A 53,171-nucleotide genomic window follows, 5' to 3' on the forward strand; every position below is an offset into this window, starting at 1 on the left:
AGCTGATGGACGACAGCGGCTCGGTGTTGGCCATCGCACGTTCCATGACCGCTTGGCTGGGCGAGCGCCGCGCCATCCTCGCGGTTGTGCTGGCCGGCGCGTTGGTCACCTATGGCGGCGTCAGCCTGTTCGTGGCCTACTTCGTGCTAGCGCCGATGGCCCACGCCCTGTTCCGGGCGGCGGACATCCCGCGCCGGCTGATGCCGGCCGCCATCGCGCTCGGCGCCTCCACCTTCACCATGTCGGCGCTGCCGGGCACGCCGGCGATCCAGAACGCGATCCCGATGCCCTTTTTCGGCACGACGCCCTGGGCGGCGCCGGGCATCGGCTTGGTGGCCGCCGCGATCATGCTCGCTTTCGGCCTGTGGTGGCTGCGGCTGCGGGAAGCCGGGGCTCGCCGCGCCGGCGAAGGCTACGGGCGGTCGCCGGGCCCGCCGTCCGCGGCCGACACGGACGCGGCCAGCGCGGACGCGGCGGCCGACGACCCACTGGTGCGCGAACGCGCCACCGCGGCGCGCGAGTTCGACCCGGCCGAAGCGCACCGCGGCCGGCACGCCGATGATCCGCTCCCCTTCGCCGTCGCCGCGGCGCCGCTCGCCGTGGTGGTGGCCGTGAATCTCGCCACGACCCTGCTGGTGCTCCCGCGTCTCGACGCGGGGTTCCTGGCGGAGGAGCGCTGGGGCGCGACCACGCTCCACGCCGTCGGCGGGGTGTGGTCGGTGGCGGTGGCGTTGGCCGCCGCGGTCGTTGCACTGGTGCTGCTCAACCGGCGGCGCTTGCCCGACCTGCGCGGCAGCGTGGACGCCGGCGCCAACGCCTCCGTTCTGCCCGTGCTCAGCGTGGCGAGCCTGGTGGGCTTCGGCGCCGTGGTGGCGAGCCTGCCCGCCTTCGCGGCGGTGCGTGACTGGGTGCTCGGCCTCGGCGGCGGGCCGCTCGTCTCGCTCGCCGTGGCCACGAACGCGCTGGCCGCCCTGACCGGCTCGGCCTCGGGCGGGTTGACGATCGCGCTGGAAGCGCTCGGCGGCACCTACCTGCGCTTGGCGGCGGAGCGTGGCATCGACCCGGCGCTGCTGCACCGGATCGCGGTGATCGGCTCCGGCACGCTGGACGGCCTGCCGCACAACGGCGCGGTGGTGACGCTGCTCGCCGTGTGCGGCTGCACGCACCGGGAGAGCTACCTCGACGTCGCCATGGTGGGCATCGTCGGGGCGCTCGTCGCGCTCGTCGTGGTCATCGCCCTGGGCGGGCTGGTCGGGTCCTTCTGAGCGCGCCGGGTGTCGCCCCGCGAACCCGCCCGGCTCCGCGCCCCGGAGTCAGGCGGCGTCCTGCGCCCAAACCTTGTCGGCCCCGCCGGCGCGCAGGATCTCCGTGGCCGTGGCCTCCAACTCCGGGCGCGTCGCCCGCGCGATCAGGATGGCGCGGTCCCCGTTTGCCCCGTCGGGGCCACCCAGGGCATGCACGCCCGCCGCCGAGACGCCACCGGCCAGGGCCGCCGCGCCGAAGGCGATCGCCGCCGCGCCACCGGTCATGACGGTGACGCCGGCGGCCGCCAGCGCGGCGATCGCGCCCGCCAAGCCTGTTTTCAGCGTGCGGAGCTTGCGCACGTCCGACTCGGTGGAAACCTCCTCGCGCGGTCCGGGGTCGGGCACGCCGTCCAGATCCACGTCGTAGGCCAGCGACAGGTTCGCGCGGTTGAAGCCAGCGCTCTGCAGCCGGTACGCCGCCGCCTCCAGCTGCTCGCGGTCGTGGAATAACCCGAGCACTTCGCGATGGCCGCGCCCAGGGGCCACGGGGGATGCTCCGGGGTTCGATGTTCCGCTCGTCATCATGGCTCCTAGCGATTGTGGAACACGACCAGCGGCAACGCCGCCGCGCCGCCGCCAGTTGCTGGTTGAGGTGACCGCCAAAGGACAGAGTGTCAATCGGCGTGGAACTGGGGCTCTGTCGCTGATTGCGTGCTGATCATGCTGGGGCGAGCAGGCGCGCGCGCAGCAGGTCGAGCTTGCCGCGGCCGTACATCTGGCGGCGGATCAGCTTGAGCCTGGTGATGTGCCGCGCCCTCCGCGGCGCGGCCGGCGTGGTCCTCACGCTGGCGCTCGCCAGGGCGGCGCAGAACCTGCTCCCCGCGCGGCCGCGGCCGCGCGTCGCCATGCCCGACTTCCCGTTCCCGCCGCTCGGCCACCTGCACGACCTGGCCGATTGGAGTTCGATGCCGTCCGACACCGCGGCGCTCGCCTTCGCGCTCGTCGCGGTCGCCTGGGCGTCGTCGCGCCGGCTCGGCGCGGCGGCGCTGGTCTGGGCCGTTCTGGTGACCTGCTTGCCGCGCCTGTACATGGGGTACCACCACCTGTCAGATTTGCTCGTAGGCGCGGCGCTCGGCGTGCTGTCGGTTGCGGGCGCCGCTGCCGGCGGGTGCCGCCGCCTCGGCCGGCGCGCGGCTCCGCCGCCTCGACGCGCGCGCGCCCGGCCTGCTGCCGCTCGCCTTCTTCGCGCTCGGCGCCGAGCGCCTCCACGTGTTCGAGTCCACCCGCAAGATGGCGGTGGCGGCGGGCCAAGTGGCCCACGCGGTGACCGCGGAGGAGGAGCCGGCGGGCGAGGACGAGGCCACATGCGGCGGGTCGGTCCCCGAGGCGCCCTGCGCCGCGCTCGCGGCGGATTGAAGAATCGCGGGGCGGCCTCATTCGGCGAGGAGCGGACCGTAGGCCGGGGGCGCCGCGGGCCGGATCCGCCCCGGCGGAGGCGGGCCGGGTCGACGTCGGCTCACGATGGGTGGAGCCGCGCAGCCGCGCCGGAAGGGCGCGGCGTCCCGGCTCACCCCATGTCGTCGCCGGCGAAGCAGGCCCGGAAATGGGCCGAGTTCCGGTCCAAAAAGTCGTCGCGCCTGAACCTGTTCACGCGGACGTCCCGGATGTCGGCCTCCGTGTCGGGGACCCTGGCCACCGTGACCCAGAAATCCCGGAAAGGGCCGAGCGAGCCTTCCTCGTCCCGGGCGGCGAAGGAGCCGCAGACCCACCGCTCGTCGTCGTTCCCGTTGCGGCGGACCTCGACGTCGGCGAACTCCACGTCGTCCTTGTCCGGGGCGCGGTCGAGGATGCGCCGCTGCGCGGCGGCCCTGGCCTCCGCGCCCCAGTCCCTTTCCGGGCCCCGCGGCGCGAGCGAGGCGGCGGCCGCGACGAGGGCGGCTCCCAGGACGGCCAGGGCGCCCGACAAGATCCAGCGCCGACGGACCCGGCCGCCGCTATCCATCACCCGACGGCCCGGTGCCGGATGGCGGTCTGTTGCGATGCACGATGCGATCTCCGGACGGCTGGAATGCGGCTCGGCCGGCCATGGGGTAGCCAGGCACGGCACGGCGCCGACGTAAGTCGATTGTACACCTTCCGGTCAAGTCGTTGCGGCATCATCGGGAGCGCCGGAAGCCGCTTCGAGGCCGCGGTGTGTCCCTCCCGCACCGCGCGGGAGCCGCGGCATGCCGCCGGAGGGCAGCCCCGGAACTACGACGGCCGGGCGGCGCCCGCCGGCGAGCCCGCGATCTCGCGGACCAGCTTGCGCTTCACCGCGAGCCCGAAAGCCTCGAAATCCGCCACCGCGACGACGAAGGCGCCGGGCCCGCCGATCACGTTCTCCTCGTAGTACCGGTCCAGGGGGCCGGATGAGCGGCCGAAGGCCGGGCGGTCGTTCATGATGGCCAGGCCGTTGACCGTGATGCCCTCGGCCACTGCCCGGTCGCGGGCGTCCCCGGCCGGCGGGCCGCTGTTGTTCTCCCCGTCGCCGGAGACGTCGACCACCCGCCGGGTGGCCTCCCACGGGCAGTCGGCCAGCACGCGGCGCGAGAAGTCGATGGCGCCCCAGAGCGAGGTCTGGCCGACCGCGTTGCTCGGCGCCTTCGCGAGCGCCTCCGCCCAGGCATCCGCGTCGGCCTGCGAAGCTATGCGCGCCCAGGGGAGGACCACGCGCTGGTACTCGACGCCGGACCATTCGACGTAGGCGAGCGCGGCGGCGCCGAGCATGCCGCCGCGGATCGCCCGCACGATCTCCGGGTCGGAGACCGCCGAGCGGTAGCCCTCGCGCTGCAGCCGCGCCTCGTCCGGGTCGATGGAGCGGGAGACGTCGGCGGCGAGCACCAGGGCTATGTCGACGGCCCCGGGCGCGGCGCGGGCGGCCCGGGGCGGGCCGAGGCCGGCCAGGGCGACGCAGGCGCAGGCCAGAACGGCACGTCGGCGCATCGGCAAACCCTTCCACCGGCGTCCAGGGAAGCTCCCGCCCCCTTCACGGTTCCCTGCCGAGGCCGGCGGGCGCGGCGTCCGCCGCCTCGCCGCGAATGGGCGCCCGGAGGCGTCCCACGCCATCGGCTCGGATCGGGCCTTTCCTGAACGGCGCCGGGGTCTCCTCCCGGCCGGTTCTGGTTCCGGCTCGGTGACGCCCCGGCCGAACTACAAGCTATGGGCTAGCAGATAGTTGCTACGACAACCTGGATGTCCTATGGCTGGCCAGCCGGCGGCGCTCCGGCACGGGCGCCGGCGAGGGCATCAGCGTGAGCGCGTCGTCCTCCACCCCGACCCGCGCCTCCGGGTAGGCCGCCAGCGCGAGTGCGAGCGCCTCGCGGGCGTGCGCCCGGAACTGCCGCGGCTGCGCGAACCCGGCCCCGAACTGCCGGTACAGGGCCGGCCACGGCACGCGCGTGGGCCGCGCGAGATGGTGCAGGCGGTAGGCCAGCCAGATGTAGAGGTCGATCGCCATGCTGCGCCCCGACAGCGCCCGGATCGCCGACTCGCGCACCGGCAGCGGGTGCCGGATCAGCGACTCGTAGAAGACCTCGTCCAGCACCACCGTTTCGCGCCAGAGCGGGAGCTGCTGGCCGGCGTCGCCTCTCCCCTCCCCTCTCCCCGGCAGGATCGCTTCTCGGACGAAGCCGCCGTTGAGCACGGCTTCGCCCCTCTCGCCGAGTCGGTAAAAGGTCAGCCGGCAGAGGCTCAGGCGCCGGCTCTGCTCGCGCACCGCTTCGTAGCCCTTGCCGCCGCTGTTCAGCCCCATGGCCTTCAGCCAACTGTGCATCGAGCGGCCGAGTTCGACCTCGCGCGAGCGGGTCTTGATCGCCTCCGTCTGGAGGTAGAGCAGGATCAGGCGGGCGACGTAGCCGAACGGGACGCCGGCGGCGGCGCCGTCGCGGGTCTTGCCGCTCTCGATCCGCAGCCTGATGTCGGCGCCGTCACGCACCCATTCGGCCGCTTCGATGCGCTTGTGCGGGAGTGCCGTCATGGCGAAGCCCGCGTGCACGAAGCCCGGAGCCCCCGCCTCGTCGGAAAGCACCAGGTGGGCGGCCTCGACGCAGCGCCGGTCCAGCGGTGTCGCCGTCAGGCTGCGCGCGCGGTCCACGCCGACGGCTTCGAGCCGGCGGCGCAGGCGCCCTCCGAGCGCGTCGTCCGCGCCCAGCACGGGCCAATCGTCGGCGGGAAGCGGCGCCACCATGCCGCCACGGTGCCGCCCGGGGCGCCAGGCGGCAATTCGTACCCTGCCGACGCCCCCCGCGGGCGGCTCTCGTCCACAGCCGGCGATCGTATCGTGGCGCCGTCTACTAGGAAGTTATTAGAGTCTTAATTGGATGCGTCACCAGGGTACGGGGGACGACTCCAGTTCGCGTCGCCAGGGTACGAACCGGCGTCGCCAGGGTACGAAGCGCCTGTGGACAACTGTTGCTCGGTCCCGGCGCCGGGTCGGCGGTCGAGCGTCACCAGGGTACGAAACCGGACCAGGTCCAGGTGAGAAGCCGGATGCAGGACTGCGCGTAGGGGACCGATCGTTTCGCCTCGCCCCGCCGCCGCTCCCGAAAGCCGGGGTCGTACTCTACCGACGGCTGTCTTTGGCGCCTAGCTGCTTATCCGCTAGCAGCTTCCTCTCGGGGCTTCGCTCGCGGCCGGGCTGGAGGGTCGATCAAGCCCGGCCCGCGGCGCTTCATGCCCGCCTCGGCTTCCGCAAGCGCGCGGTGATCTGGATCTTGGTGCCGGTCGGTCCAGCCGTGACCGCCACGCTCTTCCTCGGCGGGCATGTGATGTGGGCCGCCGCCATTGCCTCGCCGCCGACGCGCGCATGAGCGAACGGCGATAGCTACGGGGGCATGGAATCGGCCAGCGCCGGGCTGTGATGCCGGTTCGTACTCTACTGACGCCTTCGCCTCTTTGTCCGTGTAGCTGCTAGCCGCTAGCTGCTTCCCCTTCGACGGGGCGGGGGCGCCGCCCGCAGGTCGTCCGGGTGGACCGCGAAGCCCGCCGCCGCGAGCGCGCGGCAAATCAGCACCTTCTGCGTTGTGCCCTCCGCCTGGGCGCGGTCGGCGAGCTGGTCGCCGAGGCCGCGCCGGACCCGGATGTTGACCTGCACGAGTTCCTCCGCGCCGGAGGAGGAGGTCACGGTGGCGGGACGGGTCGCCGCCGGCGCGAGGGCGGCCGGCGGCAGGCCTGCCTGCTGCGCGACCACGTCCGCGGCCACCAGGGCCTCGCGGGCCGACGGCCGGGCGATGGCGGGTTTAAGACCTTTGGCTGACACCGCTGCGGGCTCTCCAGAACGTAGTGGATTATAGTTGCTATCTAATAGCTGCTTGTAGCTAGCCTCTAGCTATGGTGGCCTTCGCCCGCGCCGCAGCCGGGAGCCAGCCGAGGCCCCGCAGCTCCGCGACTAGGGCGGCGATCTCCTGCCCAGCGTCGCCGGCGGCGGGCACCCGGCCGGAGAAGGTCATCTCCGCGAAGGCCACGCGGTCGCCGATGCCGGCGTCCGTCCGGGGCAGGGCGGCGGCGTCAAGCTCGCCGACCGCGTGCCTGGACACCGCCGTCGCGTGCTTGAGGCGCGAGGGCACGACCCTGGCCGGGATCGCCCGCCGGGCGGCGCGCGCCGTCCCCTCCACGAGCTGGAGCGTCTTGGCCGCCTGCTCGACGTCGGCGCGGCTGGGCGTGCAAGGGATTAGCACGGCGTCGGCCGCCGCCACGGCGAGCAGGGCGGCGCGGTTGCCGAAGCCCGCCGTGTCCACCAGCACCAGGTCGGCCGCCGGTGCGAGTTCGTCGATGGCCTCGGCGAGCCGCGCCTCGTCGGCCTCGGCGCGGACGGCGACCGGCGCGCCCTCGTAGGCGGCCTCCGCCCACGAGGCGTAAGCGCGGTTCGGGTCGGCGTCCACGACCGCGACCCGGAGCCCTTCGGCCGCGAGCGTGCCGGCGAGCGCCATGACGATCGTCGTCTTGCCGGCGCCGCCCTTGGTGGACGCCACGGTCAACACCTTCGCGCTCATGCATCCTCCCAAGCGGCCGAGGCCACCCGGCGCCACGAGCGGCAGCACCGAAGCCACGGTTAAGGCTAGCAGCTACATTCTAGCGCTACAAGCTAGCTGCTTCTTGGCTTGCCTCGTGCGTCGGACGTGGGCAGCGCCCTCCAGCAGGCCCGCGGGTCGGCTTCGCCGGCCCGTCACCGCCAAATTCAAGTTGCGGCTTCAGAACAGAAAGGGCGGCGGAAGTCGGCGAAGGCGGGGAGTTGCACGTGGTCGGTCGCCGGCGCGTAGAAGGCCGCCGCGCCGCCGTGCCGGAGGTCGAGGCCGGGCAGGGCGGCGAAGAACCGCTCCGCCGCCGCGATCCGCGCCGCCTCCGGCAGCCTCGGCGCCCGGTCGGCGGGCAGCGTCGCCCCGTCCACTTGGGCGGCGTTGAACACGGCGTAGGCGCGCGCCCACTGGCCGCGGCGGGTGCCGTCCTCGCCTTCTTCCCCGTCCTCGGCGGGCGGGGCGCCGCCGCCCCGGGCCGCCGCGTCCGGGAAGCGCCAGAACACCACCGTCGCCGCCCGCTCGCCGCGGCGCACCCGGCCGCCAAGGTCGGCCCACTGCCGGAAGGTGCCCCACAGCCCGGCCTGATAGCCGCGCGCCTCGGCCGCCGCCCACAGCGCGACGGTGTTGACGCCGCGGTAGGCGGCGCGGCTCGCCACGTTGACGGGCAGCGCCGGGGAGGCGCCGGCGTCGCGGCGGCGGTGCCACGGCATCCGCCAGTCCTTGCCCTTCGCCGCGCCCGCCTCGATCGCGGCGGCGATGGCGTCCGTCACGCGCGCGTACACGTCCGCGCGCTCCTCGGCGGCGGGGGAGGGGAGGGCGCCCATCAGCCGACCCACCGGCCGGCGCGGGCGCAGGCGCCGCCCTCCCAGACCGCGCACTGCTTCACCCCCACCACGCGCGGCTCCGGCGCCCCGCGGCGAGGCCGGAACAGCGCCCGCGCTTCCCGCGCCGTCCGGGCGGCCACCCTCGCGCGGAAGGAGAAGAACTGCCGCCGCTGCGAGCGCCAGTACACGAAGAACAGCCGCGGCCCCGACGACTCCGCAGCGGGCATCTGCCGGTCGTTCATCGGCCGCCCTCCCCGTCCGCGTCCTCATCCGCCGGGTCGCCGCGGCCGGCGGCGAGGAACAGGTCGTAGCCGTGCGCCTCCACCGCGCCGGCGGCCTCGGCGGCGCAGTCGCGGACGCGGGCGGCGAGGACGCCCGGCACGCCGCAGGCGTGGTCCTCCAGCGCGCGCAAGGCCCGCTGCGCTGTGTCCAGGGTGCGGGCGAGGTCGGCCAGGCTCCGCGCGGGCGCGGAGGCGAGCGGGGACGCGACCAGGATGGCCGGCGGTGGGAAGGGCAGGGGCGCCATCACGCGCGCCCTCCCGCTTCGCCGTTGCTGAATGCTCGGTCTTCAGCGGCGAGGTCGTGCAAGTGGTCGGCGCGGTCGCCGGCGGGGTCTGGCAGGGGCGCGCGGAGCGCGGGCGCGTCCTCCAGAGCCGCCACCCGCTGCCAAAGGCTCTCGGCCAGGTGGTCGCACGCGGCTTGCCGGGCGAGGCAGGCCAGCGCGTCGGCGGCGAGGCCGGTGACGCCGGCGGCGAGCACGGCCAAGCGCTCCTCGGGGTGGCCCGCCTCGACGCCGGGCAGGGCGAACGGGGGCAGGGGCGGCTGCCCGGCCGCGAGGCCGAGCAGGGCCGCGACATCGGGCTTGTCGAGCGGGAAGGCGGGGCGGGGCGCGCGGTTGCCCGCGCGGCCTCCGTGCCCCATCACGGGGTCGGCCTGGGTCATGGGTGCAATCCATGCTCTGGGTCAGGCCGGGGAAGCGGGGTGCCAGCCCCGCTCCTCGGCCACCGGCCTTCTGGTCGGCAAGGAAAATACTACCTTGTAAGCCGTTAACAATCAAGTAAAAACAGCATCTTAGGGCTTATTTACTTCGAAGAATTGGGCGCAACAGCGCTAGACAGGCCGTTTTATTAGTATCGATAAATTCATTCTTGAGGTCTTGATCGGTCCTTTATTTCCGCTCCGCCCGCTTCATCCTGTTCCCTGTTCGACCCGCGCCGGAGGCGGGGGTTGGACTACTTGCAGACGTTCCCCGTCCCGACGGGTTCGCCCAGGCCGGCGCGCGCAGCGGGGGTCAACGGGGCGCGCGCGAAACCTCGGCCGGGATCACGTGTGCGCGGCCTCTGGCCGCGCAGCCGCAGGCCGGCGCGCAGCGGCGCACGTGATCGCAGCGCCGCCCACCGCCGGCCCCGTTGACCCCCGCGAGCACGCTGGCAGCCTCGCTCGCCCGGGACATCGCACGGGACCTCGGCCGCCACCGTCCCGCGTCAGGGACAGAAGCCCGGAGGGCCGAGACCCGGAGGGGCTCGGGGCGCGGCCCGATGGCCCGGCCCCGCACCGCGGGTGAGACGCCCGAATCCTCCTTCGGCATCGCGGCGACCGAAGCGGACCAGGGGGTTGGGCAGGAGCCGAACCGGATGTTCGTTTCAGCGCGCCCGAGCGGTTTGCTGGGATTTCGGAGGGGCCGCACCCGACCCTACGCGAAGGTCCCAGCGACGCACGCGCCGGGGCCTCGCGCTACCCGGCCGCGCGGAACAGCTCGAAGCCCGCGGGCACCGCCCCGGGCCGGCCGCCGCCCATCACCTCGCGCGCCACCTCGACGCTCCGCTGCACCGTCTGGGCCGCGTAGGGCTTGCGGATGCAGCCGAGCGCGACGCCCTCCGCCCGGCGCGCGTCCATGGCCTGCGCGCTGGCGAAGATCGACGGCACGCCCCACCGCTCCAGGAGCGCGCGTGCCACGTCCACGCCGCTGCCGCCGTCCGCCAGGTTGACGTCGAGCACCGCCAGCTCCGGCGGCGGCGCCCCTTCGCAGAGGGCCAGCGCCTCGGCCATGGTCGCGGCGGGCCCCACCACCTCGTGCCCGGCGCCCTCCAGGCTGTCGGCCAGCATCCAGGCGATCAGCGCCTCGTCCTCGACGATCAGGACGCGCATGCCGCGTGCTCCGGCCGCCCGGCGGGGCGGCGGCCGGAGGGGGCGGGGCACGCGCCTCCGCCTCGGCGGGCCGCGCCCGCCCGTCCGGTTCGTCTGGTCTGCATGGGGGGCGCTTCCGTGTCGTTCGCGTGGACAACGTGCGAGACCGGAGGCGGTGCGTTCGAAATCGAACGCGAAGGCTCCGGGGCCGCGGTGCGGCCCGTTCCGGCGGCCGAGGCCCGCCGCCGCGAGCGCCGCGGGGACGAGCGCTCCGGCCCGCCCCGGTTGAGAACGGCCCGGCCCAGGCCCATGTGCAGGATATCGCCCGCACGGACCCCGGCCGCGGGCGGCTGAGAGTTGCCAGCGCTCCCGCCTCGCCACGTGCAGGGAGCCCCATGGCCCACTCCGACCACAACCCGTCCGCCGTCCGCAACGGCCTCCTCGCGGCCTTGCCGCCCGAGGACTTGGCCCGGCTGCGGCCCAGGTTGCAGCCCGTCGAACTCCCCTTCGACAAGACCCTCTTCCCGGCGGACGGCGCGGTGGAAGCCGTGCTCTTCCCGGAGAGCGGCATGGTGTCCCTGCTCGCCACGCTCGACGACGGCGAGCAGGTGGAGGTCGGTGTGGTCGGCCGGGAAGGGCTGGTCGGCCTCCCCCTCGTGCTCGGCGACGACCGCTCGCTGGTGGAGGCCAAGGTGCAGCAGGAGGGCACGGCGCTGCGGATCGGCGCGGCGGCGTTCCGCGACGAGATGGAGGCGAGCGCCGCGTTGCGGGGGCTGCTGAAGCGCTACGCCCTGGCCTTCCACGCCCAGGTCACGCTGACCGCGGCGTGCAACACGCGCCACCCCATCGAGCAGCGCCTCGCCCGCTGGCTGCTGATCGCGCACGACCGCGCCGGGGCGGACGAGTTCCCCATGACGCACGAGTTCCTGTCCGTGATGCTCGGGGTGCGCCGCCCCGGGGTGTCGCTGGCCGCGGGCGTCCTGCAAAAGGCCGGGCTGGTCCGCTACGCCCGGGGCCGGATGGAGGTCACCGACAGGCCCGGCCTCGAAGCCTCCAGCTGCGAGTGCTACCACGTCGCCCGGCGCGAGTTCGCGCGGCTGCTCGGGGCCGGCGCCGCGCAGAAGCCCGGCTAGGGCCCGGCCCCGCACCGTGGGGGGGAGACGCCTAGATCCTCGTCCGGCGTCGCGGCGGCCGAAGCGGACCGCCGCCTAGTGCGGCGGCGCCGACGGCGGCAGGCGCAGCGGCACGCGCCTCTTCGGCGGGTAGCCGGAGCCGGGCGCCCCGCCCGCCGGGTTGTCTATCCACTCGGCCGAGACCGGCGGCCCGCCGCACGTCCGGCAGCGGAAGCGGGCCAGCAGCCCCGGCACCCGCGCGCGCGGCCCGTGCGCCCTCGCCAGCAGCCTGTGCGGCACCTGCGTCATGCGCCCGCAGGCGCAGCGCAGCTCCAGCCACCAGCCGGCGTCCACCAGGTCCAAGGTCACGTCCGGCACGAACGGCGGCGGGTCGGCATCCGGCACGGCTTGCTCCCTCGGTCGGGGGAGGCGAGCCTGCACGAGAACAAACGCGGAACTCAAACCAATCATTGGGTCCGCAGTGCGCCTGGACGCCTAGGCTGCGCTCACGCCGGGTTCGGCCCGCCGCCGCCGTCCGGTGCCGGTGCGTGTTCGGCCAGCAGCTCCGGGCCGTTGTTGCGCGGCGAGTTCACCGCCTTGGACACCGGCCAGAACCGCAAGAGGTCGTCCGGCGCCGGCCGCATGAGCGCGGCGGGATCGTCGCCCTCCAGCCATTCCGTCCAATCGCCCGGCGCCAGGATCACCGGCATCCGGTCATGCACGGCCCGCATCGGACCGTTGGCCTCCGCGGTGACGACGGCGAAGGTGCGGACCACCTCGTCGCCCTCGCCGCGCCAGTTCTCCCAGATGCCCGCGAAGGCCATGGCCTCGCCCGACGCCGGCGCGATCGCCATCGGATGCTTGCCGCCGTCCAGAACCTTCCATTCGTAGAAAGCCACCGCAGGCACGATGCAGCGGCGCTTGGCGTAGGCCTGGCGGAACATGCCGTTGCTGGCCACCGTCTCGGCGCGGGCGTTGATCGGCTCGCGCGCGCCCTTCTCCACCTTGGCCCAGCGAGGCCGCAGCCCCCAGCGCAGCGGGTCCAGGTGGCGCTCCCCGGTCTCCGGGTGCCGCCGGACCACGGGCGCCGACTGCGTCGGGGCGACGTTCCACGACGGCGCCAGGTTGGGCGGGGCGCCGGCCGTGCGGAACAGCTCCCGCATGGCGTCGGCGGGCATGGTCTGGACGTAGCGGCCGCACATGCGGGGAGGATACCGCGGCGCCCGCGGCGCGGTCATCACCGCGCGCGGCAGGGCGAGGCGGCGCGGAGGCGCGCGGACGCTCGCCGCGCCACGATCGCCGGGAAGCTACCACCACCGCGCCAGCGCGGCGCGCCACCGCGCGAGGCGGCCGCGCCAGCTCGGCCGGTGCGGGTGGCCGGGGCGGCGCCAGTCGTCGCTGCGCCAGCCGCCCTTGCCGCTGTTGCAGCTGTTCGGGCCGCACAGGACCTGGAGGTTGCGGACGGCGAGGGCGAGGTCGGGGCGCTTGTGGCGCGGTTCGATGTGGTCCACCTCGAGGCGGACCCCGTCGTGCTTGCCGCGCCCGCACAGCTCGCAGCGCCCGTCGTTGGCGCGGAGCGCCTCGTAGCGCGCCCGGGCCCACTCGCGGGTGTCCAGGAAGGCGTCGGAGGCGATGAAGCCGGTGGACCAGCCGCGCGGGTTGGGGCGGAACGCGCGGCGCCACACCTCGGCCAGGACGCCGGCGATCGCGGCGGGGAGGGCAGGGGGCCTCGCGCGGCGCCGGGGCGGGTGGAGGTCGCGCATCGGCCGCCACCGTAGCTCAGAATCGTTACAAAAACGATCAGGAACGCAGCCGTGCCGGCCCGCACCCTGCGGAGGGCGAGAGGAGGGCGTGGCCCCGAGTTCCATTGGCAGCGCCTACGGCGCTACACTCGAACAGCCAGGAGACCCGGCGCGATGGCGGACAGGAATCCCGTACTCGTCGTGGGCGCCGGCCCCGTGGGAATGGTGGCCGCGGCGGCCCTGCTGCGCCGCGGCGTCCCCGTCACGGTGCTGGAGGCCGGGCCGGCGCTTCCCGACGAGATGCGCGGCTCCACCTTCCACGCGCCCACGCTCGACATGCTGCACGACCTCGGCGCCGCGTCCGCCATGGTGGAGCAAGGGATTGTCGCGCCGCGGATGCAGTACCGCGGCCGGGACCAAGGCGTCATCGCCGAGTTCGACTTCAGTGTGCTGGCCGGCGAGACGCGCCACCCCTGCCGGTTGCAGTGCGAGCAGTTCAAGCTGACCCGCATCCTCCACGGCCTTCTGCGCGACCGACCCGGCTTCGCGTTGCGCTTCGGCGCGCGCGTCGAGGCCTGCGCCGACGAGGGCGATCGCGTCTCGGTCGGGCTGGCCGACGGCTCGCGGGTGGAGGGGGCATACGTGGTGGGGTGCGACGGGGCGCGCAGCGCGATCCGCAAAGCCGCCGGGATCGCCTTCGAGGGCTTCACCTGGCCCGAGCGCTTCCTGGTGCTGTCCACGCCCTTCGACTTCGCGGAGATCATCCCCGGCCTCGCCGACGTCGCCTACTACGCCGACCCGGAGGAGTGGTTCTTCCTGTTGCGCGTGCCCGGGCTGTGGCGCGCCATGTTCCCGGTGCCGGCCGAGGTGCCGGACGAGGCGGTGATGACCGACGGCTACGCGCGCGAACGCTTCGGCCGTGTGGTCCCGGGCCGCGCGGACTACCCGACCCGCCACCGGACGCTCTACCGCGTTCACCAGCGCGTGGCGGCCACCTACCGCCGGGGCCGCGTCCTGCTGGCCGGCGACGCCGCCCACATCAACAACCCGCTGGGCGGAATGGGCCTGAACGGCGGACTGCACGACGCGATCAACCTCGCCGAGAAGCTCGCCGCCGTGTGGCACGGGGAAGCGCCGGAGGATCTGCTGGACCGCTACGACCGGCAGCGCCGGGGCGTGACGGTGGAGCACGTGCAACGCCAGACCATCGCCAACAAGCAGAACCTGGAGGCGCGCGACCCGGAAGCCCAGCGCGCCTTCCGGGAGCGGATGGCGGAAACAGCGGCCGACCCGGCGAAGGCGCACGCCTTCCTGCTCGGCGTGTCCATGATCGGCAGCCTGCGCCGCGCGGCCGAGATCGCCTGAAATCCCGGACGGTGGAGGACACCGATGGCAAGACGCGCAGCCGCGAACGTCCGCTTTCCTCGAAGCACCCGGCGCGCTTCGGCGAGCCTGCTCGCGCTCGCTGCGGCCGTGGCGGCAGCCGCGCCGAAGGGTGCCCGGGCCGAGTGGCCCGAGCGGCCGATCCGGCTGCTGGTGCCATTCGCGCCGGGCGGGATCACCGACAGCATCGCCCGCCTCAGCGCCGAGTGGCTGTCGCCGCGCCTCGGCCAGCCGGTCGCGGTGGAGAACCGCAGCGGCGCCAACGGCGCCATCGCGGCCGAGGCCGTCGCCCGCGCCGCGCCGGACGGCCACACGCTGCTCACCGCCAGCGCCTCGCAGATGGTCATGCTCCCCGCGCTCACGCGCTTGCCCTTCGACCCGGCCGCGGACCTCGCGCCGGTGGCGATCGTGGCCAGCAACCCGATGGTGCTGGGCGCGGGCGCCGGGCTCGGCACCGCCTCGCTCGCGGAGTTCGTGGCGCTCGCGCGGCGGCGGCCCGACCAGTTCAGCTACTCCAGCGGCGGCAGCGGCTCCTCCAACCACCTTGCGATGGCGCTGCTGCTGCAACAGGCCGGCGCCCGCATGCAGCACGTGCCCTACCGCGGCGGCGCTCCCGCCATGCAGGCGCTCCTGGCCGGCCAGGTCGCCGCTTATTTCGGCAACCCATCCGACATGATCCCGCACGCGGACGGCGGCCGGGTGCGCGTCCTGGCCGTGGCCGGCCCCGAGCGGCTGGCGGCGCTGCCCGGCGTGCCGACGGTGGCCGAGAGCGGCTACCCTGGTTTCCGGGCGGAGACCTGGAACGGCGTCGCCGCCCCGGCGGGCACGCCGCCCGCGGTCGTGGCCCGCCTCGCGCGGGAGCTGCGGCCCGCCTGCGCCGATCCCGCCTTCCGCGCCGCGGTCGAGCGTCTCGGCAGCACCCCCGTTTGCAACACACCCGACGAATTCAGGACGGTGATGCGGACCGACGCGCCGCTGTGGCGCGAAGCGGTCCGTGTCTCGGGCGCGACGCTCGAATAGGGGGGAGCACCCCAGGAAGATGCCGTCATCCGGCTGGGTTCGGTCGCTGGGCCTTCAGGTCCGGTGGCCGCCCCCGGAGGCGTTCAGCTCGGCGGTCGCCGTCCGCAAGTGGTCGAGGAAGAGGCGCACCGCCGGGCTGAGACCCCGGCGGCGCAGCGTGGCCGCCACCACCGGGACCGGGCGCCCGAGCGCCATCGGCAGCGCCCGGAGGTCCCAACGGCGGCCGTTCACCCGCAGCAGCGAAGCGGGCAGCGAGGAGACGTAGTCGTCCTCGGACAGGAGCTGCATCCGCAGTTGCATCGAGTGGGTGCTCACGGCCGCCGCGGGCGGCTCCAGCCCCTCGGCCCGGAACGCGTCGGCCACCAGCCGGCGGACGGCCGTGCCGGGCGGCCCCAGTATCCAGGGCGCCGCCGCCAAATCGCGCAGGGCCGTGGCGCGCGCGCGCGCCCAGGCGCTCCGCGCGCCCGCCACGACCAGGATCGGTTCCTCGAACAGCACCTCCGCCTCGATGTCCTCGCAGGCGTCCACCGCCGGCATCCGCCCGAGCACGACGTCGAGGCTGCGGTCGCGCAGGCCGCCGAAGTCGAGCGCCCCGGTGTCCACGTCCGCGACGCGGACCGCCAGCCGCGGGTGGTGCCGCCGGACCTGGGCGATGGCGGCCGCCAGGAAGCCGCCGGCGATGTATGGCTCCGAGGCGCCGACCCGCACCTCGCCCGCGCCCGGGTCGGCGAGGAAATCCACCTCGCGCAGGCCCTGGTCCAGCGCGTCGAGCGCCTCCGCGGCGCGGCGCAGCAGCGCATCGCCGAAGGGCGTCGGCGCGACGCCGCCTTGGCCGCGCTCCAGCAGCGGCTGGCCGACCGCCTTCTCAAGGTCGGCGACGTGCTGCGAAACGGCCGGCTGGGTCATGCCGAGTTCGGTCGCCGCGCGGGTCATGCCGCCGGCCTGCGCGGCCGCGACGAAGACGTGCAGGTCGCGGAGCCGGACGGAGCGGCTGACGCGGCCGTCACGGTCGAGGATCGACGGCATGGATGTGCCCTCCGGTTGCGCCTTTACTATTCCTGCGCTTGTATTCCACTTTGCTACTTATACGGGTATAAGTAGATTTAGAAGTATTCAAAATGGGGAAAGCAGCTTAGGGTTACAACCAGGCACCAAGGTGCTTGTGAGACCAAAATAAAGGTCGCTGGGCGAGACGGAGGATCGGTCATGCCCGACCGCTTCACCAAGCAGGCACTTCTCGGCGCGGTGCTGCCGGCCTCCTCGCTGATGCGGCCGTGCGTGCCCCCTGTCGGAGCCGCCGCACGGCGCACGCGCCCCGTGCGGGTGGCGCTCCTCCCGCCCGGTCAGTCCACGGATGCGCCGCCGCAGCGGCGTGGCGACGCGCTGACGCGGCGGGGCCGCGTCCCGCCACGCCGCCGTTATGCCGTAAGGGCTTCCACCGCCCTGGTCATCGGCCCGGCGTGTACGCGGGATGCGCCGTCACTTCGCCTCGTCGTCCGCGAAGGCGATGGTCGCCACGCCGTCCGCCACGCCGAGGAATCGTACCCTCCGGCTCTCCAGCGCGGCGCGGATCGCCCGCAGGTTGTTCACCATGGGGATGCGGTCGCCGCGTTCGAAGTCCTGGACCACCGGGCGGGACACGTCCGCCGCCTTCGCCAATTCCTCCTGGCTCCACCCTGCCGCCGTCCTCGCGACCCGGCATTGGATCGGGGTGAGGCCCGCCTGCGCCATTCGATCCTTGCCCTCACCTGGATGCCGTGGCATTCTGCCATAATATCCTGCAAAAAGCCACGACAAATGTTTGGCATGGCGAAGGAACATACAGCACTCCGTCAAAGGGCCGCACTGCGGGAAGCGCCGGTCGCGGTTCCGTTCCTGTGGCTGCGATGGCTGCCACCGGTCGGCATGGTCCCCCTGCGGCATCCGATGACAAAGAGGCGGAACCGGACCAAACCTGAAGGCGCAACCGCGGCCCTCCGGCCTGATGGCGGCCGGTGACGGGATGCCCGGCTTCTCGCCCATCGCGCCGGAGATGATCACTCGGGCACTCGCCGCCTGCATCGCGGCATTCCCGGTGGCGGGCGAAGCGCCGGCTCCGCGCGTGCTCGCCCACGCCGCGCACGAGAGCGGGCTCCAGCAATACGCCGTCGGCGTGAACCGGGACGGCCGGCGCGGCTTGCCGGCGGAGAGCCGCGCGTTCCGGACGGAAGCGGAGGCGGTGGCCTTCGCCCGCGCGAAGCTGGCGGATGGCCGCAGGGTCGATGCCGGCGTCATGCAGATCACGGACGCCAACTGGCCGGCCTACGGCCTCACGCTGGCGACCGTCTTCCGCGTCGAGCCGAACGTGTGCGCCGGCGCGCGCATACTCGGCGAGGCCTACCGGACCGAACGCCGCGCGGCCTGCCGGTACAACACCGGCCGCCCCGATTGCGGCAACGGCTATCCGGAGGCCGTGGACCGCGCCGCGGCCCGCCTGGCGGCTCCCGGCGCGCCGCGACCCGCCGCCGCTCCCGCCCCTGCCGCCCCTCCGCCGCCGCTCCCCGAAACCGGCCGCGGCCGCGCGGCGCGGGACGCCGTCTTCGCCCCCTGACACGATGGAGAACCGGACCATGGTCGCCTTCCTCCAGCAGATCTCCACCTTCATCACCGGCCCGTTCGGCATCGCGCTGATCATCATCGCGGTGGCATCGTCCTTCCTCGCCGCCATGCCGCCCTTCCGCGCGGTGCCGCCGGCGTCCGGCTTCGTGGCGCTGTTCTTCGGCGCGCTCGCCTTCGCGGCGGGGTGGGCGGTCCGCACCTTCATCAGCGTCGCGGCCTGACCGATGGCGGAGCCCGCTCCCCTCGTCGCCGACCCGCTGTTCCTGGCCTGCACCCGGCCGACCATGAAGCTCGGCGCGCCGATGGAAGCGGCCTACGCGAACCTGTTCTGCACCATCATCGGCGGCATGGTTCTCGGCTCGCCGCTGTGGTGGCTGCTCGTGCCGGTTGTGCATGTGCCGATGGTGGCGCTGGCCAACCGCAACCCGAACTTCTTCCACGAGCTGCGGATGTGGCTCGTGACCTACGGGCAGGTGATCGGCGCCGTGTTGCCGGCCCTGCCGTCCGCCTCCACCGGGAGGATGCCCACCAGTGCGTAGCCGCCGCCGTTCCGTGCTCCTCGGCGACCTGATGCCACTGGAGGAGCCGCTGACCGACACCACGCTCCGCCTCACCGACGGCGGCGCGTTCGCCATGTTCGGGCTGGACGGCCTCTCGGCGGAGACCGCCGACGTGGAAGAACTCAACGTCCGGCACGCGCGCGTCGAGCACACGCTGCGGAACATCGGCATCAACGACCGCCTCGTGCTGTCGCAATACGTTTGCCGCGGGATGGCGTCCCCGGCCGCGGTGCCGCCCGCTTCGCCGCTGCTGGCGCAGTGGGCACGGGACACGCACGATGAATACCGCGCGCGGCTGCTGGACCGGTCCCTCTACGCCAACCGCCTGTTCCTCGGCGTGCATCTGCGCCCCGCCGTGGCCGGGAACGAATGGCTCGACCGCCGCCGCGCCCGCAAAGGCAAGTCCGCGGACGGCGAGCGCGCGATCGACCGCGCCCGCCGCCTGGAAGACCTGTGCGGCTGGCTGGCGTCCGAGTTCGCCGACTACGGTCCGCGCCTGCTCGGCCTCGCGCCGCGCGGGCGCCAGGTCTTCTCCGAAGCCGCCGAGGCCCTGGCCTTCGCGCTCACCGGCGTGGAGCGCGAGGTGGCGCTGACCACCGGCCGCTTGGGCGACGTGGTGCTGGCCGAGGAAGTCACCTTCCACCGCGAGACCGTCGAGATGCGCGGGCCGGGCCATACCGTGTTCGCCGCGATGCTGGCGCTCCGCGAGTATCCCGCGGTCACGTCGCCGGGAATGCTGGACGCGCTGCTCTCCGCCGCCTTCCGGTTCACGCTTTGCCAGCACTACGAGCCGCTGTCGCGGTCCGGCGGCATGGGGCTCCTGACGCGCAAGCAGAACAAGATGGTCTGGGCCGGCAGCAAGGCGTTGAGCCAGGTCGCCGAGCTGGACCGCGCCGTGGACGCGCTGGAAACCAACCGCCTCTCCATGGGCCGGCACTGCCTCTCGCTCGCCGTGTTCTCGGACCGCGCCGGGACCGCCCTGTCCTTCCACGAACGCTTCCTGGCCGCGTTGCGCCGCGCTGGCCTGGGCGACCTCGCCGCCGACCGGGTGCGCGACACCCTGGAGGAGGTGGCCGGCAACCCGAACCGGGTGCCGCTGGCCGAGGCGGTCAACGACGCCTGGAAGCTGCTCGGCCGTTCCGGCGCTTCCGTCGCCCGGGAGAACAAGGCGCTGATGGCCGCGTGGCTGGCGCAGGTGCCGGGGAACCAACGCTACCGCTCCCGCCCCGGAGCGTGCTCGTCCCGGAACTTCGCGTCGCTGGCGCCAATGCACGCCTACCCGGCGGGTTCGGCGGTGTCGCGGTGGGGCGGGCCCATCGCCACGCTCCGCACCACGGGCGGCACCGCACACCCGTTCCACTGGCACGACGGCGACGGCGACGACGCGGTGGGCAACACCCTCATCACCGGCGAGACCGGCTCGGGCAAGACCGCCGGGACAGGGTTCCTCATCGCGCACACCGCCGGCCGTGCCGACTGCATCCTGCTCGACCACAAGCAGGGGTGGCACGCCCTGGCGCTGCACCTCGGCGGCTCCTACGGCGTGCTGGGCTCGGGGCGTCCCACCTTCGCGCCGCTGAAGGCGCTGGAGAACACCCCCCGCAACCTGGACCTGCTCAACCAACTCTTGCGCGGCTGCATCCGCCAAGGCGGGTGGCGCGACCTGACGACCGAAGAGGACCGCCTCCTGTCCCTCGGCATCGCCAGCGTCATGGAGAACGCCCCGGCGGACCGCTCCGTCGCCGAGGTCGCCGAGTTCCTGTCGCCCGATGTGGATGTGGACGGGGCCGGCGCGCGGCTGCTGAAGTGGTGCTGGGGCGGCGAACTCGGTTGGGCCCTGGACGCGCCTACGTGCTGCCTGGACCTGTCCGGCGGCATCGTCGGGCTGGACACCACCGAGCTGCTGACGAACTGCCGCGCCGCGGCGCCGGCCCTGCTTTACCTGTTCCACCGCATCGCGCTCCGCCTCGACGGCCACCGCAAGCTGCTCCTGGTGGTGGACGAGGGCTGGTCCGTGCTGCGCGATCCCGCCTTCCGCGACCCGATCGCGGCGCAGTTCCGCACCATCCGGTCGAAGAACGGCATCGTCGTGTTCATCACGCAAAGCCCGTCCGACGCGGTCGCCAGCGGCATCGCGTCCGAGTTGATCGAGCAATGCCCGAACCAGATCCACTTCCCCAACCCCCGCGCGTCGCGCGACGACTACGTGGACGGCCTCAAGCGCACGGTCGGCGAGTACGAAGCATTGAAGGAATTGCAGAAGGGCTCCGGCCGCTTCCTGCTCTGCAAGGGCGCACGCAGCCTCGTGGCGGAGCTCCCCTTGCGCGGCATGGCCGACCGCCTCGCCGTCCTGTCCGCCTCGGAAACCTCGCTCCGCGCCCTGGAGACGATCCCCGAAGTCGCGCGCCGCGACCCGGCCCGGCTGGGACCCGCGTTCATCGAAGCCCGCCGCGCGGCGCGGCACCGGCAAATCGCAGAGGTGCAAACATGAAGTCCGTCCTCCTGGCCGGCGTCGCCGCGCTGGCCTTCGCCCTGCCCCCGCGCGGGGCACGCGCGCAGTTCTGCGCCAACTGCACGCAGGAAGTCACGGAGATCATCCGCGAAGGCAAGCGCGCGATCGAGGTGGCGAAGCAGATCGGCCAAGGCGCGCAGATGATCGGCCAGGGCGTCCAGCAGATCCAGATCGCCCGCAGCACCTTCGACGCCTTCACGAACATCCACGACCTCGGCTCGGCGGTGGGCGCGTTCGGCTTGATCGGCATCCATAACCCGTTGCCGATCAATCCTTACGCCATGCAGAACCTGCTGAACGGGACCGGCGGCACGCAGGGCATGATCTCCAACATGTCCGCGCTCCACACCGGAGCTTCTTCGGCCAACACCCGGTTCCAGGTCCCGGTCACGCACTGGGCCGGCGCATTCCTGATGGAACAGGTGTCGGCCGTCTCCGGCTCGCAATCGGCGTCGTTGCAACTGCACCAGACGGCGGCGGAGCGGGCGAACCACATCGCCGGCCTACAGGCGCAGATCGCGCTGAACGCCGGCAACCCCGCCGCGCAAGCGTCGCTCGCCAACCAACTCGCCAGCTACCAAGCGCAGACCCAGAACCAGGCGGTCCAGGCCGCGGCGCTTTCGAACTACAGCACGATGCGCCGGGAAGCGGCCGAACTCATCCGCGAGCAGCGGTTGCAACAGAGCTTCGAGGACGTTTTGCAAGCCGGCCGCGCGCGGGGGTTCTATTGATGCGCCGGCGCTTGTTGACGCCCGACCTCCAAGGCGGGTTCTGGGTGCTCGCCGCGGTGCTGCTCGCTTGTTCCTTCCCGGCGTCGGGGCAGGAGCGCCGCGGCGAACGCACCGCGTCGTGGTACGCCGACCGCCCGGCCGTGCTGCGCGACATCACCGAGGCGTGCCGCGACGATCCCGGCCGCCTCCGCAACTCGCCGGACTGCATCAACGCCGCGCAGGCTCGCGTCATCGTCGCCGAGCGCATGGCCCGCGCGTCGGCCGGCACCCCGCGGAACGAGCACGAGCGCAACCGCGGGAACATGCTGCCACCGACCTCGCGGGAGTATTGGACGACGCGCCCGCAGGAGCGCGCGCAACAGATCGCGCAATGCAACCGCGCCCCGGTGGAGCGGATGCCGCCCACCAGCCTGATGCCCCGCATCTGCGCCGCGGCCCGCTCGGGGTCGTGAACGCCGATGCAGTGGGAAGTCTTCACCACCCTCTACAACCTGCTAGCGACGCCGCTGATCGGCGGCGTTGACGCCATGGTGGGCGCGGTCGCGCCGTGGGTGCGCGGCGTGTTGCTCGCCGGGCTGGTGGTGACGATCTCGGCCGGCCTCTTGCTCAAGTCCCTGCGTCCGGCGACCGAGCCGTTGTCGGATTTCACCGGCATGTTGCTGGCCGGCGCGCTCGCCGTGTTCGTCGCCGGCTCGGCCGTGAACTACGGCGCTTACGTCCGCGACATCCTCCTCACCACCATCCCGCAGGAGGTAGGAGGCGCGCTCGCCGGAGCGCTCGGCAACCGCGCGGTGAACGGCGCCTTCTTCGATGAGCTGTTCGCTAAGGCGTTCTTGGCGGGCCTCGCCGTGTTCCGCGCCCTGCCGTGGACGCTCGCCGCGATCCCGCTCGGGATCCTCATCGTCCTCTATTGGATCGTCGCCGTCGCCGCCATCGCCTTCGTCTTCCTCGTTTGGCTCAAGGCGTTCGTCTTCATCGCGCTGCTCGTCGGTGTCGGCCCGGTGTTCCTCGCCCTGTTCGTGTTCCCGTGGTTCCGCGGCTTCGCGCAAGGCTGGTTCAACACCGTGGCGTCGAGCGTGGTCCTGCAAATCCTCCTCGCCGCCCTGCTCTCGCTGTTCATGACGGTGATGACGCAACTGCTCTCGCAGATCGCGGCCGAGACCCGCGGCGGCAACGAAATCGTGGCGCTGCAACACCTCCTCGCCGGCATGGTCGTCCTGGTCGGCGTCGGCTGGCTGGTTTGGCAGTTGCACGGCGCCGCCAACGCCATCGGACACGGCTTCTCCGGATACGCGCGCTCGCAGGGCCGGCGCTTGACCCGCCCGCCCCCTCCTCCGCCGCGCGATCCGCAGCCGTTGCCGCCCGGCAACCCGTCCGTGCCACCTCCCTCGGATGCCGGCCACCGCCGCCAGCAGCCGCCCGGCCCCTCCCTCTCCAATACATGAGGAAAGACATGCGCCTCGCCGCCGCCTTCGTGGTCCTCGCGTCGCTCGCCGCTTGCTCGGACGGCCCGCGGAAGCTCGCCGAGCCGTCCGGGCCGGTGTTCCGCCTCAATCCGGAGAGCTGGGCCGAAGCCGAGCGCTCCGCGCTGCCGCCGGTGGCGTCCGCCCGATGAGCGCCGCCGTCCGCCTCGCCCCCGGCACCATGAAGCACGAGCCGCTGACGCCGGAGGCCGCCAAGGCGGCGATGCAAGGCGCCGGCCCGCGCGCCGACGAGATCGAGCACTCGCGCCGCGCCTTCCGCAAGGCGGGGTGGATCGTCGGCGGGGTCGGATCGCTGGTCGGCCTCCTGGGCGTCGGCGCCGCCGCGTGGGTGGTGGTGCGGGCGGAGCCGACACGGACGCACTTCGCGCTGGTGGACAGCGTGACGAGCCGCGTCACCGCCACCGTACCCGCGACCGACGCGCCGCGGCTGTTCAGCGACGACACCGCGCGCCAGTACCTCCGCGCCTTCGTGGAGAACTGCGACGGCTACCTGCGCCCGGCCGTCACGCAGATGCTGGAGCGCTGCACCACGCTGATGAACCCGGCGATGCAGAGCCGGTACAGCGACGGGTTCCGGCTGTCCAACCCGCAGAGCCCGCAGCGCATCTACAACGCGCTGAACGCCAGCGTCCTGCCGAACAACTTCCGCTTCTCCGCTTACCCGGGCGAGGGCCGGATCAAGACCTGGATCGTGCGCTACACGCGCTGGGAAGTGTCGAGCGCCGGACAGGGCGCGCCTCGCGACTACGCGGCGACGGTGCATTTCGAGTGGCGCCCCGAACTCTCGATGACGAAGGAAGCGCGCGAGATCAACCCCGCCGGCTTCCAGGTCGTCGGCTACAGCTTCGAACCCGACAAGGGGCAGGGCCAATGAAGAACTTCCTGGTGACCACCGCGGCGGCGGTGGCGGCGGCCCTGCCCGCCCACGCCCTCGACGTCCCGGAGCGCATCAACCCGGACGAGCCGCACATGCGGCGGCAGGTCTACAACCCCGCCGGCCGCACGCACCTGGTGCTGACCATGGGGCGCTCCGCCATCCTCACCTTCGGCCAGGACGAGCAGGTCAAGCGCGTCATGTTCGGCACCGAGGGACTGATGAGCGGCCCGAAGCCGCAGGACGTCCAGGGCGGCGGCGGACAGGGCGCGACGATCGGCAACAACCTCCCGCTCTGGGGGGACGCGGTGGGCGTCACGACGCTGCAAGTCATCACGCACCGCCCCGGGCATCCCGACCGGCCCTACCAGTTCACCGCCGAGGTCCGGCAGTTGCCGGCGACCTGTGCCGGCGGCCTCGACACGCGCCGCTGCTCGGAAGACCCCGACGCCGTCTTCGGCCTCACCTTCGTGTATCCAGAGGACGAGCGGCAGCGCCGCGCCACGGCCGCCGCCGAGGCCCGGCAGAACAACGCCGTCCGCTCGCGGGCGGTCCGCGAGCAGCGCGAGACGCAAACCGCGCGCGACCGCCTCGCCGTGGATTTCCGTTGCCTGAACGAGCTTTACGAGGCGCAAGGCAGCGCGTCCATCGTGCCGGACAAGACGTGCGACGACGGGCAGGCGACGGGTTTCCTGTTCCGCGGCAACCGCCCCGTGCCCGCCGTCTTCCTGATCGGCGCGGACGGCAAGGAACAGTCCGTGCGGCCCGCCATGCACGGCGACTGGATGGTGGTCCCGGCGCTGCGCGGCGAGATGCGGCTCCGCCTCGGCGGCGCGGTGCTGGCGGTGTGGAACCGCCGGCTGGACGCGATCGGCCGCAACCCCGGCACCGGCACGTCGAGCCCCGACGTGATCCGCGAGGTGGTGGAGGCGCGGAGCCAGTGAGCGGCATCGATGAACGCCACGGGGCGCCGGCCGCCCGCGCCCCGTGGCTCACATCCGGCCAGCGCGTAGGCCTCGGCGTGGTCGGCACGGCGGCGCTGGTGGCCGTCGTGTTCTGGCAGAACCCCGGCGCGCACGCGCCCGAGACGGCGCCGCCGGCGTCGCACACCCTCTCCCGCGCCTCAAACGTGGAGATCGCCGCCGGGGCACCGCCAGCCGCGACACCGGCCCCGGCGGCGCCCTCAGGCCCGCCGGCAGCGCCGCAGCCGCCCGCCGTCGGCGCGGCCGCCGAGCGCCCGGCGCGCATGACCTCGTTCGCCGTCGCCTCGCCGCCCGCCCCCGCCGCGTCTCCCGCCTCGGCCGCCGCTGCCGCCTCGCCGAACGCGGGATCCGCGACCAACGTCGCGTTCAAGGGGGAGACGATCGTCGGCGGCCGCGCCGGCCGCGCGATGGACTTGGTGAACACGCTGATGCCGGGCTTGTATAAATGCACCCTCGACGTGGCGATTTCGTCCGAGCGGTCCGGCCCGTTCTTCTGCCACACCACGGACGACATCAAATCGCCCGGCCGCGTGACGCTCATGGAAGCCGGGACGGTGATCCAGGGCAGCTACCAGAGCGACGTGCGCCCCGGCCAGGCGCGCATCCTGTCCATGGCCGCCGTCGCCACGACGCCGAATGGCATCCCCGTCCCCCTCGGCGCCCCGGTCGGCGACGCCCTCGGCCGCATCGGCATGGAGGGCGCCGTGAACCGCCACGTCATGGAGAAGTTCGGCGCCGCCACGTTCCTCTTGCTCGGCCAGGGCGCGATTTCTTCCGTGCAAGCCGCGCTGCAAGGGCTGGCCTCGTCGGGCGGCGGCAACACCTTCCTCAACCTCCAGACCGGCTCGGTGCAAAGCGTGGTCGCCGAAGTGCTGCGCGGCAACATCGGCATCCAGAACACCGTCGAGGTCAACCAGGGAGAGGAGATCGCCTTCCTCGTGACGGCGCCGATCTCCTTCGCCGACAGCTACCGGCTGAGGCCCCGGTGACGCGCCGCGCCGGCGAAGCGACCCTCCTGCGCCTCCTCTCGCCCTTCGCGGCCGCACTGGCGTCGCCGGGCACCCGCGAGGTGGTGGTGAACCGGCCGGGCCGGTTCGCGGTTGAGGGCAGCGATGGCTGGACGTGGCACGACGCGCCCGAGCTGACCTACGCCCGCCTCGACGCCATCGCCACCCTTTCCGCCGCGCGCACGTCGAAGCGCGTCGGCCCCGACCGCCCGACCTGCTCCTCCGTCCTGCCCGGCGGGGAGCGCATCGCCACCGCCCGGCCGCCCGCGACGGCGCCCGGGACCGTCAGCCTCAACATCCGGCGCCGCGCCAAGGACTTCACGCCGACGCTCGGATGGCTGGAAGCGCAGGGCTATTTCCGCCCCGTGCCGGGCCGCGGCGCCGACTGGTGGCAGCGCGCCGTCGCCGCGAACAAGACCGTGCTCGTGGTCGGCTCGATCGGCAGCTCGAAGACCACCTTCGCGGAAGCGCTGCTGCGCGCCATCCCGCTGCATCGGCGCCTCGTCACGATCGAGGACACGCCCGAGTGGCTGGACCTCCCGCACGAAAACTGGCTGCCGCTGTATTTCGACGGCGAACGCCGGACGGCCATCGACTGCGTGCAGGAGGCCATGCGGCAGCGGCCGGACGACATCCCTTTCCAGGAGCTGCGCGGCCCGGAAGCCTGGGCGTTCCTGCGCGCCCGCGTCATCGGGCACCGCACCATCGGCACGGTCCACGCGGCCGACTGCGCCGCCGCCTTCGACGCCGTCGCGCTCATGGTCCGGCAGAGCGAGGAAGGCCGCACCCTGCCGGAAAGCACCGTGGACGGCTTGTTGCGCCAGCACATCGACGTCGTGGCGCACGTCTCGCGCGACCCCTTCCGCATCACCGAGGTCATGGAGCTGCGCTGATGACCCTCCGCGGACAGATCCTCAGCACCGCCGCGGCCGTCTCGATCGCCGGGTGGCTCCCCGCCGCGTCGGCCGGATACCTCGGCATGGCGGGGATGTGGGCCCATCCGTTCTTCGCTTCGGGCGTCCACTGGACCTGGGCCTGGGCAACCTACCTGCCGACCGGCGCCACCAACTGGTGGTCGGTGCTGCTGTTGGGCGCGTCCGGCATCATGGCGAGCTTCCCCGCGCTGTTCACCGCGGCGCTGGCCGTGGCCGGCACGGGCCGCGACAAGCAGCCGCTGCACGGCGAGACGGGCTGGCTGAGCGACCGGGACGCGAAGCGCGGCGGGTTCTCCTATAGCCGGCTTCCGCGTCTGGACAGCATCGTCATCGGCGCGCGGGGGTTCGGCCCGCTGCGCCGCTACGTCGGGCTTCCGGGCGAGGAGCACGCGGCGTTGACCGCGAAGACGCGGAGCGGCAAGGGCGTCTCGGTCGTGGTGCCGAACGCGCTCAACTGGGGCGGTTCGCTGGTTTCCTTCTCCGTGAAGCGCGATGTGTTCGAGGCAGCAGCCGGACACCGGCGCCGGACGGGCGATGCGGTCTTCATCTTCGACCTTTCGGACCCGGCGCGGCGCACCCACCGCTGGAACCCGTTCGGCTACGTGCGGCGCGGGCAGGTCGAGACCTACGGCGACATCTACCGGGCCATGTGGTTCCTCGTGCCCGAGACGAAGAGCAACAACCCCTTCTTCGACAATGCGGCGCGGAAGATGGGCGCGGCGCTGGCCGTGATCCTGGCCGAGACGCCCGGCGCGAAGCTGAACGTCGCCGCGGTGCTCGGCTCTGTGCAGCGCCCCGACTGGCCGAAGTACCTCGGCGGGTTGATCGAAGAGGCGCGCGCGCAGGGCCGCCCCTACTCGCTCTCGGCCGTCAACATCCTGCTCGGCATGATCGCCCGGAAGGACGAGAAGGAAGCGCGCGACGTGATCGTCACGCTGACGACGGCCCTCGGCCTGTGGGATGATCCGGTGGTCGCCGCCGCGACGGAGGAAAGCGACTTCGACCTGGCCGAACTCCGATGCGAGCGCATGGCGGTTTTCGTCTGCGGCGGCCCTGCCGACATCCGCATCTATCGGCCGGTCTACGGCCTGCTGTTCCAACAGCTCGTGCAGATGAACACGCGGGGCGAGTTCGGACGGGACCCGCGCCACCGGCACCGGGTCTTGGGCATCCTCGACGAGTTCTGGGCGCTCGGGAAGCAGGACGTCCTGGCGGACGCGTCCGCCTTCACGGCGTCCTACGGCTTCCGGTGGGCCTATGTGCAGCAATCCGAGGAACAGAGCGTGGCGGCCTTCGGCCCGGAGGGCGCGAAGAACCTCTTCACCAACACGGGGGCGCGGCTGGACTTCGGCGGCATGGACCGCGAGGCGGCCGAGAAGATCAGCCGGTGGGCCGGCGAGAACACGGTCAAGGCGAAGTCGCGCAGCGGCCCGGCGTTCTTCTCGTGGTTCGCCGTGGACAAGGGCACGAAGAGCGAGAGCGAGCGCCCCCGCCCGCTCGTGCTGCCGCAGGACGTGCAAAGGCTTTCCGCCGGCAAGCTCCTCGTGCGCCGGGGCAACCTGCGCCTGTTCAAGCTGGACCGCGTCGTCTCCCACCACGACCCGTGGTTCAGGCGTTTCGCGTGGTCTTCCGATCCGGACCACAAGCCCCTCGGTCCACCCCCGCCCGGCGTCCCGCCGCTCGCGGTGGAGGTGGTGCGCGAGGACCTCGCCGCGATCGCCGCCGCGCGCCGCGAAGCGGCCCAGCGCGCCGAAGCGGCGGCGCGCGCGAGGGCCGAGGAAGCCGATGAGAAGGGACGCGCGAGAGCCGCAAAGGCCGAGGCGACGGCGCGCGGCCGGGCGGAGCGCATCGAGGAGGCCGAACGCAGGAGATCGGAGCGCGCCGAGGAGGCCCGCGCGAAGGCGCAAGCCAAGCGCATGGAGGCCGAAGCCAAACGCGCCGAGGCGGTCCAGGAGGCCGGGCGGCAAGCCGAGGCCCAGCGCGCCCGATCCGAACACCGGCTCGCGCAACTCCAAGCGGCGCAGCGCGGCGCGGCGGCCGCGGAAGCCGAAGCGGCCGCGGGAGCCCGCGACGCCGCGGCCAAGGCGGCAGCCGCGACGGAAGCGGCGAAAGCGGCCCGTGCCGATGCCAAGGGCGGGGGCGCGACCGCCACCGAGGAAGCGGCCCGGCTCGCGGCACAGGCCGCCGAGGCGACGGAAACGGCGCGCCAAGCCAAGCTGCGGGCATCGGCCGCGGTCCGCGACGCCAAGGCCGCGGCGAAGCGGCTGGAGGCGTTCGAGCGGGCGTTCGAGGCGACGCACCGGTCCGCCGACGCGGCCTGAACGACCGTCTTGTTCCTGCAATCCGTTCTCTGGAGGGACATGAGCCCGGCGTTCTCCGGAGCCGACGCGATCCAGACGCCGGCGCGCGCAGCGGAGGGCAAGGGCGGCGCGGCCGGGACCGGACCCGCGCGCAGCCGCAGGCGAGCACGGGGAGGATCCACCCCTTGCCCGCAGCGAGCACGCCGGCACCCTCCTCCGTCGAGGCCCGGGACGGTTTCACCGCTCGATCCCGCGTTCCATCCCGCGCGAGGCCGACCGTTCGCGCGGGGCGGCGTGCCTCGTTTCCCGCCCACGCCGCGCCCCCAGGACGCGCTCCGCCACGGCCCGCCTCGCCACCGTCACGGCCTTCGCCGCGCGGTCCATGGCGTACCCCACGCGGCTCAGCCTCGGCGCGTCCGACACGGCGCGGTGGTTCCCCGTCCGGAGCCACGCGGCGCGGTCGCGCACGAAGTCGGCCGCGTTGACGCCATCGGGCGATCCGCGCGCGGACTGGAGGAAGGCCTTCCGCACCGCCTCCGGATCCGCCTTCCGGCCGTCCACCGAGAAGCGCTCGCCGATCGCCCCGGCGTCCACGAACAGCACCGCGTCCTTGCGGTGGCGCGTCATCGCCACATAGGCGCGGTCCGCGCCGAGCCCGGCGCCGCCGAAGACCATCGTGTAATCGACCGTGCGGCCCTGGCTCTTGTGGATCGTCTGGGCGTAGGCGTGCTGCATGACCGGCAGGCGCCGCGCCGGGTCCTGGTCCTGGTCCTTCCGGAGCGGCGGCGCCAGGTCGGACGCGCGGAGCGCCACGTCCTTGCCGGTGCGGTCCAGCCGCAGGGTGAACGTCGGATCGGCGCCGGGTTCGACCGCCCTCACGGTCGCCACGTCGTTCGCCAGCACGTCCCACCCGGCCTTCGTCAGCGTCCTCCCAAGAGCGACGCGATCGCCCGTGCGGACTTCCATGGTTCGGGCCTCGCCGTTCCCGCCCCGCCTGCCGCCCGCGTGGATGGCCCGCAGCGTCACCGCCCGGGCGCCGAGTTCGCCGGCCGCCATGGCCCGGCCCCGCAGCTCGGCGTTGAGCGCGTGCACCTCGGCGTTCCGGCCCGCCAGCACCAGCCGGGACGCCCGCGGACGGGCCTTCCGGTTCGCTTCCCACGCGTCGCCGAGCCGCTTCAGCGCGTCGCCGGCGTCCTTGGCGTAGACGACGCGGCCCTTCGCGTCGTACCGCGCCAGCCCCTCGACGCCGTCGCCGTCCCCGAACGCCTTGCTGGCCTCGCGCTGCCAGCCGTGCAGGTCCTGCCGGCGGACCTCCGCCAGCCGCGACACGCCGATCGTGTCCGCGATCGCGGCGAAGGCGGCGCCCGGTTCCACACTGCGGAGCTGCCCGCGGTCGCCGGCCAGGACCACCTTGGCCTCGGCCTCGCGGGCGTGCCGCAACAGCGTCGCCACGTCGCGCGACCCCGCCATGCCGGCCTCGTCCACCAGCACCACGTCGCCGCGGCCCAGGACGGCCTCGCCGCGCTCCAGGTCTTTCACGAACCCTTGGAGCGCCCGCGCCTGAGTCCCGGTGTCCTTGCCGACCACTTCGGCCGCCTGCCACGACGGCGCCAGGACGACGACGCGCGCGCCGCTTTCCCGGGCCGCCTCCGCCACGGCGCCAAGGGCGTAGCTCTTGCCGGTGCCCGCCAGCCCTTCCACCGCCACCACCCCGCCGGCGCCGGTCGCGTGGCGCACCGCCGCGACTTGCTCCCCCGCCATGGTGGGCCGCCGTGCTATGGCGGCTTCCACGGCATCGGCCCGGATGGGGCCGGCCTCCCCGCGGCGCTCCGTCGCGTCGAGGATCATCCGCCGCTCGCGGTCCAGCACCGGCTCCGTGGTGAACACGCGTTCGCCGTCCTTCGTGCGGCCGAGTTCCAGGGTCCGCCCGTCCGAGAGCAGCCGGTCCGCCTCGGCCTTGGCCGCCGCGGCGCCTCCGCCCCGCGTCTGCGCCGCCTCCGCCACCAGCCGCCGCAACTCCCGCTCGGTGGCGATCGAACGGCGCTCCATGGCATCCGCGAGCGCCGCGTCGCCCGCCGATCGCTCCGGCCTCTGGTGGTGCCGAGCGGCCTCCCTGGCGTCCCGCCAGACGCGATCGGGGCCGACGCCGTGCCGGCCCATGTCGGCGGCCCATCGCTTTTCCAGGTCGGTGTCGGCCGGGACCGTGTCCTTCGCCCGCCGGGTCCGCCGCGCCGCCTGCTCCTTCGCCAGCCGCGCCGCCTTGCCGTCCATGCCGGCCGCGTCGCCGGCGCCGGCGAGCACCTGGCCACGCCGGGTGGACCACGCCTCGGCCAGCGCGCGCGGCGCGCCCACGATGCGGAAGGCTTGGCCGTCGGCCTCCACCGCCAGCCCGCGCCGCTCCATCCGGTGCGCCAGCTCCGCCCGGAAGACGGCGCCGCCATAGGTCTTGAAGGGGTAGAGCTTGGCCGGATCCAGGGCGCCGATCGTGCCGTCGGCGCGCCGGCCGGCGTTGATGGCGACGGCATGGGCGTGCAGCTGCGGCTCGCCGGCCCGACTGGTGGCCTGGGGGAACACCGCGGCCATCACGTCAGCCGCCACCTCGCGCGTCGCGCCGGCCTTCCCGCGTCGCGTCTCGAAGACGCCCCGCTCGTGCAGAGCTTGCAGCCCGGCCTTCGCCGACGCGGCCAGGTCCTCGAGGATCGCCCGGCGGGTCTCCGGATCGGCCGCCGCGTAGAGCACGGACACGTCCTTCGGCGCCGAGAAGGTCAGGTCCCAGCCGCCGACGCGGGTGTTGCGCGCGGCGCCCTGGACCAGCTTGGCACCGTCGAGGCCGACGCCGTCCAGGGCGGTCCGGAGCTGCCCGGGCACGATGGGCGCGCCGTCCGGCGCCAGCTTGCCTCCGGCCGACCACCACCGGGCGAGCGGGGCGGCGGGGTCCGCCATCCGGTACTCGTCCGCCGCTTTGGACGCCGACCGGGCCAGGGCCATGCGGTCGGTCAGGTCGCGCCGGACCTCGCCCTCGTAGTAGTCGGCCAACGCCGCGGCGCCGGCCGCTCCCGCCCCGCCGCCGATCCGCTTGACGGACAGCACGCCTCAGCCGCCGCGGAGGCCGAAATTGTCCGGCTCGGGTTCCAGGGGCACCACCGCGCCCGCGACGGTCCCGACCGCCTCGGCGATCTCGGTCAGCGACCGGCGGACCTGCTCTTGCCCCTGCGCCACGGCTTCGGCCGAGGGCAGGAGTTTGGCGAGGGCGGCCGCCGTCCGTTCCAGGGAGGCGGCCGCGGCGGCGAGGCTGGCGGGGTCGGCCGCGGCGCCCGGGGCCTCGGCCGGCGCCGGGTCGCGCAGCATCGCCACCACGGCGCCGCGGGCGGCCTCGCTGGGCCGCAGCCCGCGCGCCGCCGCGTACAGCTGCAGCGCGTCCCACTCGGCGGGCGCGAGGGTGATGGTCACGCGGGGCAGTTCGGTGGGCATGTCCGGTCCCCCTTGGCTGTGGTGTTGCACCGGAAGGTGCCGCGCCGTGTGAAGCCTAACATCCTACCTTTCTAAGCTCTACACTTTCCTTACGGTATCTTTACAGCGCAACACAGCTTTTGCACACGCTTCGCACATGTTTACACCCTTGATGTTCTTGGGATACAGAGTGGAGGACAGTAAGCGGATAGGGGCACCCGGCTTGGCCGATGATCCGTTCCGAAAGCGGCTGGAGGAACTCGCCCCGGCCCCCAAGGGTCAGGACCCCTCAGCCGCCCGGACGCACATTCGAAACAACTTCGAGCACATCACGGCCGCCCGGAAGCGCGGCGTGATCTGGCGGCAAATCGCGGACCTCATGGACGCCGAGGGGATCAAGGCGGCGGATGGCTCGCCGCTCTCGCCGGCCGAGACCCGAGCTTTGTACCACGCCGAACGTTACACGCGTGGCGCCCGTAGGAGGCGCCGGCCCGTGCAGCCGAAGGTGGCTCAAGCTGAGCCGGTTTCCCCGGCGCCAGAGCCGGCCACGGCCGACCATTCCGGCTCCGTGGTTTCTAGCCAAGTCGCCCAGAAACCATCCGAGCCTGCACCCGAACCGCCCGAGGCACCCGCTTCGGTCGCGGCGGACCCGGACCTGGCCCGCGTCCTGGGCGGCATTCGGGAGTTGCCCACCGTCCCCCCGCCCAACTTCCGCGCCGGCTGGCGCAAGAAGGAGAGCTAGACCAAATGGCGAAATCCACCGGCACCACCACGCCCGCCGTCGAAACCGCCATCGTCGCGTCGGACAAGGGAGGCGTCGGCAAGACGCTGACGGCGCATCTGCGCGTGGCCCGGCACCAGATGCAGAACGGCGGCCGGTTGCCGGTCGTCGTCGAGGTGGAGAGCGAACCGCGACTGTCCGCCATCTTCGGCGCCGACAACGTGAAGTTCTTCCCGGTCGAGTTGGACCCCGCCCGGCTGGAGGCGGACCCGTCCCTCGCCTACGCGACGTGGGACGCCGTCGCGGACGTGGTGAAGCGCTCCGGGACGACGGTCGTGCTCGACCTCGGCGCGAACCTCGTGGTGCCGTTCTGCCGCTACGTCGCGGAAGCCGGCGACTACGGCCCGTGGGGGAAGGGCGACGCGGTGACGTTCTTCGCGGTGGCGACGGGCGAAAGCCGGGCCGTCAGCAGCGCCCGCGCCGCCCTGTTCCACGTCCGCGCCGCGCTCCCCGCCAGCCGCCGGTTCTTCACGCTGAACCAAAGGGACGAGAGGATCTTCCCGCTCGACGTCGAGAGCGCGGGCGTGAAGGAGATCATCGCGGAGACCGGCGCGACCGGCGCGATCCGCATCCCCTGCTGCACCTCGGCCGCCTTCGCCCCGATGACGGACGCGAACGCGCAGTTGACCGAAGCGGTGAAACTCTCTCCGGACCACTGGGAACGCGAACTCGGCCTGCCGGGGCCGGCCGCGGCGAGGGCGGCGCACCGGCTGGCCCTCTTCCTGCGCGACGGCGCCGCCGCCTTCGACGCGGTCTACGGGGACGCGCGGGCGGATGCGCCGGCCGTCTGACACCGCACCCAAGCCGCTTGGGTGGTCTGAGTTGGACGCGCTGGTGTCCCGCCGCGCCATCCAGGCCGAGCGGGCCACCGACGCCGAGGTCGACCGCATCGTGGCCCTGCCGGACCCGATGGACCGGATGGCGGCGCACGCCGCCCTCGTGCGGCTGCTGGGCGAGGACGGCACGGCCCTCTCGCCGGCCGCGTCCGACCGCATCTTGCGGACGCTGCACCGGGACGCCGAGGCGCGCGAGCGCGACGAACGGCGCGCGCGCTGGCTGGCCGAGCGCCGCCGGTTGGCGCTGCTGCACGCCCTGCGGCCGATCGCGGCGGCCGGCTGCGCCGTCGCGGCGGTGCTGCCGTTCGTCGCGGGCGCGTGGCGGTGGGGTTGGGGCCTGGGCTACGCCCTCGCGCTGTTCCTGACGTCGGGGGCGGGTTTGGCCGGCATGGCGCTGGCCGTGGTCGGGGCCGGCGTCCTGGCCCGGCTGGCGGGCCGCGCGAGCAGCCTGGAAGGGCTGGCCTGGCCGCTGCTGGGTGCCCTCGCCGCCGGCACCGCCGGGCTGGCCGTCGCGGTGGCTGGGGTCTGAGGCGCCGCGGACCTCCACGACCAGCGTGGCACGACACCCCCGCCCCTCAACGGCCTGCGGCCGTCCTCCGCTCCGCTGCGGCCCCTCCGGGGTGACCGGCGGGGGCTTACGTGCCGTCGGGGAGCTTGTCGGCTCCGGAGGAACGTCGAGGCTTCGTCCCACCAAAGGAACAGGTTCGAGCTCGCGGCCGGGAAGCCAACGGGCGGAGTTCATGAAGCCGGTGCAGCAGGCCCAGGACACGGCGAAGCTGCTCACCGATCATTGGGAGCGGGAGCAAGTCACTAAGCCTAAAGGCTGGCGGACTTGGCTGCTGGGCAAATAAAAAAGGCGACCGGAATGATCCGGCCGCCCTTTTAAAGGTTCTACCCTGGGCGCATACTTTCGCAGAGACGCTTACCAGGGTGTACGAAAACGAATGTAATTGTTTTGCCTATGGTTTGCAAGTTCTATGTTGGTCTCAAGCCCGTGAGCGTATGTTTGGAAGCGTGCCGCCCTACCATCACCTAGAGCTTGAGGCGGTGCTGTCCACCGAACGCTTTGCGCGGTACGTCGCCTGGGCGGGGGGCGACCGAGAGCGGGCCGTCGAACTCTACGCCCTCAACACCGCGCTCTCGGAAGCCCTCTACACGCCGTTGCAGATGCTGGAGGTGGCGCTGCGCAACCGCTTCCACGCGGTGCTGACCGTCGCCCACGGGCCGCTTTGGTTCGATCAACCGGGTCTGCTGGTCGTGCCCCACCAGTTGGAACAGCTCGCCAAGGCCAAGGCGGAGCTGGTCGATGCGGGACGACCCATCGAACCGGGCCGGGTGGTGGCGGAGCTGACCTTCGGTTTTTGGACGGCGTTCCTCAATACCGATTACGAGAGCATGTGGCAGAGCACGCTGCACCATGCGGTGCAGCGGGGCGAGGGCGAGAAGGGGTTGCGCCGCAAGGATCTGAGCGGCCCGCTCCGGCCGCTGCGCGAACTGCGCAACCGGGTCGCGCACCACGAGCCGATCCTGCCCTGGAACCTGCGCAAGCACTACGACGCCATCTTGCGGCTGACCGGCTGGCTGTCGCCGGCGGCCGCCGCCTGGACGCGCGAGCACAGCCGGTTCCTGGCCGTGCATCCGCCGGGGCGCATCGCCCTCGTGCGGCCCGAGAAAGGGCAGTCGCAACCGGCTCCGCCGGTGCGGTAGGCCGAGCGATGAACATGCCCACTGCCACCCTCGAACGTTCCGCTTGACGTGGTTGCCAGGAACCGGGCCTAATTCGCCTAGGCGGGCGATTCCCGCCGGCTGATCCACCGAAACCGGTGGAGTGCGGGCGTATGCCGGGTGCCGTCGGGCTCCCGCAGTGCGGCAGCCATGGCGGAGCGCGCGCAGCGCGCCGCCACCCGACCTCGCCGCTGTCGAGCACCACAGCAAGGCCGCCCCGGACCCCGTGGCGGCTTTTTCCATGCCGGAAAGTCGTCGTCCGACATGTCCGATCAGCTCCTGGGCTGGTTGGCGTGGGCGTGCGTCGTGCTGTCGGCCGCTACCGTCTTCCTCCACCGCCTTTCCGCGTTCCTCGATGCGCTGAACAAGGCCGTCGCCTCCTTCGCTGGGGTCGTCGTGTCCTCGCGCGCGTTTCGGGATGCGGTGCGGCCGGCTGTGCGCTTGAGCGCCGAGCCGGACCGCAAAGCGGCGGAGAAGGGGAAGCGCCGGAGCAAGCGCCGCTCGCGCCCCACCGACCGGCCTTAAGCGTCTCCGGCTCCTCCGGGTGGAGGGGCCTCCAGCGTTTTTCGGATGCCGTCACCGACCCAGGGTTCGCGCGGCCGTGTTATGTGTGATAAAGGACATTATCACACATTAAGGTAGGGCGAGACCATGGACCCGGATCGCATCGAGCTGACCCTGCTGCCGGCCGCCGACGATCCCGCCCCGGACGGCGCCGACTACCAAGCCGCGCTCTGGGCCGCCGACCGTACGCTGCGCGAGCACGGCGTGAAGGCGTCTTCCAGCATGTTCCGGCAGGACGACGCGGAAACGCCGGCGATCCACCTCGGCCAGATGGTGGTCAAGCTGGGCCCGTACGTAGCTCCCGCGCTCGCGGCGGTCATCGGCGTCTGGGTGCAAGCCCGGTTCGGGCGGAAGGCACGGCTCAAGGTCGGTGATGTGGAAGCCGAGGCGCGCACCCCGGAAGAGGTCGCGCAGTTGCTGGAGCTCGTCCCCGAGATCCGCGACAGCAAACCAAAGGAGCTTGAGGGACCATGAACGAGCTGGCGCCCCTGACGACGGCCGGGCACTTGCCGGCCCTTGTCGCTGCCTGTGGCGAGCGTGGCGCGCTGCGGTTCCTGGAGTTCTTCGCCTCCAACATCCGCAACCCTAACACGCGCCGGGCCTACGCTCAGGCCGTGGTCGCCTTCCTGGCCTGGTGCGAGGAGGCCGGGGTGGCGTCGCTCGCGGCGGTGCAGCCGCTGCACGTCGCGGCGTGGATCGAGATGCAGACGCGGGAGCACTCCGCGCCGACGGCGAAGCAGCGCCTGGCGGCGCTGCGCCACCTTTTCGACTGGCTGGTGGTCGGCCAGGTGGTGCCGGCGAACGCGGCCGCCTCGGTGCGCGGCCCGGCGCACCGCGTGAAGCGCGGCAAGACGCCGGTGCTGGCGCCGGCCGAGGCGCGCGCGCTGCTGGACAGCCTCGACGCGGCGACGCCGGCCGGGCTGCGCGACCGGGCGCTGATCGGCCTCATGGTCTACTCCTTCGCGCGCATCGGCGCGGCGCTCGCCATGCGCGTCGAGGACGTGTACGTGCAGAACCGGCGCCTCTGGGTGCGGCTGCACGAGAAGGGGAGCAAGCGCCACGAGATGCCCTGCCACCGCAACCTCGAAGAGTACCTGCACGCCTACCTGGACGGCGCGGGCCTGCGCGGCGATCCCAAGGGGCCGCTGTTCCGCACCATCGGGCGGGGCACCGGCAAGCTCACCCGGACGGCCATGCCACAGGCCAACGCCTACGCGATGGTCCAGCGCCGGGCGGCGGCGGCCGGCCTCGCCACCCGGATCGGCAACCACAGCTTCCGTGCCACCGGGATCACCGCTTACTTGAAGAACGGCGGCACGCTGGAGAAGGCGGCGGCGATGGCCAACCACGCCAGCACCCGCACGACGCAGCTCTACGACCGCCGGCCGGACGAGGTGACGCTGGACGAGGTGGAGCGTGTGCTGATCTGAACCGTGCCCCGCCTCAGCTCTCTTCGGGAGCTTCCGTCCCCTCCACGTCGTCATCGTCATCCGGCCCGGGCGGCGGCCCTGCGGCGGCTCTTTCGCGGTTCAGGACGAGCAGGCGGTCCAGGAGGTCGTCGTCGGTGAGGCTCGTGGGCCCAGGCCAGCCATAGGCCGCGTGGACGGCACGATCTAGTTTCGCGTGCAGGTCCACGAGCCAAGCATCCCGGCCCGCGTAGAGGCCGGCGAGCGTCAGCTCGGCGAGCTGCGCCGCGTAGGCCGGGTCGGGCACGAAGCGGTCCGGGTAGACGGCCGAACCCGGCGCCACCGGGCGCGGATCGGTGGGGTCGGCGTCGGCGGGCATCCACGCGCCCGTGCCCTCCGGGAAGAGCACGGCGCGTCGCCTTTCCTCAAGCGCCGCCGCGCCTTCCGCGATGGCCGCGGCGTGCTCCGCCGCCATGCGCTCGGCGAGGGGCAGCGTCGGCGCGAGCCCCGCCGGGAATGGAAAGGTCTCGAAGGTTCGGCGGTGGTTGTAGCGCTGGTCGTTGCCCGCCCCCATGCGGTTGCCCATGAACTCCGTCCAGACCGCGTGCGCGCGCGAGTGGAGCAGGCCGAAGGTGAGGTCGTCGTCGGCCGCGACCACCACGAGGCTGCCGCTGGGCAGGATGCGCGTGTCCATCCAACCGAACACCGGCTGGCGCGAGGTCTCGGACCGCACGACGCAGCGCGCCTTGCCCACGAGCGCGGTTCGAAGATCGCCTCGCGCTCGGCCGAATCGCCAAGGGCGGCGACGATTTTCAGGTGCGCGATTGTTTGCGCGAAACGGGTAAACGACCCGCTGAACGTGAGAGAAGGGCACAGCGTAGCCGCGCGCCTCTGCTTCCTCCATCGTCGGCCCGAAGTCCACAATCCACATGTCGCTGGGCCGCTCCGTCACGTCCTCGCCATCCCAGTAAGGACGGACCACGTCGCTGTTTGGCCGCCCGTTCGGATTGCCGAGTTCGCGGAGCATAGCCCTCGCCTCGGTACCGCTGAGCTTGAATGCAGGTCCCTCGCTGGGACGGCAGACGTCCTCCTTCACGCCCTGGAACGCCACGCCCCTGTTTTCGGTCAGCCGGCGCACGTCGGCGTCGTCCACGACGCGGAGGTTGGGATGAATCCTGTCGACCCTGTGTCCATCGAGCACCGGCTCGGCGACGCAGGGCTCGTCGGCCGCCGCGAAGCAGACGAGCGCCACGCGGACGGCGGCGCCCTTCACGCTCCACTCCTCGTCGCGCTTCACCCAATACAGTGGCTGACGGTCCAGCGCGCCCCCGGCTTCCTCTTCCGGCGTCGCGGGTTCCGGCGCCTCGGCGACCGCATCCGCCCCGTTCACGCCGCGACTTCCTCACTCGGCCCGGAGCGGGCCGGTGACTACCGCTTCGATGATCTCTTCGATTTTCTTGCGCGGGGTGTAGTGCGTGCCGGTCGCGCCACGCCAAGCGGGCGACAGGCGCCGCTCGAAGAGCGTGCCGAAGATCGCGGGCTCGATCGCGCCCCAGTCGAGCCCGGCGAGGTCGGCGAGGAGGCCGAGGTCCTGGCGCTCGAAGGGCAGCGCGGGGGAGCCATCGAACAGGCGGCCGTTGAAGCGGTCCAGCCGGTCCGCGCCGAAGACGCCCCCGCGCCGCATGGCGTCGAGGAGGCCCTGCATCGCCGCGGTCGCCTCGGCCGCGCTCCCGCGCTGCGCCGAGCGCAAGAGGCGGCCGAACAACCCGTCCGGGAACAGCCCCGCGCGTTCCGCGAAGAGGCAGAAGAGGAGCTGGTTGGCGAAATGCGCCACCGCGGGCCCGGGGTGCCCCCGCCGCTGGAAGCTCTCGATCAGCACGGAGAAGTGCGCGGCCGTCTCCTCCGTGAGCTGCGCGGCCGACTGGGCCGGGCGGAATGCGTCGGGGTTGTTCCAGAGCTGGGCGAGGCGCGCCCGCACCGCGGGCGCGATGAGCTCCTCCAGGCGGAATTCTTTCCGCCGGGGAGGGTAGCCGTTGAAGTTGGGCGTGACCTCGATGCGGTCGTGGTCGCAAGCCACCAGCAGCTTCGGATTCCCGAGCGAGCCGGCGTAGCGGAGGAGCTGGTTGCGGGCCTCGACGAGGGATGCGCGGCGCTTCTTGTACTCCCACCCGAAGCAGTCGCGGCGGAAGGCGTCGGCGAAGCCGGGCTTGTCGTCGGCGCCGACGACGGGCGCCTCGAAGCGGTAGTCGGCCGTCCCCGGCCCCGTGGTGGGCGGCTTCTCGACGCCGAGCACCTCGCACAGCTCCAGGAAATGCTGCTGGGCCGCGGCCCGCTCGGATAGCGGGGTGTCCCGCCACTTCTCGATGAACTCGGCCGCGTCCACGCCAGCTCCCCCCCGGACGTGGGTAGGGTAGCGCATCGGATGAGCGTTGCGGACCCGAGGAGCGCCTCGGCGATGGCCGGATGCCGGCGCCGGCGCCGGCGCCGCTTCAACGCGCCGCGGCGGCGGCCAGTACCATGCGGACGAGTGCGACACTGAGCGCGTCACCGGGACGGTTCCGGCAGTGGTCGCCGGAGGGGCGATGCCGGCCGTGGCGCAGCTCTCGTGCTCCGGCGTAACGGACGGGCGCTCGCGTCTGGAGTGCTACGACCGGGCGGCACGGGCGCCGGCATCCCAGGCGTCCCGGCCGCCTTTGAGCAGCGTCTGCACGCCGAGCAGCCCGTGCGTGGGCCCCAGGGGCGGCGTCTACTACATCGCGCCCTCCGGCTACCGCCGCTACCTGCCCCGCGGCTGAACGCGGCCGGCCGGGCGTGCGCGCTGTGGGTGCGGCCGGTGCGGGCGCTGGGGCTCACTCAGTCGTCGACCATACTTCGCTTGGTAGGCGCCGACGTAGTCCGGATCCTGGCAGATGCAGCGGTTGCGGGGCGCCTTCGCCGCCGGAACGGTGAGCACGGCGGGAACGGGACGGAGGAGGTCGAGCTTCGTGGCGACCGGCACCCGCCGGCTCCGAAGCCGGGCCGCGTCGATGACCACCTCGGCCGCGAGGAGCACGCCCGCGAGCGCCGATTGGAAGGCCATGGGCACGGCCATGGCGCCGTCCCCCTTGTTGCCGCCGCCGAAGATGGCGGTGCCGCAGACCGCCTTGCCGTAGAACGCGCGCAGCGGCAGCCCGTCGTACGGCAAGAGCTTCTCGAGTTCGACGCCCCGCGCAGCCGAGACTCGCTCCAGCAGCGAGCGGTCGACGGGCGTGCCCGCGTGGAGCATCCCGCGGACCATCCGCACGTCGGCCAGGCCGAGGGCCGCCGCGACGATCTCGTCCTCGTGGGGCACGGCGCGGTCCGGCAGGTAGAGACAGGCGAGGCAGGCGCCGTCGAGGAAGTCGTGCCTCGACACCCCGAGATCGCCGGGCTGCGTCCACGCGTTCAGGATGCGGCGAGGAAGCGAGGCCTGGACCGCCCGGCGGTCCTGCGCCGTGTCGAGCGCAACGGCCACCGTCCCCAGGTCCCAATCGCCGCGCTCGCCGAGGAAGGCGCCCCAGCGGCATCGGTGCGGGGCGACCCGCAGCGAGGTGCCGCTCAACAGGCGCGCGGCCGTGTCCACCTTCGACGCACCCACGTCTGCCTGGCCGCATTCGACGTAACGCTGCAGGTTCGGGAGCTCGATGTCTTCGTGGTCGATCAGGTCGAGGGCGCCGCTCACCCCCGGGACGCGGCGCATCGCCCACACGAACCCGCGGCCGATCGCGCCGAGGCCCGCCAGGTGCACGCTGCCGATGTCCACCGCCCTGGGAAGGGGCGGCTCGGGCGCGTGGGCGCCGTCCTGCGATAGGATGCTGAAGCAGACCTCGCCGTCGGGCGCGCCGTGCGGCAGCTGGTCAGCGAACACGAGGCGGAAGACGTTGGCCACGCCGAGGCAGGCCGCGGCGCCGGCCGCGAAGGGATTGGCCGCCGCCCGGCCGGACGGGACCGGCGCGGTGGCCGAGAGGCGCACCCGCCACCCATCCGAGCCGATGAAGACCTTGCGGCCTTCGAAGGCCGGATCGGAGCCCCCCACGACGATGCAGGCGGTGCACCGCACGGCGGGGGCGCCGGCCGTCAGCTCGATGTCGGGGTTGATGCTGCGGGCCTGGGCGGACAGGGCGCTTGCGCGCTTGTCGAGGGCGGCGCCCCTTCCCAGGGACAGGATGAAGAGGCGAGGGTAGAGGCGCGCGAGCAGGTCCACGGCTAGTTCGAGCGCGGCGCTGCCGGAGGCCGAGAGGGCGGCCGCCCGGTCGAACGCCACGCCGACGCAGGCCGCTTCCAGGGTGTCGAGGAACCCTTGCTCGTCGAAGTTCCGCAGCACATGAACGGCCGCCGCGACCGAGCGCGCGTGGAAGTTGGCAAGCGCCATCGGTCTTAGCCTTGCGTCCTGATCAGGCGGTCGGCGTCGGCCCTGGGCAGCTCGACCCACTGGCGACGCGGCGACAGCCGGTACACGGCGCACTCCCGGACCGAGAACGGCCGAGCGGCGAAGTCCGGGACGACGAGCGAGAGACTCCCGACCTGGGTGGCGACCGCATACTCGTCGTCCATCGAGGAATGGTAGGCCCGGCCGGGGTGGCTGTGCACCTGCGCTACGAGGATCTGGCGGGTGCGGTAGAGGTGGACGTTGAGCCGGTGAAACTCGTCCCGGTCGATGCTGACGTAGATGCCCGACGGGGTACGCACGCCTTGCTGCTTCGGGATGACCGCTTCGCGCACGTGGGCGGTGCTGCCCTCGCATGTGCCGGTCCAGAGCACCAACCCTTCGTTGCCGCCCTGCCCCACGCGCCGGAGGTGGCGTTCCGTGGCGTCGACACATGCTTTTGGCAACTCGACGATGTTGACGCCGTGCAGGGGCCCCATCCGATGTTCCTCCTGTCGGGAGCCGAAGGCCGCGCGGAGCAGATCCAGCGCCCTCATTCGGGGATCCTGTCGAATGCCGGCGCGAGGGTCATCTGCATCTGCAGACCGGCAATCGGGTCGACGCCGTAGCGCCAGAGTACGTCCAGGATGTTGTAGATGCTTCCCTCGCCGTCCGCCCGGCGGAGGAGCCAGTCGTCGCCGCTGTGGCCGGGGTTGGCGTGGTACTCCCGCGTGCCGGGCACGCAGAGGAACGGGACGTCCTCCGGCTTGAAAGCCTGCATCAGCTCCTGAACCGGCGTTGGCATGCCGGGCACGGCCGGTGGCGGTGCGGCCGGATCGCGCCTGGGCAAGCGCGTGAGCAGCTCCGCATAACGGTAAGGCTGGCGCGTGAACGGGTTCACTAGGCGCACCGAGGGCGGCCACAGGTCGTAATTCGTGTAATCCAGCAGGGCCCCGAAGACCACGACCGGCGGGGTGCCGCGCGGGGCGGCGAAGACCGTGAACACCTCGGGGAACTCCGCCCGCAGCAGCCACTGGCCGCGCCGCTGCATGGCGTCCTCGAACGTGCGGTAGTTCGCCAGCTCCCGCTCGAACTTCCCCCGCGACACCGCGGGGTCGACCAGCACCTCGGTTCCGTCAGGCACCGGCGGCCCCGGTCTTCAGCGACAGGAAGAGCACGGCGCCGTCGGCGAGACCGTTGGACTCGGCCGAACCATCCAGATCGATGGACTGGCCGGCCTCGTTGCGGAGCTCCCAGTTCTCAGGCGAGCGGCCGACGTTGTTCGTCTCCTCCAGCGCACGGGCGACGAGCGCCTTAAGCGCGGCCCGGGGGGCCACCTCAATCGCGGCGGGGGCACCGTTCACCACGACGGTCAGGAGGAGCTTCTTGCTCTCCGGGCCCCGTCCTTGCGCTACCTTGTCCTGCTTCACCTTGACCTCGCTCGTTCAAATCGGAGCCGGGCCGCGCCCGGTGCGCCGAGCGGTCTAACTGGCTCGCGAACAACGAGTCAAGCACACAATCAAGTCGTGCCTAATAGGCACATTGTGTGTATCGCACACATGTGCTATGCGCGTTCCCATGCAAGAAACCGCAACCCTGGCCTTCTACAAGGCGCAGGGCGACCTGATTCGGAGAAAGCGAAGGGCGCTGCGCCAAACCCAAGAAGGCTTGGCCGCCCTCATCGGGCTCTCGCGGGCGACGGTCGCCAACATCGAAACCGGGCGGCAGCAGCTGCTGGTTCACCAGCTCCACCAGATCGCGCGGGCCCTGGACCTGCCCGTCGAGGAGTTGCTGCTCCACGACGGCGGCCAGCCCGACGCCGGGCGCGACCTGCCGCTGCCGAGCGATCTGACGCCTCGGCAGAAGAGCCAGATCGCCGGACTGCTCAGCGGGGCCGGGAAGGGCGCCACGCGCGGCGACCACGAGGAGAAAAGGTAGGCGATGCCGCGACGGAGGAGAGATCCCGTAGCCGCCGCGACGCGGCTGCTCGAAGACGCGGGCATCCGAAAGGCTCCGGTTCCGGTCGAACTGATCGCCCGGCGTCTCGGCGCCGTCATCCGTCGAGCCCCCCTCGACGACGAATTGTCGGGGATGCTCGCCATCAACGGCGATCTGACGATCATCGGCGTCAACTCGCTCCACCACCCGAACCGCCAACGCTTCACCATCGCCCACGAGTGCGGCCACCTCGCTCTCCACCGGGACGAGGTCTCGGCCAATGTGCATGTGGACCGCCAGTTCCACGTGATGATGCGGGACCAGAAGTCGTCGCTCGGAACCGACGTCCTGGAGATCGAGGCGAACAGGTTCGCGGCGGAGCTGCTGATGCCGCGCTTCCTCGTGGAACCCGCCATCCGCGCTCAAGCCCTTGACGTCGACGACGAGAGGAGCATGGCGAATCTCGCGGCCGCGTTCCGCGTCAGCAAGTCAGCGATGATGTACCGGGTGAGCAGCCTGTTGGCTCCCCTTTGAGGATCCGCCCTTTGCTCCTCGGCGCACAGCGGGGGCGGTGCGAAGCTTCCAAGAACCCACAGCTCTGAGCACGCGCCGCACCCGCTCCGGCCGCCTCTGCGCGCCGCCCGGCGCTACTCCTCGTCGTAGTAGCCCTCCCACCAGCCGCTGGTGTCCACGGAGCAGTCCACGTCCTGGAAGCGCGTGATGTCGTCGACCGGCGACAACATGGTCACGCTGAACGGGAAGCCCCGCTCCATGACGGCGCCGTCGCCCCGGCGCACGTCGGAGTTGGAGCCCCACTGGAGTTCGACGCCGACGGTGCCCGCGATGGCGAAGGTGACCGCCTCGTGCGTGATGCCCGTCACGCGCATCTCCTCGGCGCAGACCTCCTCGACGCTGTGATGCGAGGCCAGCTCGTCGAGACTCAGGATGGTGTCCGAGATGAGCGCGGAAACGACCTCCTCGTCGATGTGGTCGAAGACGGCCTCCACCACCTGCTTCCGGCACTGCTCGAAGGAGGCGAACAGCCCCTCCAGGGCGGCCAGCGCGTCGCCAACGAACGCCTCGATCTGGGCTTGGTCGGTCACGACCACGCCGGGCCGGATGTGCGTGAACTTGGAGAGCCGGTCAACCGCGTGGATGGCCTCGTCGTGGAGGTGCGACACATCGATGCCGGCCTCCTCGATGAAGCCGTCCGAAAGCCCGCCCTGGGTGGCGTACTTCGCCCGCTGCTTGCGGGTCGGTCCCTTTGTGGTCGGCTCCTGCTTGAACCAGGAGCACGCCGACACCTCGCGGTCCGGCGCCAAGCGATGGAGCACGTGACCGAATATCTCCCGCACCCCGGCCGCGAAGAAGTTCAGCCTGACGGGGTTGTCCTCGTCCTCGACCACGCGCAGGCAGCCGGAGAGGACGGTCTTCTCGAAGTCCACCAGGGGCAGCGCCGCCAGCTTCGGCGGGATGGCGGTCATGCGGGTGCGGTCCGGTGATGAAATGCCGAGCGCGGCTGCCCCCCGCGCGATGACCACGCGACCCGCGCCGCGCCCCGCGCGACGAGCCCGGGCACCTCAACCGCGGTCGGCATCGACGACGCGCTTCACCTGCATCGGGTGCCAGTCGCGCCCGCCGGCCGGGGTCGGCACGCCGCGGGCGGTGAGCGCCGCGGCCAGCTCGCGCAGGGTCGCCGCGCCCGCGCGCCGCGCGGCGTCTATGTAAGGCGCGACATCGGCGGCGCGTGCTTGCGCCTGCGCGCTCTTCGCCGCCGCGGCGATGTATGCCTGCTCCGGCGTCCCGGCGCGCAGCCGCGGGTTGCCGAGCACAACCCCCCTCGCCTTCGCCGCCGCCAGCGCGGCGCGCGTGCGCTGGCTGATCAAGCCCGCTTCGAGCTCGGCGACGGCGGCCATCTGCGTGACCAAGAACTTGCCGACCGGCCCCGGCGGCACGGTGGGGAGGTCGCAGAACACCACGCCGCCCTCGCCGCTGCCCTCGACCACGCCGAGCAGGAAGCGGGCGTTGCGCGCCAGGCGGTCGAGCTTGGCGATCAGCAGCGTGGCGCGCCGGGCGCGGCAGGCTGCGAGCGCGGCCGCGAGTTGCGGCCGGTCGGAGCGCTTGCCGCTCTCCACCTCCTCGAACGCGGCCACGACCTCGCCGCCGCAGCCGGCGACATGGCGCGCCACCGCCTCGCGCTGGGCGTCGAGGCCGAGGCCCGAGCGCCCCTGCCGCTCGGTGGACACCCGGAAGTAGGCGACGAAGCGCGGCGCTGACGTAGCTGCCGAAGTTGCGTCGGCGCCGGATAGGACAGGATTCAGGGCGTCGCCGGGCATCTCCGGCCTGTTTACCTCCGCCCCGCCCGCCTTGTCACGCACCCAAAGGGACGTTTGACGGTGCGTGACAAGGCGGATCATGCCACGTTCGAACCAGCAAAGCGCCGCAACGCCGCAGCCGACGCTTTCGGCACCTTCACGTACGGGATGGTCCCGACGCTTGCCGGGACCGCCTTGACACATCGGCCCGACACCCCCTTGTTCCCGGGCAAGGGGACCACCGCGATTGCCCCGTGAGGCTTCGGCTGAAGGATCGCGTCCGCAACTCCACGCTTGAGGGAGAGGACGCCCTATGCCCGCGCCCGACACCATCACCACCGCTCAACTGTCCCGGCTCATCGGCCTGCCCGACGCGCCGGTGCTCCTCGATCTGCGCACCGACGAGGATTATGCGGCCGATCCCCGGCTGCTCCCCGGCTCCATCCGCCGCGACTTCCGCACCGTGGCCGCTTGGGCGCCCGACTATGCCGGCCGGTCGGTGGTCGCCGTCTGCCACCGCGGCCTCAAGATCAGCCAGGGCACCGCCGCCTGGCTGCGCCACAACGGCGCCCGCGCCGAAGCGCTGGAAGGCGGCTTCGAGGCCTGGGCCGCGGGCGGCGGCAACCCGCTGCTGCGCCCGGACCGCATCCCGCCGCGCGACGCGCAAGGACGCACGGTCTGGGTCACGCGCGCCCGGCCGAAGATCGACCGCATCGCCTGCCCCTGGCTGGTCCGGCGCTTCGTCGATCCCGCCGCCGTGTTCCTGTTCGTGGCGCCCTCCGAAGTCCCGGCGGTCGCCGAGCGCTTCGGCGCCACGCCCTTCGACATCGAGGACGTGTTCTGGAGCCACCGGGGCGAGGGCTGCACCTTTGACACCATGATCGAGGAGTTCGGGTTGCGATCGGAGGCGCTCTCCCGCCTGGCGGTGATCGTGCGCGGCGCGGATACCTCCCGCCCCGATCTCGCGCCGCAAGCGGAGGGCCTGCTCGCCGCCTCGCTCGGCTTCTCGCGCATGTACCGTGACGATCTGGCCCAGCTCGACGCCGCCATGGCGCTCTACGATGCCTTCTACCGCTGGAGCCGCGACGCGGTCGCCGAGACGCACAACTGGCCCGCCAGCCCGGCCGGCAGCCACACCGGGGCCGGGGCATGAGCGGCACCACCCTCGACGCGGCCGCCCCAGCAACCAGCACCGCCGCCGCCGAGGCGCGGCTGCCGTCGTTCGCGCAAGCCCTGCGGGTCTGGCTGAAGATCGGCCTGCTCTCCTTCGGCGGCCCGGCCGGGCAGATCGCGCTGCTGCACCGGGAAGTCGTGGATGAGCGCCGCTGGGTCTCGGACGCGCGCTTCCTGCACGCGCTGAACTTCTGCACCCTGCTGCCCGGGCCGGAGGCGCAGCAGCTCGCCACCTATCTCGGCTGGCTGCTGCACGGGGTGCGCGGCGGCATCGCCGCCGGGGCGCTGTTCGTCCTGCCGGGCATGGCGGTGATGCTCGGCCTGTCGGTCCTCTACGCCACGCTGGGCGAGGTGCCGGTCGTCGCGGCGCTGTTCTTCGGCCTCAAATGCGCGGTGCTGGTGCTGGTGGTCGAGGCGCTGCTGCGGGTGGCCAAGCGGGCGCTCAAGACCGGCGAGGCCTGGGCGCTGGCCGGCGCCGCCTTTCTCGCGCTCTACGCCTTCTCCGTGCCCTTCCCGCTGGTGGTGCTGGCCGCCGCGCTGATCGGCTACGCCGTGCCGGGTCGCTTCCGTGCCGGAAGCCATGGCTCGGCGAAGGACGGCCCGCCGGCCGTGCTGGATGCGGTGCTGGCCGCCGATCCCGGCCGCCCGGCGCGCCTCGCCGCGAGCGCCTGGCGCGCCGGCTTGGCCGCGGTCGCGCTCTGGCTGCTGCCCGTGGCGGCGCTGGCGCTCGCGGTGGGCGGCGTGTTCGCCGACGTGGCCTGGTTCTTCTCCAAGATGGCGGTGGTCACCGTGGGCGGCGCCTACGCCGTGCTCGCCTACGTGGCGCAGGAAGCGGTGCAGGCCTATCGCTGGCTCACCCCGGATCAGATGCTGGTCGGCCTGGGCCTGGCCGAGACCACGCCGGGGCCGCTGATCCTCGTCTTGCAGTTCGTGGGCTTCCTGGCCGGCTACGGCGCGGGCGGGCTGCTCTGGGGCGTGCTGGCCTCCGTGCTCACCGTCTGGGTCACCTTCGCGCCCTGCTTCGCCTTCATCTTCCTGGGCGCGCCCTACGTCGAGCGGCTGCACAACAACCGGGCGCTGACCGGCGCGCTGGCCGCGGTGACCGCGGCGGTGGTGGGCGTGATCGCCAACCTGGCGCTCTGGTTCGGCCTGCGGGTGCTGTTCGCCGACGTGCGGCGGGTGGAGGTCGGCCCGGCGACCCTGGACATGCCGGCCCTCAGCAGCCTGGACCCGCTCGCCCTGGCGCTGGCGGCGCTCGCCGCCGCCTGCCTGTTCGCCTTCAAGCTCGGCCTGCTGCGCACCCTGGGCATCACCGCCGCGGTCGGGCTGGTGGCCAAGCTCGCCCTGGGCTGAAAGCCTCGCGTCCGTGCAGCCCTGAACCGAAAAAGGAGACCGCCATGCCACACCGAACCTTCCGCCGCTCGGCCTTGACCGGCTTGGCGCTCCTGGCCGCCGCGGGGGCGCCGACCTTCGCGCAGCAGGGCACCGCCCCGGCCGGGCCGGGCGGTGCGCCAGCGCAGCAGCAAGGCCTCGCGCCCAACGCCGACTGGCACCGCACCGTCGCCTCGGTGCTGGGCAGGCCGGGCGCCGAGCAGCCCGGCGGCGTCTATCGCGTGTCGCTGCCGCGCACCGACCTGAAGGTCGCGCTGGACGGCGTCGAGATCCGTCCCGGCTTCGCGCTGGGCTCCTGGCTCGCCTTCCACCCGCACGGGCAGGAGCTGATGGTCATGGGCGACCTGGTGCTGCTGGAATCCGAGGTGGCGCCGGTGATGCGCCGCCTGGCCGCCGGCGGGCTGGAGGTCACGGCGCTGCACAACCACCTGCTGCGCGCGCAGCCGGCGACCATGTACATGCACGTCGCCGGCCACGGCGACGCGGCCCGGCTCGCCACCGCGCTGCGCGCCGCCCTCCAGGAGAGCGCGACGCCGCTGGGAGGCGGGGCGGCCCCGGCCGCGGCGGGCGCGGAGCGCATCGACGGGCTGGACACCGCCGCCGTCGCCCGCGCCCTGGGCCGCGAAGGGCGCGCGGCCGGCGGCGTGTACAACGTGTCGGTGCCGCGCGCCGAGCGCGTCACCGAGCACGGGGCCGAGGTCCCCGCCGCGATGGGCCTGCCGACCGTGATCAACTTCCAGGCCGCCGGGAACGGCAAGGCCGCGACCACCGGCGACTTCGTGCTGACGGCGGGCGAGGTGGCGCCGGTGCAGCGGGCGCTCATCGAGAACGGCATCGAGGTCACCGCACTGCACAACCACATGCTGGGCGAGGAGCCGCGGCTGTTCTTCATGCACTTCTGGGCGGTGGACGACGCCGAGAAGCTGGCCCGCGGCCTGCGCGCCGCGCTGGAGCGCACCAACAGCCGCCGCGCCGAAGCGGCGCCGGGCGGCCGGGGCGGCGGCTGAGACGGGCGCCGTGGGCGAGGCGATGACGACCAGGAGGAGCGCCGTCGCGGCGCTCCTCGCCGGCGCCGGCCTCGGCGCGGCCGCCGCGGCGCAAGCGCCGCCGCCGCCCAGCACCTTCGAGGACGCGCCCACGGGCGCGCCGCCGCCCGGCTTCACCTTCGCCCTGACCGGCGGCGGCGGGCCGGTGCGCTGGGTCGTGCTGGAGGACCCGTCCGCGCCGGCGGGCGGGAAGGTGCTCGCCGAGACCAGCCAGGACCGCACCGACGACCGCTTCCCGCTCGCCATCCTGGACGGCTTCGAAGCGCGCGACGCGGCGGTCTCGGTGCGCTTCAAGCCCGTCTCCGGCACCGTGGACCAGGCGGCGGGGCTCATGGTGCGCCTGCGCGACCCGCGGAACTACTACATCGCCCGGGCCAACGCGCTGGAGGGCAACGTCCGGCTCTACCGCGTCGTGGACGGCCGACGGACCCAGTTCGCGGGCGTGGACGTGCCGGTGCCGCTCGGCCGCTGGCAGGCGCTCGGGCTGCGGGTCGAGGGCGACCGCTTCGAGGTGTCGCTGGACGGCCGCGAGCTGTTCACGGCCACCGACCGCACCTTCGCGGAAGCCGGCCGGGTCGGGCTGTGGACCAAGGCCGACAGCCTGACCCACTTCGACGGCTTCGAGGCCGAGGCGCTGCGGTAGCGCGCTCGCCGCGCGTGCCGGAAGGCGGACCGCGCCCCGGGCCGAGACCGGGGCGAGATCCCCCAGCCCCGGCGAGGCGGGGCGCCCCCCTCCTCGCACCCTGGCCCGAACACGCCCCCGGAGAACCCTGACGTGCTGTGGCCGCTCTACGTGCTCACCATCGTCGCCGGCCTGCTCAACCCCGTGGCGTCCGGCTTGGCGGGGACGCTCGAGAAGACGCTGGAGCGGCCCTTCCTCGTGGCCGCGGTCAGCCTCGCCCTCAGCCTGCTCTGCGCGGTGGCGGGCGGTCTGTTCACGGGCCAGCTCGGCTGGCCCCCGGAGAAGGCCGCGGAGGTCCCTTGGTGGGCGTGGCTCGGCGGCCTGGCCGGCTTCGCCGTGTTCATCGCCCGCCCCTACGCGGCCCAGCCCCTGGGCGCCGCCGCCTTCACCGGGCTGACCGTCACCGCCTCGGTGGTGTTCTCCCTGCTGCTCGACCACTACGGCCTGCTCGGCTTCCAGCAGCACGACGCGGGCTGGGGGCGGATCGCCGGCGCCGCCCTGATGTGCGCCGGCGTCGCCTTGGTGGCGCTGACTTGATCCCGCCGCGCCGGCGGGCACGGCGCGGCGGCGTGCGCGTGCCGGCGGGGGGCAAGGTGGTCGAGGTGGACCCGCGCAGCGAGTTCGCGCTGTGCTTCGGACCGGGGGGGGCACCCGCGGCGCGTCGCCGAGGCCGTGGCCGCCGTGCCGGCGGCGGCGGCACGGCATCGGGGCGCGGCATGATGCCCGAAGGTCCGGTCGCCGCGCACGATCCCGTCCGGCGCATCCTGTGGGCGCGCGGCCTGCGCGACTTCGGCGACGGCCTCGCCGCGGTGGTGCTGCCGGCGCACCTCGTCGCGCTCGGGTTCGGCGCCGCCGAGGTGGGCGCCGTCGCGACCATCGCCCTGTTCGGCTCCGCCATGATGACGCTCGGGGCGGGTATCGCGGGCGGGCGCGCCGATCCACGGCTGCTGCTGCTCCTCGCCGCGGGGCTGATGGCCGCCACCGGCCTCGGCTTCGCGGTAGCCGGGGGCTTCGCCGTGATCGCGGCGGTGGCGCTGATCGGGACCATCAACCCCTCGGCCGGGAGCGTCAGCGTCTTCGCGCCGCTGGAGCAGGCCCTGCTCACGCACGCGTCGCCCGACGCGGGGCGCACCGCCGTCTTCGCCCGCTACAGCCTGGTCGGCGCGCTCGCCGCGGCCGCCGGCGCCCTGGCGGCGGGCGGGCCCGACGCGCTCGCCGCCCTCGGGGTGCCGCGGCCCGCCGCGCTGCAATCGATGTTCCTTCTCTACGCCCTGCTCGGCGTGGCTTGCGCCGCGGCGTACTGGGCGATCCCGCCCCTCCCGGGGGCCGAGCGGCAGGCGCGGCACGCCCCGCTCGGGCCGTCCCGCGGCATCGTCGTGCGGCTCGCCGCGCTCTTCAGCGTCGATTCCTTCGCCGGCGGCCTCGCGGTGCAGTCCCTGCTCGCGCTCTGGCTGTTCGAGCGGTTCGGCCTGTCGCTGGCCGAAGCCGGCCTGTTCTTCTTCTGGTCGGGGGTGCTGTCGGCCTTCTCCTTCCCGGTCGCCGCGTGGCTCGCTGCGCGCATCGGCCTGGTGAACACGATGGTGTGGACGCACATCCCGTCGAGCCTGTGCCTGATCGCCGCCATCTTCGCGCCGACGGCGGGGCTCGCGCTCGGGCTGCTGCTGCTGCGCGCGGCGCTCTCGCAGATGGACGTGCCGACCCGGACCTCTTACGTCATGGCCGTGGTGACGCCGGCCGAGCGGACCGCGGCCGCGAGCTTCACCGCCGTCCCGAGGAGCCTCGCCGCGGCCGCCAGCCCGGCCCTCGCGGGCGCGCTCCTCTCGGCCGGATACGCCGACCTGCCGTTCGTCGCGTGCGGCGTCCTGAAGATCATCTACGACTTCGCCCTCCTCGCGGCGTTCCGGCACATCAAGCCGCCGGAGGAGAGGTGACGGACAAGCGGAGCGCCGCACCGCCCGCACGGCGCCGCTACCCACTCGACGCCGGCCAT

Annotated in this window: 60 protein-coding genes and 1 pseudogene; 35 read left to right on the forward strand and 26 right to left on the reverse strand. The window is 73.1% G+C overall.

From position 1 onward, the window contains the following. A partial coding sequence (locus ABD067_RS05555) for a GntP family permease (protein WP_343894191.1) occupies positions 1-1,265 on the forward strand: 1,265 nt, incomplete at its 5' end. 48 nt (positions 1,266-1,313) lie between these two features. On the opposite strand, the gene ABD067_RS05560 is transcribed toward ABD067_RS05555, so the two are convergent. Beyond that, on the reverse strand, positions 1,314-1,763 hold the full coding sequence (locus ABD067_RS05560; protein WP_343894192.1) for a hypothetical protein: 450 nt from the start codon (positions 1,761-1,763) through the stop codon (positions 1,314-1,316). 284 nt (positions 1,764-2,047) lie between these two features. On the opposite strand from ABD067_RS05560, the pseudogene ABD067_RS26355 reads away from it, so the two are divergent. Continuing rightward, positions 2,048-2,335 (forward strand): annotated as a pseudogene (locus tag ABD067_RS26355) (hypothetical protein); the annotation flags it as partial. 55 nt (positions 2,336-2,390) lie between these two features. After that, positions 2,391-2,660 (forward strand): hypothetical protein, encoded by a 270-nt coding sequence (locus ABD067_RS05570; protein WP_343894194.1) that lies wholly within the window; start codon positions 2,391-2,393, stop codon positions 2,658-2,660. Between the two features lie 151 nt (positions 2,661-2,811). On the opposite strand, the gene ABD067_RS05575 is transcribed toward ABD067_RS05570, so the two are convergent. From ABD067_RS05575 to ABD067_RS05620, 10 genes are all read right to left on the reverse strand, one after another. After that, complete coding sequence (locus tag ABD067_RS05575) at positions 2,812-3,210, reverse strand: hypothetical protein (RefSeq protein WP_343894195.1); 399 nt, start codon at positions 3,208-3,210, stop codon at positions 2,812-2,814. Positions 3,211-3,494: 284 nt separating this feature from the next. Further along, entirely contained in the window at positions 3,495-4,226 is a 732-nt protein-coding gene (locus ABD067_RS05580; RefSeq protein WP_343894196.1) for a DUF1194 domain-containing protein, read from the reverse strand. A gap of 235 nt (positions 4,227-4,461) precedes the next feature. Continuing rightward, positions 4,462-5,469 (reverse strand): replication protein RepA, encoded by a 1,008-nt coding sequence (locus ABD067_RS05585; RefSeq protein ID WP_343894197.1) that lies wholly within the window; start codon positions 5,467-5,469, stop codon positions 4,462-4,464. Positions 5,470-6,198: 729 nt separating this feature from the next. Beyond that, on the reverse strand, positions 6,199-6,540 hold the full coding sequence (locus ABD067_RS05590) for a hypothetical protein (RefSeq protein ID WP_343894198.1): 342 nt from the start codon (positions 6,538-6,540) through the stop codon (positions 6,199-6,201). A 58-nt stretch (positions 6,541-6,598) separates the two neighbouring features. Next, on the reverse strand, positions 6,599-7,273 hold the full coding sequence (locus ABD067_RS05595) for a ParA family protein (protein WP_343894199.1): 675 nt from the start codon (positions 7,271-7,273) through the stop codon (positions 6,599-6,601). A 185-nt stretch (positions 7,274-7,458) separates the two neighbouring features. Continuing rightward, entirely contained in the window at positions 7,459-8,121 is a 663-nt protein-coding gene (locus tag ABD067_RS05600; protein WP_343894200.1) for an ArdC-like ssDNA-binding domain-containing protein, read from the reverse strand. Further along, positions 8,121-8,363, reverse strand: a complete 243-nt coding sequence (locus ABD067_RS05605; RefSeq protein WP_343894201.1) for a hypothetical protein — start codon at positions 8,361-8,363, stop codon at positions 8,121-8,123. Before ABD067_RS05605 ends, ABD067_RS05600 begins: the two co-directional genes overlap by 1 nt. Continuing rightward, complete coding sequence (locus ABD067_RS05610) at positions 8,360-8,647, reverse strand: hypothetical protein (RefSeq protein ID WP_343894202.1); 288 nt, start codon at positions 8,645-8,647, stop codon at positions 8,360-8,362. Before ABD067_RS05610 ends, ABD067_RS05605 begins: the two co-directional genes overlap by 4 nt. After that, positions 8,647-9,063: a hypothetical protein gene (locus tag ABD067_RS05615; RefSeq protein ID WP_343894203.1), complete on the reverse strand. Its 417-nt coding sequence runs from the start codon at positions 9,061-9,063 to the stop codon at positions 8,647-8,649. The genes ABD067_RS05610 and ABD067_RS05615 overlap by 1 nt, the downstream gene beginning before the upstream one ends. A 792-nt stretch (positions 9,064-9,855) precedes the next feature. Next, entirely contained in the window at positions 9,856-10,269 is a 414-nt protein-coding gene (locus ABD067_RS05620) for a response regulator (protein WP_343894204.1), read from the reverse strand. Positions 10,270-10,643: 374 nt separating this feature from the next. Between ABD067_RS05620 and ABD067_RS05625 the strand changes: the two genes are divergently transcribed. Beyond that, entirely contained in the window at positions 10,644-11,381 is a 738-nt protein-coding gene (locus ABD067_RS05625) for a Crp/Fnr family transcriptional regulator (protein WP_343894205.1), read from the forward strand. Positions 11,382-11,456: 75 nt separating this feature from the next. Here ABD067_RS05625 and ABD067_RS05630 read toward each other — a convergent pair whose 3' ends face one another. The 3 genes from ABD067_RS05630 to ABD067_RS05640 form a co-directional block, all read right to left on the reverse strand. Next, a complete protein-coding gene (locus ABD067_RS05630; RefSeq protein WP_343894206.1) occupies positions 11,457-11,765 on the reverse strand; it encodes a hypothetical protein in 309 nt (102 codons plus the stop codon). A 101-nt stretch (positions 11,766-11,866) separates the two neighbouring features. After that, positions 11,867-12,562, reverse strand: coding sequence for an SOS response-associated peptidase (locus ABD067_RS05635; RefSeq protein WP_343894207.1), 696 nt, complete (start codon positions 12,560-12,562; stop codon positions 11,867-11,869). A gap of 105 nt (positions 12,563-12,667) precedes the next feature. After that, positions 12,668-13,123, reverse strand: a complete 456-nt coding sequence (locus ABD067_RS05640; RefSeq protein ID WP_343894208.1) for an HNH endonuclease — start codon at positions 13,121-13,123, stop codon at positions 12,668-12,670. A 153-nt stretch (positions 13,124-13,276) separates the two neighbouring features. On the opposite strand from ABD067_RS05640, the gene ABD067_RS05645 reads away from it, so the two are divergent. Together ABD067_RS05645 and ABD067_RS05650 are read left to right on the forward strand one after the other, a co-directional pair. Then, on the forward strand, positions 13,277-14,467 hold the full coding sequence (locus ABD067_RS05645; protein ID WP_343894209.1) for an FAD-dependent oxidoreductase: 1,191 nt from the start codon (positions 13,277-13,279) through the stop codon (positions 14,465-14,467). 24 nt (positions 14,468-14,491) lie between these two features. Next, the gene (locus ABD067_RS05650; protein WP_343894210.1) at positions 14,492-15,505 is read left to right on the forward strand and encodes a Bug family tripartite tricarboxylate transporter substrate binding protein; all 1,014 of its coding nucleotides are present in this window, start codon (positions 14,492-14,494) and stop codon (positions 15,503-15,505) included. A gap of 54 nt (positions 15,506-15,559) precedes the next feature. Here ABD067_RS05650 and ABD067_RS05655 read toward each other — a convergent pair whose 3' ends face one another. Both ABD067_RS05655 and ABD067_RS05660 read right to left on the reverse strand, forming a co-directional pair. Next, entirely contained in the window at positions 15,560-16,531 is a 972-nt protein-coding gene (locus ABD067_RS05655; protein WP_343894211.1) for a LysR family transcriptional regulator, read from the reverse strand. Between the two features lie 453 nt (positions 16,532-16,984). After that, complete coding sequence (locus tag ABD067_RS05660) at positions 16,985-17,236, reverse strand: helix-turn-helix domain-containing protein (protein ID WP_343894212.1); 252 nt, start codon at positions 17,234-17,236, stop codon at positions 16,985-16,987. A gap of 253 nt (positions 17,237-17,489) precedes the next feature. On the opposite strand from ABD067_RS05660, the gene ABD067_RS05665 reads away from it, so the two are divergent. Genes ABD067_RS05665 through ABD067_RS05725 form a run of 13 tightly spaced genes read left to right on the forward strand, consistent with a single transcriptional unit; the run spans position 17,490 to position 29,510 of the window. After that, positions 17,490-18,095 carry a lysozyme family protein gene (locus tag ABD067_RS05665; protein WP_343894213.1) on the forward strand — a complete coding sequence of 202 codons (606 nt, stop codon included), beginning with the start codon at positions 17,490-17,492 and terminating at the stop codon, positions 18,093-18,095. A gap of 19 nt (positions 18,096-18,114) precedes the next feature. Further along, the gene (locus tag ABD067_RS05670; protein ID WP_343894214.1) at positions 18,115-18,324 is read left to right on the forward strand and encodes a hypothetical protein; all 210 of its coding nucleotides are present in this window, start codon (positions 18,115-18,117) and stop codon (positions 18,322-18,324) included. Between the two features lie 3 nt (positions 18,325-18,327). Beyond that, positions 18,328-18,642: a VirB3 family type IV secretion system protein gene (locus ABD067_RS05675; RefSeq protein ID WP_343894215.1), complete on the forward strand. Its 315-nt coding sequence runs from the start codon at positions 18,328-18,330 to the stop codon at positions 18,640-18,642. Further along, on the forward strand, positions 18,635-21,154 hold the full coding sequence (locus ABD067_RS05680; RefSeq protein WP_343894216.1) for a VirB4 family type IV secretion/conjugal transfer ATPase: 2,520 nt from the start codon (positions 18,635-18,637) through the stop codon (positions 21,152-21,154). Before ABD067_RS05675 ends, ABD067_RS05680 begins: the two co-directional genes overlap by 8 nt. Continuing rightward, entirely contained in the window at positions 21,151-21,906 is a 756-nt protein-coding gene (locus ABD067_RS05685; RefSeq protein WP_343894217.1) for a type IV secretion system protein, read from the forward strand. The genes ABD067_RS05680 and ABD067_RS05685 overlap by 4 nt, the downstream gene beginning before the upstream one ends. Next, on the forward strand, positions 21,906-22,358 hold the full coding sequence (locus tag ABD067_RS05690; RefSeq protein ID WP_343894218.1) for an EexN family lipoprotein: 453 nt from the start codon (positions 21,906-21,908) through the stop codon (positions 22,356-22,358). The genes ABD067_RS05685 and ABD067_RS05690 overlap by 1 nt, the downstream gene beginning before the upstream one ends. Positions 22,359-22,364: 6 nt before the next feature. Next, complete coding sequence (locus tag ABD067_RS05695; protein ID WP_343894219.1) at positions 22,365-23,351, forward strand: type IV secretion system protein; 987 nt, start codon at positions 22,365-22,367, stop codon at positions 23,349-23,351. 8 nt (positions 23,352-23,359) lie between these two features. Next, a complete protein-coding gene (locus tag ABD067_RS05700) occupies positions 23,360-23,521 on the forward strand; it encodes a hypothetical protein (protein ID WP_343894221.1) in 162 nt (53 codons plus the stop codon). Beyond that, positions 23,518-24,264: a VirB8/TrbF family protein gene (locus ABD067_RS05705; protein WP_343894222.1), complete on the forward strand. Its 747-nt coding sequence runs from the start codon at positions 23,518-23,520 to the stop codon at positions 24,262-24,264. The genes ABD067_RS05700 and ABD067_RS05705 overlap by 4 nt, the downstream gene beginning before the upstream one ends. Further along, positions 24,261-25,208, forward strand: coding sequence for a TrbG/VirB9 family P-type conjugative transfer protein (locus ABD067_RS05710; RefSeq protein ID WP_343894223.1), 948 nt, complete (start codon positions 24,261-24,263; stop codon positions 25,206-25,208). Before ABD067_RS05705 ends, ABD067_RS05710 begins: the two co-directional genes overlap by 4 nt. Further along, the gene (locus ABD067_RS05715) at positions 25,205-26,236 is read left to right on the forward strand and encodes a TrbI/VirB10 family protein (protein WP_343894224.1); all 1,032 of its coding nucleotides are present in this window, start codon (positions 25,205-25,207) and stop codon (positions 26,234-26,236) included. The genes ABD067_RS05710 and ABD067_RS05715 overlap by 4 nt, the downstream gene beginning before the upstream one ends. Then, positions 26,233-27,147 (forward strand): ATPase, T2SS/T4P/T4SS family, encoded by a 915-nt coding sequence (locus ABD067_RS05720; RefSeq protein WP_343894225.1) that lies wholly within the window; start codon positions 26,233-26,235, stop codon positions 27,145-27,147. Before ABD067_RS05715 ends, ABD067_RS05720 begins: the two co-directional genes overlap by 4 nt. Beyond that, a complete protein-coding gene (locus ABD067_RS05725) occupies positions 27,147-29,510 on the forward strand; it encodes a type IV secretory system conjugative DNA transfer family protein (RefSeq protein ID WP_343894226.1) in 2,364 nt (787 codons plus the stop codon). Before ABD067_RS05720 ends, ABD067_RS05725 begins: the two co-directional genes overlap by 1 nt. 216 nt (positions 29,511-29,726) lie before the next feature. Here ABD067_RS05725 and mobF read toward each other — a convergent pair whose 3' ends face one another. Together mobF and ABD067_RS05735 are read right to left on the reverse strand one after the other, a co-directional pair. Next, positions 29,727-32,579 (reverse strand): MobF family relaxase, encoded by a 2,853-nt coding sequence (gene mobF / locus ABD067_RS05730; RefSeq protein ID WP_343894227.1) that lies wholly within the window; start codon positions 32,577-32,579, stop codon positions 29,727-29,729. A gap of 3 nt (positions 32,580-32,582) precedes the next feature. Next, positions 32,583-32,960 (reverse strand): hypothetical protein, encoded by a 378-nt coding sequence (locus tag ABD067_RS05735; RefSeq protein WP_343894228.1) that lies wholly within the window; start codon positions 32,958-32,960, stop codon positions 32,583-32,585. Positions 32,961-33,162: 202 nt separating this feature from the next. Here ABD067_RS05735 and ABD067_RS05740 point away from each other — a divergent pair, with 202 nt between their 5' ends. The 7 genes from ABD067_RS05740 (at position 33,163) to ABD067_RS05770 (ending at position 38,275) form a co-directional block, all read left to right on the forward strand. Beyond that, entirely contained in the window at positions 33,163-33,681 is a 519-nt protein-coding gene (locus ABD067_RS05740; protein WP_343894229.1) for a hypothetical protein, read from the forward strand. Between the two features lie 5 nt (positions 33,682-33,686). Beyond that, complete coding sequence (locus tag ABD067_RS05745; RefSeq protein ID WP_343894230.1) at positions 33,687-34,511, forward strand: hypothetical protein; 825 nt, start codon at positions 33,687-33,689, stop codon at positions 34,509-34,511. A 31-nt stretch (positions 34,512-34,542) separates the two neighbouring features. Further along, positions 34,543-35,085: a hypothetical protein gene (locus ABD067_RS05750; RefSeq protein WP_343894231.1), complete on the forward strand. Its 543-nt coding sequence runs from the start codon at positions 34,543-34,545 to the stop codon at positions 35,083-35,085. Between the two features lie 485 nt (positions 35,086-35,570). Beyond that, positions 35,571-36,263 carry an Abi family protein gene (locus tag ABD067_RS05755; RefSeq protein ID WP_343894233.1) on the forward strand — a complete coding sequence of 231 codons (693 nt, stop codon included), beginning with the start codon at positions 35,571-35,573 and terminating at the stop codon, positions 36,261-36,263. Positions 36,264-36,545: 282 nt separating this feature from the next. Next, on the forward strand, positions 36,546-36,806 hold the full coding sequence (locus tag ABD067_RS05760; RefSeq protein ID WP_343894234.1) for a hypothetical protein: 261 nt from the start codon (positions 36,546-36,548) through the stop codon (positions 36,804-36,806). 126 nt (positions 36,807-36,932) lie between these two features. Beyond that, positions 36,933-37,319: a hypothetical protein gene (locus tag ABD067_RS05765; protein ID WP_343894235.1), complete on the forward strand. Its 387-nt coding sequence runs from the start codon at positions 36,933-36,935 to the stop codon at positions 37,317-37,319. Further along, a complete protein-coding gene (locus ABD067_RS05770) occupies positions 37,316-38,275 on the forward strand; it encodes a tyrosine-type recombinase/integrase (RefSeq protein WP_343894236.1) in 960 nt (319 codons plus the stop codon). The genes ABD067_RS05765 and ABD067_RS05770 overlap by 4 nt, the downstream gene beginning before the upstream one ends. Positions 38,276-38,288: 13 nt before the next feature. On the opposite strand, the gene ABD067_RS05775 is transcribed toward ABD067_RS05770, so the two are convergent. After that, entirely contained in the window at positions 38,289-39,641 is a 1,353-nt protein-coding gene (locus ABD067_RS05775) for a type IIL restriction-modification enzyme MmeI (protein ID WP_343894237.1), read from the reverse strand. A 12-nt stretch (positions 39,642-39,653) separates the two neighbouring features. Next, a complete protein-coding gene (locus ABD067_RS05780) occupies positions 39,654-40,634 on the reverse strand; it encodes a type IIL restriction-modification enzyme MmeI (protein ID WP_343894238.1) in 981 nt (326 codons plus the stop codon). Between the two features lie 199 nt (positions 40,635-40,833). Here ABD067_RS05780 and ABD067_RS05785 point away from each other — a divergent pair, with 199 nt between their 5' ends. Continuing rightward, complete coding sequence (locus ABD067_RS05785; RefSeq protein ID WP_343894239.1) at positions 40,834-41,046, forward strand: hypothetical protein; 213 nt, start codon at positions 40,834-40,836, stop codon at positions 41,044-41,046. Here ABD067_RS05785 and ABD067_RS05790 read toward each other — a convergent pair. Genes ABD067_RS05790 through ABD067_RS05805 form a run of 4 tightly spaced genes read right to left on the reverse strand, consistent with a single transcriptional unit; the run spans position 41,028 to position 44,065 of the window. Beyond that, the gene (locus ABD067_RS05790; protein ID WP_343894240.1) at positions 41,028-42,641 is read right to left on the reverse strand and encodes an E2 ligase fold family C protein; all 1,614 of its coding nucleotides are present in this window, start codon (positions 42,639-42,641) and stop codon (positions 41,028-41,030) included. The genes ABD067_RS05785 and ABD067_RS05790 overlap by 19 nt on opposite strands. 5 nt (positions 42,642-42,646) lie before the next feature. Continuing rightward, complete coding sequence (locus tag ABD067_RS05795) at positions 42,647-43,135, reverse strand: hypothetical protein (RefSeq protein WP_343894241.1); 489 nt, start codon at positions 43,133-43,135, stop codon at positions 42,647-42,649. Positions 43,136-43,188: 53 nt separating this feature from the next. Next, positions 43,189-43,779: a putative metal-binding protein gene (locus ABD067_RS05800; RefSeq protein WP_343894242.1), complete on the reverse strand. Its 591-nt coding sequence runs from the start codon at positions 43,777-43,779 to the stop codon at positions 43,189-43,191. After that, positions 43,772-44,065, reverse strand: coding sequence for a DUF2604 domain-containing protein (locus ABD067_RS05805; protein WP_343894243.1), 294 nt, complete (start codon positions 44,063-44,065; stop codon positions 43,772-43,774). Before ABD067_RS05805 ends, ABD067_RS05800 begins: the two co-directional genes overlap by 8 nt. 148 nt (positions 44,066-44,213) lie before the next feature. Between ABD067_RS05805 and ABD067_RS05810 the strand changes: the two genes are divergently transcribed. Both ABD067_RS05810 and ABD067_RS05815 read left to right on the forward strand, forming a co-directional pair. Beyond that, positions 44,214-44,573 carry a helix-turn-helix transcriptional regulator gene (locus ABD067_RS05810; RefSeq protein WP_343894244.1) on the forward strand — a complete coding sequence of 120 codons (360 nt, stop codon included), beginning with the start codon at positions 44,214-44,216 and terminating at the stop codon, positions 44,571-44,573. A gap of 3 nt (positions 44,574-44,576) precedes the next feature. Then, positions 44,577-45,107: an ImmA/IrrE family metallo-endopeptidase gene (locus tag ABD067_RS05815; protein WP_343894245.1), complete on the forward strand. Its 531-nt coding sequence runs from the start codon at positions 44,577-44,579 to the stop codon at positions 45,105-45,107. Between the two features lie 113 nt (positions 45,108-45,220). Here the strand turns inward: ABD067_RS05815 and ABD067_RS05820 are convergent, their stop codons facing one another. Both ABD067_RS05820 and ABD067_RS05825 read right to left on the reverse strand, forming a co-directional pair. Then, the gene (locus ABD067_RS05820; protein ID WP_343894246.1) at positions 45,221-46,057 is read right to left on the reverse strand and encodes a pPIWI-associating nuclease domain-containing protein; all 837 of its coding nucleotides are present in this window, start codon (positions 46,055-46,057) and stop codon (positions 45,221-45,223) included. Positions 46,058-46,153: 96 nt separating this feature from the next. Beyond that, positions 46,154-46,909: a recombinase family protein gene (locus tag ABD067_RS05825; RefSeq protein ID WP_343894247.1), complete on the reverse strand. Its 756-nt coding sequence runs from the start codon at positions 46,907-46,909 to the stop codon at positions 46,154-46,156. A gap of 292 nt (positions 46,910-47,201) precedes the next feature. Between ABD067_RS05825 and ABD067_RS05830 the strand changes: the two genes are divergently transcribed. From ABD067_RS05830 to ABD067_RS05855, 6 genes are all read left to right on the forward strand, one after another. Further along, entirely contained in the window at positions 47,202-48,041 is an 840-nt protein-coding gene (locus ABD067_RS05830; RefSeq protein ID WP_343894248.1) for a chromate resistance protein ChrB domain-containing protein, read from the forward strand. Next, entirely contained in the window at positions 48,038-49,414 is a 1,377-nt protein-coding gene (gene chrA / locus ABD067_RS05835; protein ID WP_343894249.1) for a chromate efflux transporter, read from the forward strand. Before ABD067_RS05830 ends, chrA begins: the two co-directional genes overlap by 4 nt. 44 nt (positions 49,415-49,458) lie before the next feature. Continuing rightward, entirely contained in the window at positions 49,459-50,460 is a 1,002-nt protein-coding gene (locus tag ABD067_RS05840) for a DUF1259 domain-containing protein (RefSeq protein ID WP_343894250.1), read from the forward strand. Positions 50,461-50,482: 22 nt separating this feature from the next. Continuing rightward, positions 50,483-51,142, forward strand: coding sequence for a hypothetical protein (locus ABD067_RS05845; RefSeq protein WP_343894251.1), 660 nt, complete (start codon positions 50,483-50,485; stop codon positions 51,140-51,142). Positions 51,143-51,274: 132 nt separating this feature from the next. Further along, a complete protein-coding gene (locus ABD067_RS05850; RefSeq protein ID WP_343894252.1) occupies positions 51,275-51,718 on the forward strand; it encodes a DMT family transporter in 444 nt (147 codons plus the stop codon). Between the two features lie 179 nt (positions 51,719-51,897). Then, positions 51,898-53,112 (forward strand): MFS transporter, encoded by a 1,215-nt coding sequence (locus ABD067_RS05855; RefSeq protein WP_343894253.1) that lies wholly within the window; start codon positions 51,898-51,900, stop codon positions 53,110-53,112. Positions 53,113-53,171 lie beyond the last annotated feature (59 nt).

It is taken from the genome of Craurococcus roseus (assembly GCF_039523795.1).
GTDB classification, from domain to species: domain Bacteria; phylum Pseudomonadota; class Alphaproteobacteria; order Acetobacterales; family Acetobacteraceae; genus Craurococcus; species Craurococcus roseus.

Bases quoted from the DNA above. Each gene is read 5' to 3' on its own strand.
- ABD067_RS05580 (WP_343894196.1), bottom strand. From the start codon at position 4,226: ATGCGCCGACGTGCCGTTCTGGCCTGCGCCTGCGTCGCCCTGGCCGGC.
- ABD067_RS05585 (WP_343894197.1), bottom strand. From the start codon at position 5,469: ATGGTGGCGCCGCTTCCCGCCGACGATTGGCCCGTGCTGGGCGCGGAC.
- ABD067_RS05595 (WP_343894199.1), bottom strand. From the start codon at position 7,273: ATGAGCGCGAAGGTGTTGACCGTGGCGTCCACCAAGGGCGGCGCCGGC.
- ABD067_RS05600 (WP_343894200.1), bottom strand. From the start codon at position 8,121: ATGGGCGCCCTCCCCTCCCCCGCCGCCGAGGAGCGCGCGGACGTGTAC.
- ABD067_RS05605 (WP_343894201.1), bottom strand. From the start codon at position 8,363: ATGAACGACCGGCAGATGCCCGCTGCGGAGTCGTCGGGGCCGCGGCTG.
- ABD067_RS05610 (WP_343894202.1), bottom strand. From the start codon at position 8,647: ATGGCGCCCCTGCCCTTCCCACCGCCGGCCATCCTGGTCGCGTCCCCG.
- ABD067_RS05615 (WP_343894203.1), bottom strand. From the start codon at position 9,063: ATGACCCAGGCCGACCCCGTGATGGGGCACGGAGGCCGCGCGGGCAAC.
- ABD067_RS05620 (WP_343894204.1), bottom strand. From the start codon at position 10,269: ATGCGCGTCCTGATCGTCGAGGACGAGGCGCTGATCGCCTGGATGCTG.
- ABD067_RS05625 (WP_343894205.1), top strand. From the start codon at position 10,644: ATGGCCCACTCCGACCACAACCCGTCCGCCGTCCGCAACGGCCTCCTC.
- ABD067_RS05635 (WP_343894207.1), bottom strand. From the start codon at position 12,562: ATGTGCGGCCGCTACGTCCAGACCATGCCCGCCGACGCCATGCGGGAG.
- ABD067_RS05640 (WP_343894208.1), bottom strand. From the start codon at position 13,123: ATGCGCGACCTCCACCCGCCCCGGCGCCGCGCGAGGCCCCCTGCCCTC.
- ABD067_RS05645 (WP_343894209.1), top strand. From the start codon at position 13,277: ATGGCGGACAGGAATCCCGTACTCGTCGTGGGCGCCGGCCCCGTGGGA.
- ABD067_RS05650 (WP_343894210.1), top strand. From the start codon at position 14,492: ATGGCAAGACGCGCAGCCGCGAACGTCCGCTTTCCTCGAAGCACCCGG.
- ABD067_RS05655 (WP_343894211.1), bottom strand. From the start codon at position 16,531: ATGCCGTCGATCCTCGACCGTGACGGCCGCGTCAGCCGCTCCGTCCGG.
- ABD067_RS05660 (WP_343894212.1), bottom strand. From the start codon at position 17,236: ATGGCGCAGGCGGGCCTCACCCCGATCCAATGCCGGGTCGCGAGGACG.
- ABD067_RS05665 (WP_343894213.1), top strand. From the start codon at position 17,490: ATGGCGGCCGGTGACGGGATGCCCGGCTTCTCGCCCATCGCGCCGGAG.
- ABD067_RS05670 (WP_343894214.1), top strand. From the start codon at position 18,115: ATGGTCGCCTTCCTCCAGCAGATCTCCACCTTCATCACCGGCCCGTTC.
- ABD067_RS05675 (WP_343894215.1), top strand. From the start codon at position 18,328: ATGGCGGAGCCCGCTCCCCTCGTCGCCGACCCGCTGTTCCTGGCCTGC.
- ABD067_RS05685 (WP_343894217.1), top strand. From the start codon at position 21,151: ATGAAGTCCGTCCTCCTGGCCGGCGTCGCCGCGCTGGCCTTCGCCCTG.
- ABD067_RS05690 (WP_343894218.1), top strand. From the start codon at position 21,906: ATGCGCCGGCGCTTGTTGACGCCCGACCTCCAAGGCGGGTTCTGGGTG.
- ABD067_RS05695 (WP_343894219.1), top strand. From the start codon at position 22,365: ATGCAGTGGGAAGTCTTCACCACCCTCTACAACCTGCTAGCGACGCCG.
- ABD067_RS05700 (WP_343894221.1), top strand. From the start codon at position 23,360: ATGCGCCTCGCCGCCGCCTTCGTGGTCCTCGCGTCGCTCGCCGCTTGC.
- ABD067_RS05705 (WP_343894222.1), top strand. From the start codon at position 23,518: ATGAGCGCCGCCGTCCGCCTCGCCCCCGGCACCATGAAGCACGAGCCG.
- ABD067_RS05710 (WP_343894223.1), top strand. From the start codon at position 24,261: ATGAAGAACTTCCTGGTGACCACCGCGGCGGCGGTGGCGGCGGCCCTG.
- ABD067_RS05725 (WP_343894226.1), top strand. From the start codon at position 27,147: ATGACCCTCCGCGGACAGATCCTCAGCACCGCCGCGGCCGTCTCGATC.
- ABD067_RS05735 (WP_343894228.1), bottom strand. From the start codon at position 32,960: ATGCCCACCGAACTGCCCCGCGTGACCATCACCCTCGCGCCCGCCGAG.
- ABD067_RS05745 (WP_343894230.1), top strand. From the start codon at position 33,687: ATGGCGAAATCCACCGGCACCACCACGCCCGCCGTCGAAACCGCCATC.
- ABD067_RS05760 (WP_343894234.1), top strand. From the start codon at position 36,546: ATGTCCGATCAGCTCCTGGGCTGGTTGGCGTGGGCGTGCGTCGTGCTG.
- ABD067_RS05765 (WP_343894235.1), top strand. From the start codon at position 36,933: ATGGACCCGGATCGCATCGAGCTGACCCTGCTGCCGGCCGCCGACGAT.
- ABD067_RS05770 (WP_343894236.1), top strand. From the start codon at position 37,316: ATGAACGAGCTGGCGCCCCTGACGACGGCCGGGCACTTGCCGGCCCTT.
- ABD067_RS05785 (WP_343894239.1), top strand. From the start codon at position 40,834: ATGCCGGCCGTGGCGCAGCTCTCGTGCTCCGGCGTAACGGACGGGCGC.
- ABD067_RS05790 (WP_343894240.1), bottom strand. From the start codon at position 42,641: ATGGCGCTTGCCAACTTCCACGCGCGCTCGGTCGCGGCGGCCGTTCAT.
- ABD067_RS05795 (WP_343894241.1), bottom strand. From the start codon at position 43,135: ATGGGGCCCCTGCACGGCGTCAACATCGTCGAGTTGCCAAAAGCATGT.
- ABD067_RS05810 (WP_343894244.1), top strand. From the start codon at position 44,214: ATGCAAGAAACCGCAACCCTGGCCTTCTACAAGGCGCAGGGCGACCTG.
- ABD067_RS05815 (WP_343894245.1), top strand. From the start codon at position 44,577: ATGCCGCGACGGAGGAGAGATCCCGTAGCCGCCGCGACGCGGCTGCTC.
- ABD067_RS05820 (WP_343894246.1), bottom strand. From the start codon at position 46,057: ATGACCGCCATCCCGCCGAAGCTGGCGGCGCTGCCCCTGGTGGACTTC.
- ABD067_RS05825 (WP_343894247.1), bottom strand. From the start codon at position 46,909: ATGCCCGGCGACGCCCTGAATCCTGTCCTATCCGGCGCCGACGCAACT.
- ABD067_RS05830 (WP_343894248.1), top strand. From the start codon at position 47,202: ATGCCCGCGCCCGACACCATCACCACCGCTCAACTGTCCCGGCTCATC.
- chrA (WP_343894249.1), top strand. From the start codon at position 48,038: ATGAGCGGCACCACCCTCGACGCGGCCGCCCCAGCAACCAGCACCGCC.
- ABD067_RS05840 (WP_343894250.1), top strand. From the start codon at position 49,459: ATGCCACACCGAACCTTCCGCCGCTCGGCCTTGACCGGCTTGGCGCTC.
- ABD067_RS05845 (WP_343894251.1), top strand. From the start codon at position 50,483: ATGACGACCAGGAGGAGCGCCGTCGCGGCGCTCCTCGCCGGCGCCGGC.
- ABD067_RS05855 (WP_343894253.1), top strand. From the start codon at position 51,898: ATGATGCCCGAAGGTCCGGTCGCCGCGCACGATCCCGTCCGGCGCATC.